We start from the raw sequence: 57,671 nt of genomic DNA on the forward strand, positions 1-57,671 counted from the left end.
GTTTAATGGAGGGCATTAAAACAATATAGGGAGCTTTTAATTTATTTTTTGGGGGGTGCAGGATGCTTTTTTTATTTGTTTTTTAAAAGTCGAATTCTGGATTTAAACGTTTTGTTTATAGATTTTGTATTTTAAAACTGTTTATAAAAAAGCCAGAATAATAGATATTCTGGCTTTTAATATTTTAACTGAAGTGGTTTTATTTAAAATTTAAACTCAAGACCAGTTCCGACGACAGGTTGTTTGTCTTTCGCATCCGCTTGTTTAAATGTTGCATAACCGGTGTACCCATAAGCTTTAACTTGTTTGTTAAAAGAGTAATCTACACCTGCCATGATTTGCTGGGCATCATAGTCTGCATCATTGTTCTTAAAGCTTGTGGTATTTTGGCTGTATTGCGCCTTAATATTCCATTTGTCATGGTCTGGAATGCGATATTCTGCACCGATCAGCCAGCCGATAGAGTCATCAATGTTGGCTGCACTTAGTGGATTGCCTTTGGCTTCCTCAATTTCAGATTTTTGAATCAATGCTTTGAGGGATAAAGCTTCCACGGGTTTGATACGTGCAGTTAATCGCAACGTATTGGCGGCAGCAAAAACTTTGTCTATATCTATATGGGTGTCTGATGCATTGAGAAAACCTCGACCGAGGAGATTGCTTGGAATGGCTTTGTCATAAGCAATTGCGGCGAGAAACATGGGATCTGAATAGGTCAAAGAAGTTGACCAAGCATCGCCTAAGCCACCACCATCAACAGTTACACCGCCTTGATTGCTTTTAATACCTTGCGCTTCACCTGTTGCTAAGAGTGCGCTAAATTCAAGATTTGCTTGTTCTCCAATAGAGAATTTTGGGGAGTCGTATACAACTGAGTTATTGATACGGTTTTCACCTGGCATAATGCTGGTAATATCTGCGGTGTTGCGAACATAGTTATTAAAGCTATCAACCGCAGTAGATAGTTTTTTTAACGGAGAATTGTTCTTACCGATCTTTAGAGTCCCTAATTTTTGATCCTTCAGTCCTATAAAACGATCTCGTTGTGACCAATCGGTTCCATCACCATCCGCATTAAATGACCATTCGATTTGGTAAATAGCACTGAGACGTTCTGTTAATTTTTCTTCACCTTTAATGCCGAGAAACGAGCTATTGCTGTTGACTTTCCATACGTCACGATCAGACTTGGTTGCATTATTTTCAGGTAAATAGTCGAGACTTGCATCAATCTCACCATAGATTTTTGGAGCAGCGATTGCTGAACTGGTAATAACCGTTAATATGCTGGCAATTAAAAAATTAACTTTCATTCATGTCATCCTAACAATTTAAAATTATGAATAAGCAACCGTCATTTCATTTAAATAAACAAAATATAAAATAGGCCATGCATTTGAAATAAAATATATTTCTTAAAGAATAGAAATATAAATTAGCTGAGCATAAGCCTTAAGCTGTATTTTCATAATTAAACATCTAAACTTGGATATGGCGTTTAAGTGTTTAAGCAATCCTTCGCTAAAGAATAGATTAATGCACGAGGCATGGCCTGTGAACTTATTCAATGCCGATTTTATGGTATTTAAATAGTTGTGGATATTTAATTTGATTATGAGGTGGTGCAGGGTATTTAATTTGATTATAAAAGCTGTTGCTAAATTTGTTTTTTAATATACACAATTAGACTTTAGTCTTAAATAAATCAGGGCTGAATAGAATATTTAATTATGAAAAGGATAAAAAAATATAGAGAAGGCAGATTCAGTATTTAAAACCCTTTTTTGAGCTTCAATAAAAAAACCGCTGACTATTGTCAGCGGTTTTTTATAGGGAGAGCAAGCCTTAGAAAAGGTTATTACTTTCAAAAAGCTGTTCAGTTAGGTTTAAGCTTGGAGTATTAAAGCTCTCAGTAAAGTTCGAATTAAAGACAGTTACCGAGACACTTTGAGACGATGAAGAGGTTGCACCAACTACAGAGTCTAAAATGTTCTCTACAACACTATTGCTATCGCCATTGATAGAAATAAAGCCACCTACATTACCGTTTATACAGCCACTTATGATCTCAGTAATTGAATCAAGAGGACTACCATTACCGCCTCCGATACCACCAATCATGCCACCACCAAGTAGATCATCACCCACGATATGTTGGATAATATCTGCAGCAGTAGAGCCATTAGTGATCAGTGTATCGATGACGCCTGTTGCATTACCGAACGCACCACTGAAGTCAGCACCTGCGAGATCAGAGATTGCTTCAAGAGTACCGTTGACCGTATCACGAGAAGTTTCAAAGGTAAGCGTACCAAGATTTGCGAGATCACTAATAGGGTGTTCACCTTGAGGGAAAACGCCAAGGATTGCATCAGCAACGGTGTTAATGCCTGTATTGATAAGATCAGTTTTCAGGCTTTCCACGCCTTGAAGGATATCAATACCTGTTTGAATCACACCTGTTACAGGGTTATTGCCAAGATCACCACCAGTAATGCCACCAATGATGCCTGTTAAGATATCAAGTGGGCTGCCGCCATCACCACCGCCGATACCGCCAATAATGCCAGTGATCAGATCAAGTGGACTACCATCACCACCAATGCCGCCGATACCACCAATGATGCCAGTGATTAGATCGAGTGGACTACCATCACCGCCACCGATACCGCCACCGATACCGCCAATGATGCCAGTGATTAGATCAAGTGGACTACCGTCGCCTCCAATGCCACCGATGCTTCCAAGGATACCGCCGCCAAGAAGATCATCACCCACGATATGTTGGATGATATCTGAGGCAGTTGAACCATTATTGATAAGTGTGCCAATTACACCCGTTGCATTGCCAAGCGCACCACCGAAGTCAGCACCTGCGAGATCAGAGATCGCTTCAAGGGTACCGTTGACTGTATCACGGGAAGTTTCAAAGGTAAGCGTGCCAAGATTTGCGAGATCACTGATAGGGTGTTCACCTTGAGGGAAAACGCCAAGGATTGCATTAGCCACGGTATTGATACCAGTATTGATAAGATCAGTTTTCAGGCTTTCCACGCCTTGAAGGATATCAATACCTGTTTGAATCACACCTGTTACAGGGTTATTACCAAGATCACCACCAGTAATGCCACCAATGATGCCTGTTAAGATATCAAGTGGACTACCGCCATCACCACCGCCGATACCACCAATGATGCCAGTGATCAGATCAAGCGGATTACCGTCACCGCCAATGCCACCGATACCACCAATGATGCCAGTGATCAGATCAAGCGGGTTACCGTCACCGCCAATGCCACTGATACCACCAATGATGCCTGTGATCAGATCGAGTGGACTACCATCACCACCAATGCCGCCGATACCACCAATGATGCCAGTGATCAGATCAAGTGGACTACCATCACCACCAATGCCGCCGATACCACCAATGATGCCAGTAATCAGATCAAGCGGACTACCATCGCCACCAATGCCACCACCGATGCTTTCAAGGATACCGCCACCCAAAAGATCATCACCCACGATATGTTGGATAATATCTGCGGCAGTTGAACCATTATTGATAAGTGTACCAATTACACCCGTTGCATTGCCAAGCGCACCACCGAAATTAGCACCTGCGAGATCAGAGATCGCTTCAAGGGTGCCATTGACTGTATCACGGGAAGTTTCGAAGGTGAGTGTACCAAGATTTGCGAGATCGCTGACAGGATGTTCAGCTTGAGGGAATACACCAGTGATTGCGTCAGCAACGGTGTTAATACCTGTATTGATAAGATCAGTTTTCAGGCTTTCCACGCCTTGAAGGATATCAATACCTGTTTGAATCACACCTGTTACAGGGTTATTGCCAATATCACCACCCGTAATGCCACCGATAATTCCAGTGATTGGACCGAGAGGACCACCGTCACCACCAGCAATACCGCCAATAATGCCCGTGATTGGATCAAGTAGACCAATATCACCGCTACCAATACCGCCAATGATTCCAGTGATTGGACTTAATAGACCACCGTCACCACCACCGCTGATGCCACCAATAATGCCAGTAATTGGGCTTAATAGACCACTATCACCACCAATGATTCCAGTAATTGGACTTAATAAGCCACCACTACCACCACCAATAATGCTGGTTACGGTATTTAAAGGGTTACTGTCGATATCATTGGTAATACTGCTAATTGTATTTGTAACCGTAGTTGGGGAAAGAATATTTGTAATTGTTGAAAGTGAAAGAGGTGCTAGAGCAGAACTGCTAGCCGACGAGGTATTACTGTCAATTAAGCTTGAGGTAATACTTTTTATGGGTGAAAGAAGACTTTTGAAGAGCATAATTTTACCTATATTTTTAAAGTTGTGTTGTTGTGATGCGATTATTTAATGATTACGTGTATTTTGTGATATGTGTCGCATTAGTCTTATTTAGTGTTATTCTTTTCAATAAATTTGTCAATCTGTGTGAAAATTAGCACTTAATTGTTAAATGTGGTTTAATATTAAGTAAGTCTTTGTATTTTAATAATTAATATTTTTATTTTAGTTAATCATCATATTCGCTATATTGGCCAAAGTGCTAATTTGTATAATAAATAATCTATATTTAACATTATAAATCAAATAATTGCAGTGTTTTGCAATAATTTTATTAAAATGTCCCTTAGCTGAAAACACTAATTTGTTAAATTTGTTATTCGTTTGAAATTAAATATTTCATCTGAAAGGTTTTTTATTTTTATATATAAAAATCATATGTTTGGGTGTGTTTATTTTTTTAAGAAAAAATAACGGAACTGCTTTTTTTAAGTTCTTTATGAGGTTTTTTTAATAAAACTTATTAATGTCATGGGGCTGTTAAGTCTGAAACAATAAAAGTAAGGATTACATGATAAAAAAACCGCCAACTACTGTCAGCGGTTTTTATCATTTGGAAGCGATTAGAAAAGACTACCATTCCCAAAGAGTTGTTCGTTTAAGTTCAAGCTTGGGAAAGATAGATTGTCTGTGAAGTTGGTTGATGTTCCACTCATTGAGAAGATTTGAGATGCAGATGTGGCACCGAGAACAGAGTCTAGAATATTGTCTACGCCACCATTCGAGCTGGTGCAACCACAGTTATCACCGACGTTGATTGCTAGTAAACCTGTAAGGTTACCGACAACATCTCCACTGAGAATACCTGTGATAGGAGCTAATACGCCGCCATCACCGCCACCGATACCACCACCAATAATGCCAGTGATTAGATCAAGCGGACTACCGTCGCCTCCAATGCCACCGATGCTTCCAAGGATACCGCCGCCAAGAAGATCATCACCCACGATATGCTGGATGATATCTGCGGCAGTTGAACCATTATTGATAAGTGTACCCATTACACCCGTTGCATTGCCAAGCGCACCACTGAAGTCAGCACCTGCGAGATCAGAGATCGCTTCAAGGGTGCCGTTGACTGTATCACGGGAAGTTTCGAAGGTGAGTGTACCAAGATTTGCGAGATCGCTGACAGGATGTTCAGCTTGAGGGAATACACCAGTGATTGCGTCAGCAACGGTGTTAATGCCTGTATTGATAAGATCAGTTTTCAGACTTTCCACGCCTTGAAGGATATCAATACCTGTTTGAATCACACCTGTTACAGGGTTATTGCCAAGATCACCACCAGTAATGCCACCAATGATGCCTGTTAAGATATCAAGTGGGCTGCCGCCATCACCACCGCCGATACCACCAATGATGCCAGTGACTAGATCAAGTGGGCTGCCGCCATCACCGCCGCCGATACCGCCAATAATGCCCGTGATCAGATCAAGTGGACTACCACCATCACCACCGCCGATACCACCAATGATGCCAGTGATGAGATCAAGTGGGCTACCACCATCACCGCCGCCGATACCACCAATGACACCCGTGATCAGATCAAGTGGACTACCACCATCATCACCGCCAATAATACTTGTGAGACCGCCAATTACGTTTGTAATTGGATTAAGCAAGCCACCACCCACATTTGGATCACCAATAATACCGCCAGCAATTCCTGTAATTGTACCGACAATACCAGTGCCACCATTGCCATCACCAGCAATGATACCGACAATATTGGTGACAGGGCTAAGTATATCTCCTTCACTGAGGCTATTTAGATCTAATACAGAAATTGCATTACCTGTGAAGTTAATTGGAATAGTGATTGGTGCAACGACACTTGCATCATCTCCGTTGCCATTTCCGATACCGTAGTTGTGTTCACCATTGCCAGCACCAATACCATTGAGCAAACCACCTAACAGGCCAGCGCCTGTACCGAAGCCATTGCCCGCACCATTACTGTTGTTAGTTGTGTCGTTATCTTCAACATGGTTGTTGGTGGTGGTTGATGAGTTATTGTTTGAGTTCGACGTCGCAGTGCCAAAGACAGAGATCGCATTGCCTGAGAGGTTAATTGGAACTGCTACTGGCATAACAATGCTGGCATCGTCGCCATTTCCATTGCCAATACCATAGTTATGTTCACCATTGCCCGCACCAATACCATTGAGCAAGCCACCTAGACCGAGTAATCCACCTGAACCACCGCCTGTGCCATTACCACCACCATTACTATTGTTGGTGCTATCGTTATCTTGAACGTAGTTGTTGGTTGTAGTCGATGAGTTGTTAGTTGAGTTTGAAGTTGCATTACCGAAGATTGAGAAGGCATTACCATTCGCACTGATTGGTACTGTGATTGGTGCGACAATACTTGCATCATCAGCAATACCATTACCGATGCCGTAGTTGTGTTCGCCATTTCCAGCAGCAATACCATTACCTATACCACCACCAGTACCATTGCCTGATCCATCGCCACCGCTATTGCTGTTATTCGTGGTGTCATTGTCTTGGAAATAGTTGTGGGTTGTGGTTGATGAGTCATTGGTTGAGTTAGAGGTGGCATTACCAAAGATCGAGAAGGCATTCCCGTTGGCACTGATTGGGGTGGTGATTGGGGTAACGACGGCAGCATCATCCGCTATCCCATTGCCAATACCATAGTTATGTTCGCCATTACCTGCGCCAATACCATTGAGCAACCCGCCTAGGCCATTGCCAGATGAACCACCGACACCGCCGCCGCTATTACTATTGTCGATGCTGTCATTGTCTTGGAAATAGTTTGAGGTTGTGGTGGAGGAGTTGTTGACGGAATTGGAAGTAGCATCACCAAAGATTGAGAAGGCATTCCCGTTGGCACTGATTGGGGTGGTAATCGGTGCAACTACAGCAGCATCATTGGCAATCCCATTACCAATACCATAGTTTTTGTCACCATTCCCAGCTGCTGCGCCATTGCCCCAACCACCAATACCGTTACCTGCACTGCCATCACCAACTAAGCCACTACCACTGTTGCTATTGTTGGTAGTGTCGTTATCTTCAAAATGGTTGATTGCTGTTGTAGATGAGTCATTAACTGAGTTAGAAGTTGAGTTCCCGAAGATAGAGAAGGAGTTACCTAAAGCGTTAACTGGACTTGTAATCGGCATAACCACACTCGCATCGTCACCATTACCATTGCCGATACCATAGTTTTGTTCGCCATTACCCGAGCCTACGCCATTGAGTAAGCCACCACCAATACCATTGCCAGAAGCGCCATCTATACCTGCACTACTGTTGCTATTGTCAGTACTGTCATTGTCTTCAATATAATTGACCGTCGTGGTTGAACCATTATTAACGGAGTTGTTAGTCGAGTCACCAAAAACTGCAAAGGAGTTGCCTAGACCGTTGATTGGCATAGTGATCGGCGCAACAACACTCGCATCATCGCCGTTTCCATTACCAATACCGTAGTTGTGCTCGCCATTACCTGCACTGACGCCATTTAATAAGCCACCGCCGATACCGTTGCCAGCACTGCCATTAACGCCACTACCACTATTGCTGTTATCGGTGCTGTCATTATCAAATACATAGTTTGAGGTTGTTGTTGAAGCGTCATTGGTTGAAGCATTATGCGAGTTGCCAAAGAATGAGAAGTCGTTGCCTAGACCATTGAGTGGGGTAGTAATTGGCATCACAATACCTACATCATCGCCATTACCATTGCCGATACCATAGTTCTGTTCGCCATTGCCTGAGGCTGGGCCATTGCCCCAGCCGCCAATACCATTGCCTGCATTACCTGTGCCGCTATTGCTGTTGTTGATTGTGTCATTGTCTTCAACAATATTGGTGGTGTTGGTCGATGCAATATTGGTCGAACTGTTAGTGGGTTGATCTGGATCTGAATTGCCGAACCAAGAAACATTATTGCCCATTACATTGACAGGCGTAACGATCGGCGAAGTCCAATCTGCATCTGTACCATTGCCATTGCCAATACCGTAATTTTTATCGCCATTACCTGCACTGACACCATTCAGCAATCCACCAATACCATTGCCAGTTGCACCATCTAGACCTGTGCCGTTATTACTATTGTTGGTGGTATCGTTGTCTTGGACATGATTGAGTGTGTTGGTTGGAGCTGTATTTGTCGATGAAACACCGCCGCCGCTAGTACCACCAAATGAGTTGCCGAGAACATTGAATGGTGTTGTAACTGGTGTGGTTATACCAACATCATCGCCATTTCCGTTACCAATGCCGTAGTTTTGTTCGCCATTGCCTGATGCAGGTCCATTGCCCCAACCACCCATACCATTGCCTGTACTACCATCTGCACCAATACCATTATTGCTATTATTGGTGGTGTCATTGTCTTGAACGATATTTGAAGTTGTGGTTGGTGCTGTATTCACAGAGTTGACTTCACCACCGCCAATTCCTGCGAATGAGTTACCTAATACTTGGAAGGGTGTTGACCATGGTGCAACGACACTGGCATCATCGCCGTTACCATTACCGATGCCATAGTTATGTTCGCCATTTCCAGCAGATACACCATTTAACAACCCACCAGCGTTGCCATTGCCTACGGCACCAGCGCCATTGTTACTGTTGTTGGTGGTATCGTTGTCTTCGATGACATTGGAGGTCGTGGTTGGTGCAGTATTGACTGAGTTAACGTCACCACCACCAATGCCTGCGACTGAATTACCCAGAGCTTGAAATGGTGCAGTGACAGGTATGGTGATATCAGCGTCATCGCCGTTGCCATTACCGATACCATAGTTTTGTTCACCGTTACCTGCACCAATCCCATTTAACCAGCCGCCACCATTACCATTGCCTGCAGTACCAGTTCCATTGTTATTGTTGTTGGTGGTGTCATTGTCTTGAATATGCGTGGATGAGGTAGTTGGTGCAGTATTGATAGAATTCACTTCACCACCGCCAATCCCAGCAATTGAATTACCCACGGCTTGAACAGGCGTTGTCCAAGGTACAGTGACATTTACATCATCACCGTTACCATTCCCAATCCCATAATTATGCTCGCCATTGCCAGCTGCAACACCATTGAGTATGCCACCGCCATTTCCATTACCCGCAGCACCTACACCACTATTACTGTTGTTGTTGGTATCGTTGTCTTCAATTACTGTAGTGGAGCTAGTGGGAGTGGTATTGACTGAGTTAACATCTCCGCCCCCAATTGCAGCGAAAGAGTTGCCTAATGCTTCAAATGGCACAGTGACAGGTGTGGTGACATTGACGTCATCTCCATTGCCATTACCGATGCCGTAGTTGTGTTCACCATTGCCAGCTGCAACTCCATTAAGGAAGCCGCCATTACTACCATTGCCCGCAGAGATACCTGAATTGCTATTGTCTGTGCTGTCGTTGTCCGTAATATGGACTGAAGAAGAGGTGGTTGAAGTATTGACTGAGGTGACAGGTGAGGCTTCACCTAGCCAAGAATAAGAATTACCAAGAGAGTGAAATGCCGTTGTAAATGGATAAGTAAAGTTCAGACCATCACCATTACCCACACCAATACCATAGTTCTGATCGCCATTACCTGCTGCAATGCCATTGAATAGACCATCATCAACTTGAGTACCACTATTACTATTGTTTGTCGTGGTACTTTCCTCGACATGAACTTGTTTTACCGTCGATACAGTATTGACAGAAGATGATGATGTTCCTTGGCTATTGCTACTCGCAAGAGACAGTATATTTGTAATGGGTGATAAAATACTTTTAAATAACATGTCGGTATACCTATATATAATTATTGAAGTTTTGTTTTTAATTTACCTTAATAATTATGTGACTCCTGTCTCATAATCCATGTAATAGTATTTATTGGTTATCCTTGTTATGTCAATATTGTTATGTGTATCATATTTTTAACGCAATTAAATTTAATATAAATCAATAGACTAGCTTTCTACTTTTGTTTTTTTATTAGAAATTCTACATATATTGAGTGAATCAACTCAAATTATTTATAAAAATTATATAATATGAATTCCAATGTGCTGACATATCCCCGATTAATTCAATTTAATCTTAATAATAATGCTGGAATTTGAATGCTTATTAAAAAATACTCTAACTAATGTTTAATGGAATTATAAGGTTAGGAAGTTTTGGTATAGAAGTCTCTTTCTTCTGGAGATCGTTAACATGTGCAAAAAGAGCAATCTCTAGCCAGTTGATCATGATCTAGTGAAAAAGAGCTTATCAATTGAGAAAAAATACGTATAATGCCCAACATCAAATATGCGCTCATAGCTCAGCTGGATAGAGCACTTGGCTACGAACTAAGGGGTCGGGAGTTCGAATCTCTCTGAGCGCACCAATTTGAAAAAAAGAAACCGCTTCAATGCGGTTTTTTTTGTGCCTGTGGTTTTTAGTGTTTGGTTCGTATTTTTTGTACAAACACGGTATTCCCACCAACGGCAGGTAAAGTATCGTGATAAGGAAGACTGCGCATTGCTCTTAATAAAAATGGAGCTTTTTCGTCGATTTTCATGGCTGTCGTCATTTTAAACAAAGCACCTTGATCCACTGTATTTATCTGCATTCGCCCTTTGATATAGCGTAAATCTCCGCCATTAGCATGGAAATTATTTTCAGTTTTTTCTGGATAGTTAAATTGCAATTTAAAAGCGAATGGAATATTAATCACACCTAAACCAACATTGACCTGTATATCGGCATCCTGACTTTGATTTTGAATGGGTGTAGTGCTCACTTTTTTAATTTGACGTGGAAATAACTCCTTATAAGTTGTTGGGGCAAGCCATTTTTGTAGCTGTTGAGGAGTTTGCTTATAGAACTGGAATGTTGTGGTAAAGCGCATGGGTTCCCGACCATGTGTATAAGCAATCGTGGTTGGAGAATGTAGGAAACTTACGGGTTGTTGAGCAGCTTGACTCAGTTGTGCAATTTTAACTAATTGGGCAGGCGTAAGTTGTGGAGATGGCATTTGACCCGCGGGGAGTGCTGCTGGGATGAGTGGATTAAAACGCGTTCTTAATGACTCCAAGATAAAAGCGTTGCCGCTGCTGGGAATGCCAAGCCTCACTTCGGGAATCGCACCCAGAATTTTTTTAACTAAAAAACCTTGAGGCTGATTTAAATCCCCCCATTGCGTTAGGGTGATTAAAGTTCGATTTTCATCTAAAGCAAACCATTCAAATTTACCCACACCATAGGGAATAGGGGCATCAATCACCAGGGTTGAAATACTATTTTCAGTCAATTGGTGTTGCATGATGATATTTTCATTAAAGTTTAAAACAGGGATGGGGGTTGGTATCGAAACACGATATTTCATCTGTGTGATATTGCCAGATTGAGCTAATGTTTTCGCAGATTTCAGTGTGGGGAACAGACCAACATATTGATTAAAGTCGGTCAGTGTTTTTTCAACCTGTTGTGCATTCACAGGAACAATCATCGCAGCTGTCGTAAAGTTTGCGGTTGGCTGAGGATTATTCTTTAGGGTCGGAACTGAGGTCTTTACTGCTGGATGCCCGTAGATAAAAATGTCATTTTGTGTATAGCTTGCCAGAATTTTTGGCTGATTTTGAAATGGTTGCAAAGCACTCGGAATATTATCCGTCCATGTAATGAGCTGTGCAAAGCTGTACTGTGCTGAACAACATAAAAAAATTGTAAATAGAGCAATAAAACGAGACATCACATTCCTTTGATTTTTTTCTGGTGATTTCAACTACAACAATTTATAACTTTTTTCTGCTGAGGAAATAGCCCTATTATGTAAAAGGAGTCTGAATGATGACAAACTGGTGTAATATCTATGCCTGTCTATGATCACCCGAATTGAAGTGTTATATGTCTGAACAGCGTCCAACCATATCCGCACGTTTTTATCTTAATTTAGAAGAATCTCAAGATGGCTTTGCTTTAGTCACTTTTGGCAAAAAACCGATCACTCGTTTTCTTACACCCGCAATTAGTATCGCCATTATCCTTTGGGGGATTTATTTGGGTTTCACTGGGGTAGGTCGTTACTATGTGGCGCTGGGAGTTTTCTTCTTGATCATGCAAGCGATTATGCGTTTTTGGTTGTTGCCGTTGTTATTTAAGCGTCAGTTTGTACGTTATCAATTTGGAAAAAGCGAGCAAGGTATTGATTTATATCAAGACTATTTTGAGTTGTATGCCGCTGGTAAGAAACAGAAAGCACAATATAGCGAAGTACAATCTTTTGTAATTGGTAAATTAACTTATATGTTGGAACTTAAAAATCAGACAGTCGTGATCGTACCTAAACGTATTTTTACCGATCCAGCAGATCAAAATAAGTTTGAAAATAGCTTTAAAAAATAGTTGTAAAGATAAATAACGGTTCAAAGCAACAAGGAGTTTTCATGAGTACGCAGCCTTCAAAAATTGTTTGTGTTGGCAGAAATTATGCTGAACATGCGAAAGAGTTGGGGAATGCTGTCCCAGATCGTCCAATTTTATTTATGAAACCACCGAGCAGTCTTGCTACCCTCGCACAGGGCGTCGCTTGGAATCAGGCATTGGGTGAGTGTCACTACGAATGTGAAATTTGTTTGCAAATTGCACATCCTTTATCGCAAGAAACCGATAAGGCCAAAGCTTTAGAAGCGATTGGTGCGATTACGTTGGGTTTGGATTTAACTTTGCGTGATTTGCAAAGTGAATTGAAAAACAAAGGACAGCCTTGGGAACGTGCTAAGGCTTTTGATGGTGCTTGCATATTGGCAGATTGGATTGAGGCAGATGAAATCGGTGATCTACAAGAATTAGAATTAGTTCTAATGATCAATGGTGAACAGCGCCAGCATGGTTTTACTCGGGATATGTTGTTTGATATCGGGGCACTGTTGGTCGAAATTAATCAGTCATTTAGTTTGCAAACAGGTGATGTGATTATGACGGGAACACCTGCAGGAGTAGGTGCCTTAAAACCCAATGATCAACTTACGATGAAATTAATTACTCAATCTGGAGAATATGATTGGGATACCTTTGTTAAAGCATAAGAATGAGTAATATGACGCTGGTATTAAGGTATCAGCGTTTTTTAAGTTAAAAAACGAGAAAAAAGAATGAAAATAGGGCTGTATCTAACACTGTTTTTGATCACCAGTTTTGTTCATGCCAAGCAACTTGCGTTGAGTTTCGATGATGGAGTAAATCCCGATTTAAATATTCAAGCCTTAGCGATTAATCAGCATATTTTAGAGCAACTTCATCAACATCAACTCAAAAGTATTATTTATCCGAGTGTGATCAAGATTGGTGATTATGCGGGTTTACAGTTGGTTGCTGAATGGGGAAAACAAGGGCATCAAATTGGTAACCATAGTGAACTTCATCTTAATTTAAATAAAGACAGTATCAGCAGCCAGCAATACATTGATGGAATTCGGCGAGCAGAGCAAGTGTTTCAACCTTTACAAGGTTGGGTCGCGAGATATCGTTATCCTTTTCTAAAAGAAGGTGATACCCGAGAGAAAAGAGATACGGTTATTGAATATCTCAAACAGCATAATTACCAGTCGGGTGCAGTGAGTATAGATGCCAGTGATTGGTTTTATAATCAAAAATACCTGTTTTATCAAAAGCATCATCAGAATGAGCAGCTTGAAAAATTAAAACAAGCATACTTACATCATTTGCTCAGTCGGGCTGCTTATTATGATCAATTGGCAATTGATACAATTGGATATTCACCAAAACATGTGCTGTTATTACATGTAAATGCCATTAATGCTGCTTTTCTGGATGATGTGATGATTGCATTTCAACAACAGGGTTGGCAGTGGATTGACAGTCAGAAAGCTTATACCGATCCTTTGTACCAACAATCGTCAATGGTTTTACCTGCTGGAGAAAGCATTATTTGGTCATTGGCAAAACAGCAAGGTCGTGCCGATCTACGTTATCCAGCAGAAGATGCGCCTTATGAACAAGAAAATTTAAAGCGGTTTGGCTTATTGTAAGGAACTTCCCTGATACAATTTCCGAAATTGATCTGGGGTAAAATTCATCCAACGTTTAAACATATAAATAAAGGCCGATGAACTTGCATAGCCTAAATCTAATGCAATACTTTCAATCGTTCTACCTTGATTGAGCATTGACATTGCTTTCATCACCTTGAGACGTTGCCGCCATTCATGTAACGACATGCCAAGCTCCTTTTGACTATAACGTGCCAAGGTTCTTTCCGTCATATTTATCATTTCTGCAAGCTGCTGCAGCGTACTATTATCGGCTGGATGCGCATGTAAATGACTTAATATTTTGGATAAGGCAGGGTGTTGTGTGGTGGGTAAATAACTTCCTACCAGTTCAGCATGTGTCAAAGCATCTAGTAGGACTTGGAGTAAGCGTAAATATTCTGGATCCTGTTCTGAAAATGGGTATTTACGAATGTGTTCGAGCAAAGCTGGCACCAAAGGCGCAGTCAGTAGGATACCCGCTTGTTGTGGCATGTTTTGGCACAAGCTTTCGTGGACATACAAAGTACAGTGCGTGACCTCATTACGATTGATCCCGCTATGCTGTAAATGAGGAGGTAGCCAAATCCCATAAGGTGGAGGCGTAAGATAATGAATCTGATCAATACTCACCTCAAGCACCCCATCAAAAGTATAGATAAATTCGCCCCAGGCATGGGCATGTTTGGGATAAAAGGTTTCAGCAGGCGCATCGCGGATACGTAGCCACAAAGAAGCAGGGATATCGTCGTAGGCAGGAAGCTCCTGAAAATCTTGGATGCGATGTGCTGATTTTTTCATAATATGAGAATTGCCTGAAAACATGCATGCATTGTCTGAATCTCACTATATCATCAAAATATGACAGCTTTATATTGACTTTCTAATTATAAAATTGGGAGCGAGCAATGGATGAGCGTAAAACATTAGATGCACGAGCATCTGGTCTTATGATCGGACTCTGCATGATTTGGGGATTACAACAAGTCATTCTAAAAATGGCAGCTCCTGATATTTCTCCTCTTATGCAAATCGCGCTACGTTCGGGCTTAGCTGCAATTTTGTTATTGCCTTTATTGTATTTGGATAAAGCCGCTAAATTATTCAATCGACAAAATCTTCAAGCGGGTGCTTTGGTTGCCTTTTTATTCTCTTTAGAGTTCTTTTTGTTGGCTCAGGCATTGCAATGGACCTCGGCTTCACATGCGGTGGTGTTGCTATATACCGCTCCGATTTTTGTGGCATTGGGTCTACATTGGAAATTACCCTCTGAACGTTTAAGTTGGTTGCAATGGAGTGGTATTGCTCTGGCTTTTATTGGCATTGTCGTGACATTTATACGAGGACAATCAGGGGCATCATCGGCGATTGAGCAACAAATGCTTTGGGGAGATTTGTTGGCATTGGCTGCTGGTATTGCTTGGGCGGCAACCACGGTTACCGTACGTTTATCTTCTTTGGCTCAAGCCGCAGTAACTCAGACGTTATTCTATCAACTGGCGGGGAGTTTCATTTTATTATTTGGGCTGGCTGTGTTTCTGGGACAGGCAAGTATTCATTTTACCCCGTTAGTGATTGGCAGTTTGGCCTTCCATACTCTCGTGGTGTCTTTTGCAAGTTTTTTAGCTTGGTTCTGGTTACTCAGAAATTATTTAGCTTCACGTTTAGGCGTATTCTCTTTTTTAACCCCCTTGTTTGGGATCATTTTTGGAGTATGGTTGCTCGATGAGCGAATTGAACCTAACTTTGTGCTCGGCTCAATTCTGGTGTTAGCGGGAATTGTGGTAGTGAGCTTACAGGGTTGGTTGAAAAAATAGCCCCAATATGAGGGGCTATCAAATCATTTTTGTTCAAAAATAGTGGATAACGGAATAGAAAGTTTAGCCGCTAAATAGTCATTGCTTTCAATGAGTGCAGGTCCAATTTTTTCCATCCATTCATCATCCGCATGAATATTGCCGACATCATCCCGTAATGGCAGTGGATATGGCAGTGCGGTGAAGAAACTCCAAAAATCAACTTGAGCTAAATTGCGCACTAAAACATATTCATCATTGTCTGTACGTTTAATCAGATTCTGTGTTTCTAATTGCAGAATATAGGACGGCAAACGCCCAAGCTCACCACGACCTACAATATCCAGCAGTTCAAGCTCATTTACACTATTTCCAACTTGTTGCTTTTTATAAAACAGCTCTAAGATATCTAATAACATCACGATTGGATGACGCTTTTGCTCCTTACCTGAGTGAAATGCAGTGAGTGCATAACTGATTTCCACACCGAGTAAAATAATATTCCAAGACAAAAAGATCCAAAGTAGAAAAATAGGAACGGCAGCAAAAGCACCGTAAACGATTTCATAGCTGGTAAAGTTACTCATAATCCAGCCAAATAAACGTTTTAAAACTTCAAACACTGTCGCACTAAAACAAGCTGCGATGATAGCTGAGTAAATCGGGACATTACGGTTAGGAATGGTCCAATACAAAATGAAAAAACCAACAATGGTTAATAGAAATGAAATTAACCATAAAAGGAAAGCGCCATTTAGCTGATAGCCTGCAAAGTTATTACTCAGAATATTCATTGAAGCGACCGTAGAGGAGAGCGCAAATGCACTCCCTAATAGAATCGGACCCAAAGAAATAATCGTCCAATAACGCATAAAACCGACTAAGCCCGTACGTGTTTCTTTGACACGCCAAATACGATTAAAAACGTTCTCAATTGATGAAAGCATTAATACGGTTGTGACAAATAGAAATAAGATACCAATAATGGTCAAATTGCTAGATTTATCAGTAAAGGCACTTAAAGCCTTATCAAAAGCTATGGTGCTTTTAGGTAAAAAATTACTATAAATCAATTGCTGCAGTTGTTGTCGTGCCGGTTCTAATGCTTTGATGGAAGAAATAATAACCAAAAACACAGTCAGCATTGGGACAACTGCAAACAGAGTGGTATAAGTCAGGGAGCCTGCTTGTTCTCGACAACGGTCAGCTTCAAAACGGCGCAATACAAAGACGATAAATTGAAACCAAGTTTTCTCTAAAAAAGACAGTTTTTTGAGATAACGGTTTAAGATCATAGGTTCTATCCTAGTTATTTTTCATTAAGATCTTGTAAAGTGCACAAGATCAACAACAACTCAAAAGGTAAAAATGTCGTATAGTGTTCTTAACTTAGCAAAATTTTGAAAAGTGATGCAACCTTACGTTCTTGTGCTTTATTACAGCAAATATGGTTCTACTCAGCAAATGGCGCACTTGATCGCCGATGGCATCGAGTCAGCTGGGATGAATGTTCGGATTCGAACGGTACCGAATCTTTCAACCGTGGTGACAGAGACGCAACCAAGTATACCTGCAGAAGGTGACATATATTGTAGCTTAGATGATCTTGCACAGTGTTCAGGCTTAGCTTTGGGGTCGCCTACTCGATTTGGCAATATGGCCAGCGAAATGAAATATTTTTGGGATCAGACCACCAGTTTATGGCTCAATGGTGCTTTGCATAATAAACCTGCTTGTGTCTTCACCTCTTCGGGTTCGATGCATGGTGGGCAAGAAAGTACATTACTGACGATGTTACCACCTCTATTTCACCATGGCATGATGATCCTAGGTTTACCAAATTCTATTCCTGCATTATCGAATACCAAAACGGGTGGTACGCCGTATGGTGCCAGCCATGTCAGTGGGCCACGTCATGATCAAAGTCTGAGTCAGGATGAAAAAACCTTGTGTGAAGCTCAAGGTAAACGCTTAGGCGAACTGGTTAAAAAGCTAATTTGAAAATAAAAAATGGGAGCTTATGCTCCCATTTGTTTTACTTTTTCAACTGCCAGTCATAAATATTTTTACGATAAGCGTACCAAATCATCCAAAGGCCAATAATGATCATTGGGAAACTTAGAATTTGCCCTTTGGTCATCCAACCAAATAAGATAAACCCTTGATCTGCATCGGGTTGACGGAAAAATTCCATAAAGAAACGTGCCACACCATATCCAGTCAAGAAGACCGCTGATACAGCCATGCGTGGGCGAGGTTTCGAGCTAAACCACCATAAAATGATGAAGAGTAATAAACCTTCACACAGTGCTTGGTAGATCTGGGATGGATGACGGACCAAGCCTAGCGGGTCAGTGGGGAAAATCATACCAAATGGATAACTAGGGTCTTGAACTTGACGACCATACAGTTCACCCCCAATAAAGTTTCCGATGCGACCAAACATTAGACCCGTGGGTACGCAAGGTGCGATAAAGTCCAGTGTTTGGAACCAGGTTTTTTGGTATTTCTTACACCAAAATAACATGGCGATTATTACACCAAGAAAACCTCCATGAAAGCTCATGCCACCTGTCCAAACTTGGAATAGCCATAATGGGTCTTCGATAAATTTTCCAAACTCATAAAACAAGACATAGCCGACACGACCACCCAGCACCACACCGAGTGCCCCATAAAATACGAGATCTGAAACCATGTCTCCTGTCCAACCATCACGCTGTTTTGCGCGATAAGAGGCAAGACCCCATGCAAATAGGAATGCCAATAAATACATGAGTCCATACCAATGCACTTGTACTGGTCCCAAGCTTAGTGCAACTGGGTCTATATTTGGATAGGTCAGCATTGCTGTTCCTCAATTTAGAATTTGAAATTAAGTTTTGAACAGATTGTAGCGGAAAGATGTGAAAAATGTTGTACATTCAATGTGTAAAGATGTGAGAACAAAATCAATGTGTATTGTCGCTTTTGCATGGCATGTTCTTGAGGAAATGCCACTTTGCTTAATTTCAAATCGAGATGAATTTTATCATCGCCCTAGCGCGCGCTTACATGCATGGGAAAATAGCGCCATTATTGCTGGACAGGATTTACAGTCAGGTGGGACATGGATGGGGGTGACGGCATCTGGACGCTGGGCGATTGTAACTAACTTTCGCAATGGACGAGATAAAAATCAATATCAAACTTCAAGAGGTCATTTGATTCAGACCTTTTTAGAAAGTGAATTAACGCCCATCCGTTTTGCACAACAGTTAGAGTTAAAACAACAAGAATATGCGGGTTTTAACTTATTTGTAGGTGATCGTGATCAAGCTGTTTATATGAGTAATCGCGGAGAAGCCCCGCAAGTTCTCGCCAATGGTGTTTATGTTGTTTCAAATGGTTTGATGTCAGAAGATTGGGAAAAAACCAAGCATTTGCGTAAGCGCTTTACCCAAGAGTTTTTACCGATGTTACAACAGCCGAATCTTGCTGAAGTGGCACTAGATCATGCAGTTTGGGACATTTTGGAAGATGAGCGTAAAGTCATACCTGATCTGCTCCCTGATACGGGGATTAATGCTGAGATGGAGGCTTTATTGTCCTCGACATTTATTCAAAGTCCAATCTATGGCACACGCTGTTCCAACTTTTTACGTATGAACCAGCAGCAATGGCGATGGGTAGAGAAAACCCAACAAGGCGAACAATACGGGGAAGTTGTAGAACAAAAGGTGAGTTTATTGTAATGAAAAAAAACCATGCTATCCGAAAATAGCATGGTTTGAATGGATTCTTTTAAGCGTGGCATTTAGCCAGCAATTACACCGCCATCTTTACGGGTAATTACAACCGTTGCAGAGCGTGGACGGGCAGTGGTGTTATTTGGGTCAGTTTGAGTCGCAGGCCAGTTACTAGTTGGTGCTGCATAACTCTTAGCATCTTCACCTGGATGCTGAACGTTGATAAAGATCGCTTTATAATCTGGAGTCATGGTTACGCCAGTGATCTCGCATTCTTTTGGACCTGTGAGGAAGCGACGAAGATTTTCATCATTCACTTTCGCCCCAACAATGGTTTCAGTTCCGCTTGAAGTCGTTGCTTTGTTACCATCGTTGACTTGACCTGGTAATGCTGCAAGCATCATACAGTTCGTGACGTCCGTATATGCGCCGTCGTCAGTTTGAATCCACAATACACCACGTGGGTCAAACCACATGCCATCTGGTGATGAGAAATCATTGCTATCAGTTAAACCAGAAAGGTTAATGTTTGAAGCCATTGCTGCTTCAGCACCAAATAAGTAGATATCCCATTTGAAGCTTTCAGCTGTGGTTTTATCCTCAGCTTCACGGAAGCGAATGATGTGGCCATTCACATTACCTTTTTGTACTTTTTCATTGTTATATAGATCTTCATAATTTCGCGGATTCGCTGCGTCAGTCGGATAGCTTGAACCACGATTCGAGTTATTGGTGAGAGTAACATACACTTCACCATTAACAGGATTGACTGCACACCATTCAGGACGGTCCATTTTAGTTGCACCAACAGAATCTGCTGCCAAGCGTGCGAAAGTTACGACATCTGCTTGAGATTTAAATGGGTAAGCAGGATTGCTTTCAGTTAAACCGTTTTTACCGTAGCTCAATTCTACCCATTGACCCGTACCGTCAGCGTTGAATTTGGCAACATAGAATTTACCGTTGTTCATATATTTATCGCCAGCGCGATAACCACCGTTGATATCTTTAGGATCCCACTTAGCATCGGATACAAACTTATAGATATACTCACCACGTGAGTCATCACCCATATAGAAGGCTAAGTTTTCACCTTCAATGGCACGGCTAGTACGACAGTCTTCATGAGCAAAACGACCAAGAGCAGTACGCTTTACAGGTGCCTGACGACTGTCAAACGGATCGATTTCAACCATCCAACCAAAGGTATTTGGCGCATTGCGGTAGTCTTGTCCTGCTTGTTCAGCTTTTACATCGGCATTCCAGCGGTCATAAAGGTCTTGAGGTTCAACTTGACCTTGTGCAGTTTCCCAGCCATAACGAGTGCTAGAGCCTTGCTTTAAACCATAACGCTGAAGCGCCACAATTTCTTCAGGACGACGTGCTGCATCATCGGTTGCACTACGTGCAAAATAACCAATGAAGTTTTCTTCTGTAGTCAGGTAAGTTCCCCACGGTGTATAACCATTACCACAGTTATTATGTGTACCACGTGTTTGTACACCAGATGGTGAAAACTTGGTTGCGAGTAAGGCATTGCCTGCTGCAGGACCAGCAAATTCCATCACAGTTGAACCTGTGATACGACGGTTATAAACAGAGTTTTTGACCAATTCAACTTTTTGAGTTTTGGTATCTTTCTTCACATGAATGATCGAGACGCCGTGAGCATTTACCTCACGGATTACTTCATCTTCTGGACGGCGGCCATCGACTTTAGTTGGTCCTTTAGGATGCAAGAATGTTGGATTGATATATTCATGATTTAGAACCAACAAACCATCATTTGACTGCTGTTCATCATAACGACCTGTTGCAGTATTTAGACCAAAATAACTCATGCCGTCATGGCAGTCACCTGAACGGAATTGGAAACTTGGACCTGATGGAATATTGTTGTCATCCCATTCTGCATATGATGGATTGATTGAATCCCCTAAAGCATATAAAACATGAGCTTCATAACCTTCAGGTACAGTCACGATATCATTTAGATTTTTAGGTACCGTAGTGAAGTTTAATTTTTCAGGTTTTTTATTTGGGTCAACAGGAGGTTTGGTTCCACCGCTATTATTATTCGACTTATTATCGTTGTCATTACAGCCTGATAAAGTTGATGCCAAGGTCAGTGCAACAGCACCGCTGGCAGTTTTGGTGATAAGGCTACGGCGGTTAATATGTTGTTCTAAAATGTCACGGAAGTGAACATTTGTAGAGGTGTTATTATCCAGTTCTTGGTCTTCATGATATGGCGTCAGCTGTGTCATGGAATCATCCTAAGTTTATATGTGCGATAAAAAATTCCCGCCTTTAACTTAGATTTTAATTGTGACGCTGCCTTGACAGTTATGTGACAAATACATTAAAAATCAATAAATAATAAAACGTTTAGTCAAAAAAACAGGTGCTAGACCTGTTTTTTTAAAATTGAATTATTTAAGTTGTTGCTTTTGATTTTTCTAGAAATTTTCCGAGTAATAGACCAAGTTCAAACAATAGCCACATTGGAACGGCAAGCATAATCATTGAAATAGCATCGGGTGGGGTGACGAACATCGAAATGAAAAAACATCCCACGATAATAAAACGCCGTTTCTCAACCAAACTTTGCGTGCTGACCACACCGATTAAGATCAGTAATAAGGTAATGATTGGGATCTCAAAGGTCAGACCAAAGACTAGGAAAAGCTTTAAGCAGAAAGCCAAATAACTATTGATATCGGTCATCGGTGCCACAGTTTCAGGTGAGACACTGATGAAAAAATGCAGAATTGAGGGCAGCGCAATAAAATACGCAAATGCAATTCCTAAATAAAATAAGCAAATACTGCTCACTAGGATAGGGAGAGCTAAAGACTTCTCTTTTTCATATAGGGCAGGTTTGGCGAAAGACCAAATCTGATAAATGATATAAGGCATAACCAGCATTAATGCCACGAAGAAATTTAGCTTGAAAGGTGCCATAAATGTTGCTGTAACATCCGTTGCAATCATGGATGAACTTACAGGCAACTGAGCTCGTAATGGCTCAGATAGGATTTGATAAGTACGATTGGCAAAGGGCAATAAACAGAAAAAAAGTAATAGAATGGCAGCAACGATTTTAAATAAATGCTGTCGTAGGATCATCAAATGCTTGGTGATCGGCATTTCCTCAAGCTTAACGTCTTGTTCTTGCTCACCCAAAGAAGACTGAGGGAGTTGAGAGCTAGAGGGTGAACTCATACTGCTACCTTTAATTCTGGAACCGAAGTTATTTTTTCTAATGATGAAGCTGATACCGATGCATGCAATAGGGCAATTTTCGGAAGGTAAATCACAGGCAATGGGTGAAGAATAAAGTGGTAGACCACCTGAATCTGACATTTTTGTGTAGCAGCTTTTTGAGGATCTTCTTGAAGCGAGACCTTTTGCTGCTCAAATGCTGTCATTTGCGCCTGCATTTTTTGTTCAAGCTCAGCAATGCGTTGCATTTCTTGCTGCATTTGCTCTCGTAGTTCGGACAGACGTAATTCACGGTCTATGTCATTTTGAACATTACTGACTGTACGTTTGATTTTTGCGTACCACTTCCCTACGAATCGAGCAGCTTCAGGTAATTTATCAGGCCCTAGTACAAGTAAGGCGATAATGCCGAACGCTAGGAGTTCGGACATCCCTAAATTCAGCATAATGGTGCTCGCTTAGCTTTTTATTGAGCTTTCAGTATTTTTTACTTGAGCGTCGATGGTACGTGGTTCATTTAGAGAAGCCGTAGTTTCTTCTTCATCTTTCATCGACTTTTTGAAATCTTTAACGGCACCACCAACATCTTTACCCAGATTTTTTAGTTTTGATGTACCGAATAGTAAAATAACCACGATTGCAAAAATGAGCACGTGCCAAATAGATAAACCAGCCATAACCGTATCCTCTTAAAATTTAGCTCTATCTCAACAGGTTGGCGTGACAAAGATGTGACATTTATATTGCAATTTTAAGACAATGAGGATGGGGCATAGCTTTTCAGAAAGGAAAGAAACCTGAATAGATGCTTCAGGTTTCTATAAATATTAACGTAGACTTGCTTTAAAAAGTTGCATCGCTTGACCACGATGGCTGATTTTATTTTTATCTGTTTTGCTTAATTCGGCACTGGATAGATTAAGTTCTGGCAACCAAAATAGTGGATCGTAACCAAAACCATTTTCCCCTCGTGCAGCTTCTAAAATCTCACCTTTCCAAATGCCTTGGAAAATCTGCGGCAGTGGATCTTCTGCATGTGTCACAAGTGCAAGCACGCAAACGAACATACCTTCTATGCTTTCGCCATTTTTGCGGAAGGGAGTGAGATCAGCCAAAAGTTTTTCATTATTCGCTGTATCATTGCCATGCTCACCTGCATATCGTGCAGAATAGATCCCAGGTGCACCACCTAAAATTGGAACGCATAGACCTGAGTCATCCGCAATCGCAGGTTTTCCTGAAAGTTTAGATGCATGGCGCGCTTTGATAATCGCATTTTCAACAAAACTTAGACCATCTTCGATGGCATCTTCAATATCCAGTTTACCTTGAGGAATGATTTCGACGGGTAGATTGAGCTGTTGAAATAGATGATCAAATTCAGCAATTTTACCTTTGTTATTACTTGCAAGCACAAGTTTGCCTTGGGTGAGCCATGAAGGAGTAGACATATAAATTTTGTATTACAGAAGAATAGGCAAATTATAAGGGAGATTCCGAAGAGGTGATATAGATATATTTAGAGATAAGGATTTTCACTTTCCCATGGTTTACTTGAGAAAATGATATTGCCATCTTCAACACAAAGTACCCAAGTATATAAAAATTCTTCACCTAAACCACGGCATTCGATATTGGCATTAGGAAATAGTGCAATAATCTGTGCAGTTAATTGGAAACAATAAATAGGATCAACATTGATACTTGATTTGCCATCAGTAAATGCTGTAATTAAATCTTGATAGGTATCCTCATGTATAGCGTCCTGAGCGAGTATTCTAAAAATATTTTGTTTTTGAGTTGAAAGATCAATCTCATCGAATTGAGTGTATCTGATTTGTAGTTCTGTATAGAAGCTCATATCTATTCTATTGATTATATGAATTATAAAACCGATTCAACATTTTATTTAATCTGCTAAATCGGTTTTATATCATTGAAAATATTTTAGACTGGCTTTTACTGCGCTTGAATCCATTTATCAGCACGGTCACGTGCAGTACGGATTTGCTCTTGAGTTAAGTTTGCAGCCAAAGCGGTTTTCTTACCTTCTGACAAGCTAATCACTTTAGTATCGAGCATGCCATCACGTGTTGAAAGCTCATACCATTGATAAGCACCAATATAATTTTTCTTTTGTTCTTCCATCACAGCAAGATTAAAGCTGGCACGGTTATCACCATTACTTGCAGCCTTTTCAAAATACTTGCGCGCTAACACTTCATCTTTTTTAATCCCAATGCCATCAGCGTACATACGACCAACATTGAGCTGTGCAGCGGAAATACCTTTGTCTGCAGCAGCTTTAAATAAAGCAAACGCTTGTTTCTCATCTTTTGCAACGTCCTTACCATGTTGGTAACGGGTTGCTAAATAAAACTGTGCCCCTGCCTGACCTGCTTTTGCAGCATTTTGCAATTCACCAATACTCATCACTGAATATCGTGCAGCTTGTGCAGCAACCGATTGCGGTTGAGCAACATAGTCAGCATGCGCTTGTATGCTGATCAGACCAAATAAAAATGTGCTGATTAATGTCTTTTTCATAGAGCGCTCACTCGATAAATTGCGACTTCACCAAATAGGTTCGGCATATGCTTACTGAGCAAACTACCTTGTTGGTCACCATTAACGGCAAGTCGATTAATAATTTTAATCCGATTCTCAGCACATAAGGCTTCAAAGTCACGGAATGTACATAAATGAATATTCGGAGTGTTATACCACATATAGGGTAAAGCTTCCGAAACAGGCATTTTCCCTTTTAATGCAAGAAAAGAACGCGTCTTCCAATATGCAAAGTTTGGAAAAGTAATAATTGCTTGCTTACCGACACGCACCATATCACGAAGTAATACATCGGGTGCATCTACAGCTTGCAAAGCTTGTGCCATCACGACAGAGTCAAAAGATTGATCGGCAAAACGGCTTAAACCCAAGTTTAAGTCCTGTTGGATAATATTTAACCCTCGACTGATGGCAATTGCAATCTTTTCTTGATCAATTTCTAAGCCATAAGCACGAATATTGTGCTGTTTGCTCATATGAGCCAATAATTCGCCATCACCGCAACCTAAGTCTAGCACGCTAGAGTTTGGATTAATCCATTTTTCAGCGAGTCGTTGATCTATACGCATTAGTTCGGCTCCTGCGATGTCGATTGCAACTGTTGTTCTCCACCTAAAAATGCGCGTAAGGTTTTCACATACAGCGGAATTGGAAATAAGAAAGAGTCATGACCCTGTTCAGCGTCAATTTCTAAGTAACTCACCGGCTTATGGTTGTCAATCAAAGCATCTACCAATTCTTGAGAACGGCTTGGACTAAAACGCCAATCCGTGGTAAATGAAATGACCAAAAATTGGCATTTCGGTTGACTCATTGCTCTTGTCAATGAATGCTGATATTCACGAGAAGGGTCAAAATAATCCAATGCCTTGGTCATAATCAAGTAAGTATTTGCATCAAAATTACGACTAAACTGTTCGCCTTGGTAACGCAAATAGCTTTCAACTTGGAACTCAACATCAAAACCATACATAAACTTGCCAGATTTTAGATCTCGTCCAAATTTTTGTTTCATGGCTTCTTCTGATAGGTAAGTGATATGACCAACCATTCGCGCCAAAATCAAGCCCCGTTTTGGATAGCTATCATTCTCTAAATAACGGCCATGATGAAAGTCTGGATCGGACAGAATAGATTGGCGTGCGACCTCATTGAACGCAATATTTTGAGCAGAAAGCTTTGGTGCACTCGCAATAATCGCACATTTCTTTAAACGATCTGGATAATCCAACGACCATTGCAAAGCTTGCATGCCTCCCAATGAACCACCGATGACAGCGTACCATACATCAATACCAAGACGATCAGAAAGCATGGCTTGGGTCTTTACCCAGTCTCGTACAGTCACGAGAGGGAAGTCAGGGCCATAGGGACGATTTTCATTTTCAGGATTAGGTGAAATTGGTCCCGTAGAGCCACTACAACCACCGATATTATTCAGTGCAACTACGAAAAAGTGATTGGTATCAATTGCTTTGCCAGGACCGATACAACTGTCCCACCAACCTGCTTTTTTATCATCTTCATGATGATAACCTGCGGCATGATGGTGACCTGATAGGGCATGACAAATTAAGATGGCATTGGAATGATCTGCGTTGAGTGTTCCATAGGTTTCAACCATTAAATCAAAGCGAGGTAAGACTCTCCCACACTCAAGTTCTAATGGTGCTTCAAATGAAAATTTTTGTGGTGTGACTAAACCCACTGAATCCGATGGAAAAGACACTGGAATCGTTCGTCCTATAAACCTTTTATCAATAATAAAAAGGATACCAACTCTGGTATCCTTTTTAAACGATTGTTTTTGTTAAACTGCAGCGGCAACCACTTGATCCGTTGTTAACACACCTTGTTCAATCAATCGGTTGGTACATGCAATAATAGCTTCGATTGATGACGTGACGATATTGTCATGTACACCTGCACCAAATGCGCTCTTGCCTGTACCTTTCACTTGAAGTTCAATTAAAGCAAGGGCTTTGGCATTTGCACCAGAACTGATACTACGCTCTTCATAGTTCACAACATCGATTGGCAACTGTAAAGCATTCAACATTGCAGAGATTGGGCCATTACCTTCACCACGTAAACGTTGAATTTCACCTTCAATTTCAATATCTAATTCAATGATTTGTGTACCATTGATATCAGACAACTGATAATGTTTAGTTTGATAGTGGTGGTTTTTGATATCCACATAAGTCTTTTCGAACAATGTCCAAATCTCATGCGCACTGATTTCTGTACCATTTTCATCAGTGTGTTGTTGAACGATCTGACTAAACTCAATCTGAACACGACGTGGCAAGGCAACGTTGTAATTTGATTCTAATAAGTATGCAATACCGCCTTTACCTGATTGGCTATTCACACGAATTACCGCATCGTAGTCACGACCCAAGTCTTTCGGATCGATTGGCAAGTAAGGCATATCCCAGATTTCTTCATTTTTCTGGAATTCAAAGCCTTTTTTGATTGCATCTTGGTGCGAACCTGAGAATGCAGTAAAGACCAAATCACCAGCATATGGATGACGAGGATGTACTGGCAAGCCTGTACATTCTTCAACTGTAGCGATGATTTCATTGATATTTGAGAAATCCAAATTCGGTGCAACACCTTGGGTATACATATTTAAGGCAATTGCGGCAACATCAACGTTACCTGTACGTTCACCATTTCCAAACACACAACCTTCAACGCGGTCAGCACCAGCCATAATCGCCAATTCAGACGCTGCAATACCACAACCACGGTCATTATGACAGTGAACAGAAATGATCACACCATCACGACGCGCCAAGTTGCGATGCATCCATTCGATTTGATCGGCATAAACATTTGGCGTTGAAACTTCGACAGTTGCAGGTAAATTCAAAATGACTTTATTGGTCGGCGATGCTTCCCAAATTTCTGTGACCGCATCACAAACATCTTTGGCAACTTCTAATTCTGTTGCAGTGAAGCATTCAGGGCTGTATTGGAAAATCCACTCAGTTGTAGGGTACTGCGCGGCATATTCTTTGACTTTATTTGCAGCATTGATGGCAAGTTGTTTTGCACCATTAACATCAACGTTCAAGACTTTTTGACGGAATGTCGGTGAGTTTGAATTATAGATATGCACGATGGCACGTTTTGCGCCCACCAAGGATTCAAAAGTACGCTCAATCAAATGATCACGTGCTTGCACTAAGACTTCAATATATACATCTTCTGGGATCAAATCTTCTTCGATCAATTTACGCGCAAAGTCAAAGTCGATTTGTGATGCAGAAGGAAAGCCAATTTCAATATGCTTAAAACCAATTTTTACCAACATATGGAACATTTTTAATTTTTGTTCCATATTCATCGGTTCAAAAATCGCTTGGTTACCGTCACGAAGATCGGTACTCATCCAAATCGGTGCTTGGTTGATTTCGTTATTTGGCCATTGACGGTCTGGTAAGTCCACACGTTGATACATACGGCGGTATTTTTTACTTGGATCTGCCAACATTTTGCTAACTCCTTGTCATAGCAGGGGTTGCAAACTTGGCGTAAATGCAACGTGCTACTTTATATATGGTGTCTATTCGAAATAATTTAAAGAGAATCTGTGTCGAGTACCTAATAATTTAGGCCAAAAAAGTTATGTGCGCGCGAGGCGCAGCATCAGGAGAGCAGCGAGATGTTTTTTATGAGACGGATGGATAAAGCCGCGATTTGTTTTCATCATCTACCATTCAACGCAGTTATTCGGTTGTGTTGCTATATTAATCACGTAATAGAAAACAGTCTAGGTGAAAATACAGGCAACTGCAAAGGTCTATCTAATCTATAAGGCATTTTAATTTGAATGATTAAGAAATAATTTCCTATTTTTGCGTTAGAACGAGAAATAATGAAAATATTTCCCGAGATATTGATTAATATTGGTAAATAAAATCTTGGTTAATCTCGTTTATGCTCGCTGTTCCCATAAGTGCCATGGTAACCTCGAACTCTTCTTTTAAAATTTTCAAGACATGTGCGACGCCTAAAGCCCCCGCCGTTGCTAAACCATAGATATATGGACGGCCAACCAATACTGCATTGGCCCCTAAAGCAATCGCTTTAAAAATATCAGAACCACGACGAATGCCACCATCGATTAATAAAGGATAATGTTCAGGAACTACACTCCTGATTTTTTGTAATGCAAGGAGTGGGGAGATGGTACCGTCCAAAACTCGTCCTCCGTGATTAGAGATCACTAAGCCTGCAACGCCATATTCCATAGCTTTTCTCGCATCGGCAGGATGTAGCACTCCTTTGAGCAGTACAGGTAAATGTGTATTTTCAACCACCCAAGCGATATCTTCCCAGATGGGAGCAAGTCGCATCAATGTTTGAAAAATTGAGTGTTGCTGTGTACTGAAATCGTGTTGGTCAGGAGGAGAGTGAGGGTGTACTAAGTCGGTTGGTAGATAAAAATTTGCTTTGCGCTCTCGATCTCGAATTCCGGTATGAGGAGCGTCGACAGTGATCACAATGGCTTTATAGTCATGTTGTTCCGCAGTTTTGATCAAATTTAAGGATTGTGCTCGGTCACCTTGCCAATACAGCTGAAACCATTTAAACGGATTTTGATGATTTAGTTCAGCCATGTGGGTATTGGTGAGATGGCTTAAGATTAAATTACTTTGCATCACTTGTGCGGCAAGTGCAGATGCTTGTTCGGCTTGAGGATGGAACAGGGCTTGATGACCAACGGGCGCTAAAAAAATCGGATGTGGATAGTCCAATCCGAATAAATGTAATTGGGTATTTGCTTGTGTTAAATCATTTAAATGACGAGGAATAAGTCGAATATTTCTGAACTGTTGTTGATTTTCTTGAAGGCTTTGTTCATACATTGCACCGCCTTGTAAATAGTGCCATGTCGGCTCAGCGATATGATGTTGTGCTTGTAATTCATAATCTACGACACTTTGTAAGTGTGCAGGAATCTCAGTGAAAGGGGGTAAAAGGGAGGTAGGTGTCATTATAAGTCTCCCCATTGTCTCAACAAATTATGATAATGATTTGTGAGAGCAACCACTTCCTCTGAATCTCCGAGTTGTTGTCTTAATTTTAAAATGGTCATGTCTAAATTAAACAGCATGCTTCTTTGCCAATCATCTTTGACCATACTTTGAATCCAAGTGAATGCAGCAATACGGCTTCCTTGGGTAACGGGTTCAACACGATGTAAGCTGGTAGCGGGATATAGAATCGCGTCACCTGCATCTAATTTAACTTCATGGCTACCATACGTATCTTCAACAATCAGTTCGCCACCCTCATATTCATCGGGTTCCGATAAAAAAACTGTGATTGAAACATCCGTTCGAATGGCTTGTCCTGTGATTGCTGAGTGTTGAATGGCACTGTCTACATGATTGCCGTAATGTCCTTGGTTTTGATAGCAGTTGAACATTGGCAGTAAAATCTGTTTTGGAAGTGCGGCAGAGCGTAATAACAGACTGTGTTGTAAAGCTTTATGTACAGATTGACTTATTAAAGAATAAAGGTCGCTGTGTATATCAATTTGTAAATTATTTTTTGTTTGTTGCGCCTGTGCACCAGCACTTTGTGCGCCATTCACCCATGAAGATGATTGCTGAATTTGCTGGCGAATGTCTAAAACCTGTTGTTTATTTAATAATTCAGGAATATGCAGCATCATATTTAATTTATCCAAAAAATACAGCCTGTCGAAAAAGTATAACTTCTTTGACAGGCTGATCGCATCTATTCAAATCTAATTTTCGAAATCAATCGCTTAGAATTTATAGTTGAATGTTAAGGCCGCTGAACGTGGTTGACCTAGAACAAAACGGCTACCACCATTATTTAATGCACTGATGTATTCCTTGTCAGCCAAGTTGTATACATTGAGGTTTACAGAGGCATGTTTGTTAAAGGCATAACCCGCCATCGCATCAAATACGACATAAGATGGAACTTTTGGCATATTCGCTGGCGCAGTGCTGTCAGTCACCACACGTTTTTGTTCATCGACATAACGTGCACCTAAACCAACTTTAAAGCCTGCAATATCATAGGTAGTCCATAGTGAAGCAGTCCACTCTGGTGACCAACGTACAGAATCAGTCACTGTTTTTTCGCCACTCGTTGCATTGAAGCCAACTTGATCTTTTTGTTTGGCTTTCATGTGAGCAACACCAGCAGAAATATTCCATGCATCGGTTATTTGCCCCACGACACCAAGTTCAACACCTTTAACTTGAGTTTTTCCTTCTTGAAGGGATTCTTTTGTAATAGGGTCTTGAGTAAATTGGTTTTCATTTTCAGTGTGATAAACCGCACCAGTCAATGCCAATTTATTCTTTAACACATCCCATTTTCCACCAATTTCATAGTGATGTGTTTCCTGTGGTTTTCCGCGAGGATTATTAGCAGCTTGTGTGCCTGATGTTGCATCAGAAAGGCTGAAGTTGGCACTTCCTGGAGGCGTTAAAGATTTTGCATAAGATGCATACACGCTACTATTCACAGTCGGTTTAAACAAACTTCCAAGTTTCCAGCTCACCAAGGTATCGTGTGCTTTCAAATCAACAGGTACCAATTCTTTTGCGCCACTTGGGAGCGTTAAAGCATTGTATTCAGTGTGATAATAATCTACACGTACACCACCATTAAACTGTAGACGGTTATCTAGCAATTTAACTGTGTCAAACAAATATGCTGCCGCTGTTTGAGTCTTACCATCGCCATAAGCACCTGTGTACACAAGCTTTGGCATAACATCATAGTAATTTGGACGGTATAAGTTCGCTGGCGGTGGAGTTACGGTAGCTTGCCCAGGCATTTGAGTTGCTAAAGTACGAGATATCTGTTGCTCTTGTAAAAACTCTAAACCTGCAACAAGATCATGCTCGATGATCCCTGTTTTAAAGTTAAAATTTAATGCTGAAATATTGGCCAAGATTTTATTTTCTTGATCAACACCTTGATGCGAGCGCGCAATGGTCCAGTCTTTTGGATTGCTAGAACCATTTTTATTGATCGCGTTTATTCCTGTTAAGGCACGATTCATTTGTGATTTTGCATAACGCGTGGTGTTAGTAAATTTGATATTTTCACCAAAATCACTCTCAATTTTTGCAGAGATCATATCGGCTTCTATATCTTCGAAGTCATTAACGCTACCATAGTAGTTTGAGCGTTTCACAGTAGGCGCTTTATTGATGTCAGCATCAGCATTGAAAAAGCCTTTCATGCCTACAGTTGTAATACCGCCATCTGGAATATTGTTTTGACGGATATGCTGAGAATATAAATAAAAACGGGTGTCAGAGTCTAAACCGAATGCAATCGATGGAGCCACAGCCCAACCATTATTTTCAACTACATCACGACCTTCAACACCACCATCTTGCCCCATAGCATTGAAGCGAATCGCAATACTGTCATTAATAACTTGATTGATATCTGCTGTTAGGCGTGCATTTTCGGCTGTATTGTAACGTGCAGAAACTTCACTGCTATTTTCGGCTTTAGGTAATTTACTAACGAGGTTGATATACCCAGACGCTGAACCACGACCTGCTTCAGCACCAGAAGGACCTTTCACTACTTCAATCTGTTCGAGATTAAAAACGTCACGGCTAACCGCACCGAGATCACGTATTCCATCTACATAAGTTGAAGTTTGAGTTGAGAATCCACGCATCTGGAACGTATCACCCGCGCTTGTATTGCCATTTTCGCCCATTTGCAAGGTGATACCAGGGGTATTACGCAGTGCTTCTACTAAAGATGCAGCACCTTGTTCTTGTAATAATTCTTTTTTAATCACTTGGATTGTTTGTGGAGTATCCACTAAAGGTTGCGTATATTTTGGCGAGCTGACGGCTTCTGCTTTATAGTTATTTTCAGCATTCACTTTAATAATAGGAAGTTGGGTCGTATTTTCATTTGCGTTGGCTGTATGAGTAGCAAAAGGTAGACTCGCAGCGAGTGCAACTAAAGGCGTGGTACGAAGGTGTTTACGACTTTTTATCTTAGCCATTGAGAGAACCCCTAAGGAAGTAGTGAATGACTGAACGTTCGGCTGAGTAATGCTCTTACGAACAATGCGTTAAAAGTGAAGAAATTGTTAAACTATGTAACAAGTTGCGCGAAGTTTAGTGATAATTATTATCGTTATCAATAGCTTTAATTTACATATAAAGAGCTGTATATGTTTAATGGGTTGAAAATTATAAATATTTTTTTAAATTGGTATTAGTGATTAATAAACATATAAAATGATAATGTAGTGATAGTTAAATATAGTTGCTTGATATATAAGGTTTAATTTTATTTGATTGTGAGTTGTAAAGGGGCAGCTAGATGAGTTTCTGTGAAATTTTGACACTGTAATTCAAGCTTATCAGGCGCCCTAAATTAAAAAAACCTGCAAATGCAGGTTCTTTTAAATCTAAGTTAATGATTTTATTAGAAATCATAAGAAATGGATAACCAGTAGTTGCGTCCTGCTAGATATGTACCTGACATCCCTGAGCTGATTTGCATATAGTCATAATAAGAAGCTGGTTTGCCCTGAGAATCTATATATGAACCATTACTGCTAAAGTCCTTATCAAGGAGGTTGTTGATAGAACCATTAAAACGTAATTGATCATTAACGCTATAGCTCGCTCCTAAATTAAATAAGTTATAACCTTTCAACTTATTGTTAGTTGCATTGTAAATAATAGCGGCATCACCCGTAGTTTGCTCAGTATCATAACGCTTACGATCTGACTTATATTCATGTTGCAACCATAAATCAAATGCATCATTGATATGCCAAGTTGAGGTCATATTAAATGCATTCTTCGGTACGTTACTCAGGTATGAACCTTTATTTTTACCTTTGGTAATTTCTGATTCCATGTAGGTATATGCAGCTTTAATATCCCATTCTGGAATAATGCTATATTTCAGGCTCAGTTCAATACCTTTGGTTTCTGCTTCATCTGCATTAATTTTTTGGTTAAAGCTATTCTGGGTAATATGTGAACCATAACTCACACAACCTGGTTGATTTGGATTTGTTATTGAAGAGCAATTTAATAATTCTGGGCCATCTGTAATCAGATTCTTAATCTTATTAAAAAATGCCGTAGTGGTGAGATCTAAATTGCCATTGTTATAATTAAAACCGAGTTCATAGTTGGTTGATTCTTCTGGTTTTAAGTTTGGAGACCCCACATTAAAAGAGGTTCCTTGTCCGGTGATACTGATAATACCATTATGAAGATCTTTGGCTGAAGGAGCCTTGTAACCTGTGCTGACACCGCCTTTCAGTGTCAAATTATCAGTTGTTTTCCAGACTAAGTACGCACGTGGACTAAATTGACCACCGAAACCAGAATGATCTTCATAGCGACCACCAAGAGTGAAGCCAAGATTTTCTAAAATACGCCATTCATCTTCAGCATAGACAGAGAAAGAATCTTTTTTGAATGTAGAACCAAAGCCCGCTATATCATCTGCAATTTTAGCTTCTTTATATTCAGCACCCACTGTTAACTTATGATCAGCAATTGGTAAAACCACATGCGAGTCAGCAACTAAATCAGTATTTTTTAGTGTACGATCCTGACCTGCTGAGGCATTTCCAGGGAAAGTATTATGTGGGATTGTACGTCCAACTGTTTCAGTTTGGGTTTGGCTAACATAGGAAGTCCATTGACCAAAACTATAGTCACCGTCATGACCTAAAGCAATCTGATCACGTTTAAATTCTAATTTATCTTTGTACCCTGTCGCAGCAAGTTCGGTTGCGCCTCTCGGTATGGTCGTCCAATCTTGCGTACCTAAACGGTTATCATCATTTTTATAAGTTTGACTTGAGTGAAAGCCATCTATCCAAAAACTATTTTGATCATTTAATTTAAATGATAATTTTCCACCAACATCATAAATGTCTGCTTCGCTTGGGCGTGGATCACGACCTGACGTGCCTGGAACACGTTCCGACTTTTGGCGATCTAAATAAGAACCACGTAGTTGTACGCCAAGTTTATCCTGAATAATTGGACCATTTACAACTAAGCTGGTTTTCCATGAGTCGGCTTCACCGCCATGTTCCATCACATTGCCACTTACTGTGACATTGCCATTCCATTCATCACTAATTTTCTTGGTAATAATATTAATTACACCACCCATTGCTTCTGAACCATAGCGCGTTGCCATTGGTCCCCGAATCACTTCAATTCGTTCAATAGAAGCTAACGGAGGTAAAAAACCATTAGCGGATTCACCAAAACCATTTGGTGTCACGTCTATAGAGGTGGTTTGGCGACGGCCATCGATCAGAATCAGACTGTATTCATTGTCCAAACCACGCATTTTAATATTTAAGCCAGAGGTCTTGCCAATACCATCACGGATATCAATGCCAGGTATGTCCGATAGTAGATCTGCAATGCTGGTCGCATTTTTCTTTTCAATATCTTCTTTTGTTACGACACTAATAGAAGCGGGTGCATTTTTAATATCTTGCTCATAACCTGCAGCAGACACCACAATGGTTGAGAGCTGATGGGTGGTTGGCTCATTGTTATTGGCATATACAGTACTTGATGCAAGCGCGAGCAAAGCGGCGGAGAGAGGATGAGGATTAAACCTTGCCATAATTAAAAATATCCCTAAACAAAAATAAAAATCACGAGAAAATGGTCTATTAAAAGCACAGTAATGATAATGATAAAATTTATCATTAACAACAAAAAGAAACATTGTTTTAAGTTTGATTTAAGAATTCTAATAAATTAGGGTGAATCGACAGATAAAAGGACTTTTTTATCATCTAATTTTGTATATCTGAAAAGTTGTCATATAATGTGGCACTTTAAAAAATTGTTACTACTAACTAAATATCGAGGAAGCCATGCAAGTAACGACTGAAGCGGTTTCGGGCGTTGCCCGTCGTTTAAATGTTTCTGTACCGACGAGCCGTGTTAACGAGCAATTTGAAGCTCGCTTAAAACGCACTGCCAAAACTGTGAAGATCAACGGCTTCCGTCCAGGTAAGGTGCCTTTAAATGTTGTTCGCCGTGAATATGGAGCGAGCATTTATCAAGAAGTTGTGAATGACGTCATTCGTGACACTGTTTTTGAAGCAATTCAACAAGAGAAAATCAATGCTGTCGGTATGCCGAACATTGAGAAAGTTGAAAACAAAGATGATGCTTTAGTGTATGAAGCGACTGTTGAAGTTTATCCAGAAGTTGAAGTAAAAGCTTTTGCTGACTTAGAAGTTGAGCGTAAGTCATCAGAAATCAACGATAAAGACGTTGATGTAATGATCGAAAACTTACAAAAGCAACGTGCTTCTTGGACTGAAACTAAGGGCATGGCGAAAAAAGACATGCAAGTAACTTTCGACTTTGAAGGTACAGTTGATGGTGAGAAGTTTGAAGGCGGTGCTGCTGAAGACTTTAAACTTGTTCTTGGTTCAGGTCGTATGATTCCAGGTTTTGAAGACGGTATCGTTGGCATGAAGAAAGGCGAAGAGAAAGTGATTGATGTTACTTTCCCTGAAGACTATCAAGCTGAAAACTTGGCTGGTAAAGCAGCTCAATTCAAAATCACTGTAAAGCTTGTTGAAAAACAAAAGCTTCCAGAAATTGATGCTGAGTTCTTAAAAATCTTTGGTTTATCTGAAGAAGAAGGCCTAGACAAGTTAAAAGCTGACGTACGTAAGAACATGGAACGTGAAGTTCGCAATGGTCTTCGTAACCAAGTTAAGCAAGCTGCATTTGATGCACTTGTTGCTGCAAACGAAATCGAAGTTCCAGCATCTATGGTTGCTCAAGAAATTGACCGTCAACGTCAACAAATGATCCAACAATTCACTCAACAGTTTGGTGCTCAAGGTGCAGGCGCATTTGACAGCAGCATGCTTCCTGATGAATTGTTCAAAGAACAAGCTGAAAAATCAGTTAAGCTTGGTGTATTGGTAAGCAAAGTATTGGCTGATGCTAAACTTGAAGTTGATCAAGCGCGTGTTGATGCTTATATCGATGACATGGCTTCTTCTTACGAAGATCCAACAGAAGTTGTTGAATACTTCAAAAATGACAAACAACAACGCGCTCAAATCGAAGCTGTTGTATTAGAAGATCAAGTGGTTGATCACATCTTAGCTGCTGCTAAAGTGACTGATGTTGCGATCAGCTACGAAGACTTATTGAAAGAACAACAAGCTCGCCGTGGCTAATCCTTCAAAAGTTCTGAAGAAAGGCGCGTAAGCGCCTTTTTTTATCTGTCTTTGACTGTGTTATGAATGTGTTAATTCGTCGAAAAATTGCCAAAATTTAGCTGAAATAATCGAATAATTCAGGGTGAACCTTTTGCAATTTCATCGATTATCCCTCATATTGTTGGCATAGACCGAGTCACAATAATTTAGGAATAAATAAACGTATGTATGTTCCAACAATTGAAAATGCTTTAGTTCCTGTTGTCGTTGAGCAATCATCTCGTGGTGAGCGTTCATTTGATATTTTTTCACGTTTATTACGTGAGCGCGTTATTTTCTTAACGGGCGAAGTTGAAGATAACATGGCCAACCTAATCGTTGCGCAAATGCTATTCTTAGAAGCAGAGAACCCTGAAAAAGATATTCATCTTTATATTAATTCACCAGGTGGCTCTGTCACTGCAGGTATGGCAATTTATGACACCATGCAGTTTATTAAACCTGATGTTGTGACGTATTGTATGGGACAAGCCGCATCTATGGGTGCCTTCCTATTAAATGCTGGTACAAAAGGCAAGCGTTACTGTCTTGAAAATGCACGAGTTATGATTCACCAGCCACTCGGTGGATTCCGTGGTCAGGCTTCTGATATCGAAATCCACGCACGTGAGATTTTATTTATCAAAGAGCGTTTGAATCGTTTGATGGCTGAGCATAGTGGACAAGACTATGAAACAGTAGCTCGTGATACTGATCGTGATAATTTCATGACGGCACAAGCAGCGAAAGAATATGGTTTAGTTGATCAAGTATTAAGTAAGCGTCCGTAATTTTAAAGATTTAGAATTGGAGTAAATATGTCCGAACATCCTCAAGGACAAAAACATTGTTCATTTTGCGGTAAAACGCAGTCTGAAGTCGGGAAACTGATTGCAGGTGAGGACGCATATATTTGTAATGAGTGTGTGGATGTCTGCTTGGACTTGGTACAAACGAGTCAACAAGTTGAAGCAGGTGATTGGGCGAGTAAACCTTTGCCTAAGCCACACGAAATACGTGCTGCCTTAGATCAGTATGTCATTGGACAGGATATTGCTAAGAAAACTTTATCTGTTGCGGTGTATAACCACTATAAGCGTTTAAAAGCAGGGCAGTCGGGTCATACACATAAAGAGATTGAGATTGCGAAAAGTAATATTTTGCTGATTGGACCGACAGGTTCGGGTAAAACCTTACTTGCACAAACACTTGCACGTTTACTTGATGTACCTTTTGCGATGGCTGATGCAACTACATTAACTGAAGCAGGTTATGTAGGGGAAGATGTTGAAAACATTGTACAAAAGCTTTTGCAAAAAGCAGATTATGATGTTGAGAAAGCGCAAAAAGGGATCATCTATATCGATGAGATTGATAAGATTACGCGTAAATCTGAAAATCCATCGATTACCCGTGATGTGTCGGGTGAAGGTGTACAGCAAGCTTTATTAAAAATGATTGAAGGTACGGTTGCTTCAATTCCGCCACAAGGTGGTCGTAAGCACCCTCAGCAAGAATTCATTCAGATTGATACCGCAAATATCCTGTTTATTTGTGGTGGTGCGTTCTCTGGTTTGGAAAAAATCGTCCAACAGCGTCAAGAAAAAGGTGGAATTGGTTTCACTGCTGATGTGAAGAATAAAGATGACAGTAAAAAAGTCTCTGAATTATTCCGTCAAGTTGAAGCGACAGATCTTGTGAAATTTGGTTTGATTCCAGAATTCATCGGTCGTTTACCTGTGATTGCAACGTTAGAAGAACTAGATGAAGAAGCATTAATGCAGATTCTGACAGAACCGAAAAATGCATTAACTCGTCAGTACCAGTATTTGTTTACGATGGAAGATGTAGATTTAGTCTTCGAAGAGTCAGCTTTACGTGCGGTGGCGAAGAAAGCATTAGAACGTAATACAGGTGCTCGTGGTCTGCGTTCTATCTTGGAAAATGTACTGCTTGAAACGATGTATGATTTACCGAGTCGTACTGATGTGGGAACAGTGATTGTTGATGAAGCTGTGATCAATGGAACAGCGAAGCCGAAATTTAAGGCGGAGCGTTTACCTCAAACCACCAGTACAGAAACTGTTGAAAAGAAAGACTTAAAGGTGATTGATTCCAAATCAGCCTAAGGCTGATCTTGTATCGTTCATCTAAAAAGCATGAAAGGCTTCGCTTTTCATGCTTTTTTTATTTGCAATTAGACGTTGAGGTGTTAATCTTAAAAAATTGAAAATCCGCATAGTATTGCGCAGTTAAAAATAAATCCAAGAAAACGCCTTGAGGGATGTCATGCGTTATTTAATATTGTCATTATGTTGTGCAGGGGTGTTGGCAGGCTGTCAAAGTCATAAGACAGTTGAAGAAAAACCAACGGCACTGACTGCAACGCTACCATCTATTGATACTGAGAAAGAACCTGGTTTATTTGATCAATACCATGTCGGTGGTTTCACAGTGGGTGGGTGGGTAAACCAAAAATTAGGGCAGCATTTTAGTCCGATTAAACCACAAAATGAACAGGCTGCTGTGGTCTACTTATATCGCCCTGATACACGTTGGAATCGTCAAGAGATTGCCGCTGCAAATTTATTTATCAATGGGCATCGCATCCCAAGTTTATTGCATAATCATTATTATTGGCTTGAATTGCCTGCTGGAACTTATCGTTTAAGCATGAGTCGTCCTTTGGTGGGATTGCATTTTCAAAAACCGAAATATATCGATTTTAGTGTGGATGCAGGACAAACTTATTTTATTAAGTACGACGAAGAGAATAAAGTTGAGCGTAGTGTGCGTTCAGGTCCATTTATGCCAACGCCTGATAAAGTCGCTCTTCAGGAAATCGCATTTACCCGTTTAAAATCTTCAAGTTATAATTTTGTGGCACAGGACGAATCTGGAAAAGTACGTTCAAAACCCCAAGAGCTTAAACCTGAAAAATACGATGCTAAATCAGAAGTGCATCTCGTGAAGCCATTTAAGTTATGGAATCCTTTGACGTGGTAATGAAAACCTATGATTGGCTTATTTTCACTTAAAAGCTTTATAAAATGAATAATCGTAAAGATAAAGCTAATATAGAGGTATAAATCATATTAACTTATTAAATTTCTTATTTAAAAATATGACTATTAAAGTAAAAAGGAACATCAAGTGATGTTCCTTTTTCATTATTTATGCTGTTGCATCAACCACTGGAATTTTTCCAATTTTTGCTTGCCAGATTTTTGGAGCAGTTGCGTGGATAGAAGTACCATTTACATCAACCGCAACAGAAACAGGCATGTCTTCAACGACAAATTTATAGATCGCTTCCATCCCTAAATCCGCAAATGCAACGACTTCGGCTTCACGTACAGCTTTAGAAACGAGGTAAGCAGCACCACCAACGGCCATGAGATAAGTTGCTTTGTTGTCGCGGATTGCTTCAACAGCCGCAGGACCACGATCCGCTTTACCAATCATACCGAACAAACCAGTTGCTTCTAATACTTGACGGGTAAATTTATCCATACGTGTTGCAGTTGTAGGGCCAGCAGGACCAACCACTTCATCACCTACTGGATCAACAGGACCGACGTAGTAAATAAATTTACCTTTTAAGTCGACTGGAAGTTCTTCACCATTGTTTAACATGTCAACCATGCGCTTGTGTGCTGCATCACGACCTGTATAAATGGTACCGTTAAGAAGTAAAGTATCACCTGGTTTCCAAGAGTCCATTTCTTCTTGTGTGATGGTATCAAGGTTTACACGTTTTGATTGAGAAGAATCCCAAGTCACAGCAGGGTAGTCTTCAAGTTTAGGCGCTTGAATGTGTGCAACACCTGTACCATCTAACTGGAAATGTGCGTGACGAGTTGCTGCACAGTTCGGAATCATACCGACTGGTTTACCCGCAGCGTGACATGGATAGTCTTTGATTTTAATATCAAGTACAGTCGTCAAACCACCAAGACCTTGAGCCCCAATACCCAACGCATTTACTTTTTCGAAGATCTCGATACGGAGTTCTTCCATCTTGTTTTGCGGACCGCGACGAAGTAATTCGTCCATGTTGATTTCTTCCATGAGTGCTTCTTTTGCAAGCATCATGGCTTTTTCAGCAGTACCACCGATACCAATACCGAGCATACCTGGTGGACACCAGCCTGCACCCATCGTTGGAACGGTTTTAAGCACCCAGTCCACGATTGAATCAGACGGGTTCAACATCGCAAGTTTAGATTTATTTTCTGAACCGCCACCTTTTGCTGCAACGGTAATATCAACTTTATTCCCTGGTACGAGTTTATAGTGAATAACCGCAGGGGTATTATCTTTGGTATTTTTACGACCAAAAGCTGGATCAGCAAGAACTGAAGCACGAAGTACGTTTGAATTCTCTAGGTAACCTTGGCGCACACCTTCGTTCACTGCATCATCTAAGCTCATGGTTAAATCAAATTTAACATCTAAGCCAACCTCAAGGAAAACGTTAACGATCCCTGTATCCTGACAGATTGGTCGGTGACCTTCAGCGCACATACGTGAGTTGATGAGGATCTGTGCAATAGCATCTTTTGCAGCTTTGTTTTCTTCACGATCATACGCACGGCTCATCGCTTGGATGAAGTCTTGCGGGTGATAGTAAGAAATAAACTGGAGGGCATCCTTGATTGATGTAATCAAGTCATCTTGTTTGATGATCGTTGTCATATCAAAATTCTCTTGAGCGGGCGATTAGCTGGCGGGCTAAATTATATGACAAAAAGTTTGGATTGTGGGAGTTTTAAACGACTTTTGGCTAAAGGCCTAAAGATTTGAATTTTTGACTTCTTTCTCAATGATCTAAACCTTATTGGGTTTTCTTTAATTCAAAAAATATAAAAGACCTAACCATGAACTTACTTCATGCGCATTTGAGAGGGGGAATAACCAAAATATTTTTTAAATCGGTTACTAAAATGACTGCTAGAACTAAAACCATATTGCGCAGAAATTTCGGTTAAATTGAGATTGGTTTGCTGTAATGCTTGATGTGCTTGTTCTAAGCGACGTTGCATTACATATTGGTGGGGTGGCATTCGCATCGATTGCTTAAACATATGAGCAAAATGATACTCACTCAGTTGAGCTTGTCGCGCTAAGTCAGAGAGTGTCAAACTGAGATGAAGGTTGTGGTCAATCCATTGCAATAACTGTTTCAGTACATACGGTGATAACCCCCCTTTGACTTCAGGTGCTTGCCATTGGGCATGACTATAATTTTTAATTAAATGGTTGAGTAAGAGTGTGGTTGCAGTACTCATTTGTAAGTGATTTTCACGATTTTGCCATGCACCATTAAGTAAAAAGTGTCGGTAAATCATGGCAATGTGTGGGTCAGCAACAAAAGTTTGTGGGTTTAGAATAATTTGATTAGGTTCGCGGTCCCAAACTTGTTCTGCAACGCGCTGTAAATGTTGTTGGGTGTAATAAAGATGTACGAAAGTGAGTGAATCACGGAGATCCCAGGTTGACTCAAAATCCTGGGGCATCAGACACATATGATCAGGGCCACCACCATTATGCCAACCTTGAGCAGTTTTTTGATAGCTTTGATATCCGCCTTGAATATACATACTCAGTGTATGGTGATTGCTGCAAACATTGACGCGATCTTGATTATTGTGCCACATCGCGAGTTGCATACCCGAACCCAGTTCTACTGAGTCGAGCAATTCGGCTTTATATTGTTGTAATTGATCTAGAATCTGATATTTCATCTTCTACTCAAAGGTTTAAATATGTGACTAGTGTAGCGATTTTTGATCGTGTTTGTCATTAGTACTGCGTGTGTAAATATAATCGCAATTTGATGATAATCATCGCAAGAACATGCAAGTTTAAAAGAGCTAAAACCCCGCAAAATAGCAGTCATGTGAATAAGATCGGGTTAATCTAGATGAATGCGCTGTTATATGCTTTGGTTGTGGTGATTTGGGGAACCACTTGGATTGCAATTAGTTTGCAACAACAAAGTGGAATCTCAGCCAATGTCGCGGTATTTTGGCGGTTCTTTATTTCAGCGATTGTTCTTTTTCTTTTTATTGCCTTCACCAAGAAATTACAGAAACTTGCATTAAAAGATCATCTGTTTTGTGTATTGCAGGGCCTATGTGTTTTTGGCTTAAATTTCGTATGCTTTTACTATGCGGTGCAATATATTAGCAGTGGTTTGGAAGCGGTGATCTTTTCTATGGCCATGATTTTCAATGTAATCAATGCTAAATTCTTTTTTGATCAGGAGATTTCACCGCGCTTTTATCCAGCAGCTTTAATGGGACTTTTGGGTATGCTGGCCTTATTTTGGCATGATGTGTTTGGTACGACATTGAACTATCAGACATTGATTGGGATAGGGTTATGCGTATTAGGTACTTATGGCTTCTCTCTAGGTAATATGATTAGTACTCGGCACCAAAAGCATGGATTAGATATTTTTAGTACCAATGCTTATGGCATGTTATATGGCGCAATCTTGATGGCATTGATTTCAGGAGCTAAGCAAGACAATTTCTTTCCGAGTATGCAGTTCAGTGCGTTGAGCGCCTTATTGTATTTAGCGATCTTTGGTTCAGTAATTGGGTTTACTACCTATTTCTATCTCATCGGACGGATTGGTGCAGCGAAGGCAGCCTATAGTACGTTATTATTTCCATTGGTGGCTCTAGTTGTGGCGACAATTTGGGAAGGCTATCAATGGCAGCTTAACGCTGTGATCGGCGTGGTTTTGATTCTTGGCGGAAATGCTATTTTCTTTATTAAAATGCCACGAATCCAAACAATATTTACGTCTTCTAAGCAACTCTGAATGAGCTTGCCATATTTAAGGAAGAGAAAAAGTGCAAGCGCATTTGGCAAAGCAGATTATCGATATCTATAAGAAATATGGACGTTCATGGACTGAACGTCGAGGAACCTATTTGTATGAAAAGGTTTGGTTAGATCGTTTTTTATCTTTAATTCCTATTCCATCCAAAATTCTAGATTTGGGGTGTGGCTCAGCCAAGCCAATTGCGGCATATTTGATTGAGCATGGCCATGAGGTAACAGGTGTGGATGCCTCGGATGTCATGATTGAAATGGCTCAGCAAAATTTTCCTGAACAATGCTGGATACAGCAAGATTTTCGTACTTTTCAATCAGATCAAAAGTTTCAAGGAATTCTGGCTTGGGACAGTTTTTTTCATTTGACCCATGATGATCAAAGAAAAATGTTTGCGTTATTTTCAGATCATGCTGTAGCGGGTGCCGGATTAATGTTTACCAGTGGACCTGCACATGGGGAGGCGATTGGTGAGATGTTTGGTGAGCCTTTGTACCATGCCAGTTTAGCTGCTGACGAATATCGACTTTTATTAGATCAACACGGGTTTGAGGTGATAAAAATGATAGCAGAAGATGCTGAATGTACAGGACATACGGTGTGGTTGGCACAAAAACGCTAACCCCTGTTTAAAGGATTAGCGTTGAATGATCTGTTAACTTCTTTGCGCTGCCTGTATCGCCGTTAAAGCAATGGTAAACACGATATCATCGACCAAAGCACCGCGAGACAAATCATTGACTGGTTTATTTAAACCTTGCAGCATTGGGCCGACACTGACTACATTGGCAGCACGTTGTACTGCTTTATAAGTGGTATTACCCGTATTTAGATCAGGAAAAATAAATACATTGGCACGACCTGCAACTTGCGAATCAGGTGCCTTTTGGCGCCCGACACTTTCCACTGAAGCCGCATCATATTGCAAAGGACCATCAATGAGGAGATCCGGTCGACGCTGCTGGGCGATCTGAGTTGCTTCAGCGACTTTTTCAACATCCGCACCTGTACCCGAAGTTCCCGTTGAATAGCTGATCATGGCGATACGTGGATCGAGACCAAATGCTTTTGCGGAATCAGCAGATTGAATGGCAATCTCTGCCAATTGTTCTGCATTCGGATCTGGATTAATTGCACAGTCACCATACACATAGACTTCATCTGGTAACAGCATAAAGAATACAGAAGAAACCAATGAATAATTAGGTGCAGTCTTAATCAACTGGAAGGCAGGACGTACTGTGTTGGCGGTCGTATGAATCGCACCAGAAACTAAGCCGTCAACCTCATCTAAGGCTAACATCATCGTACCCAGTACGACGGTATCTTGAAGTTGCGCTTTGGCTTGCAATGCATCTAATTTACCTTTACGTAGCTCAACCATTGGATCGATGTAGCGGTCACGGATAGTGTCAGGATCAATGATCTTTAAATCACTCGGTAACTGAATGCCACGTGCCTTGGCAACCTCAGCAACAGATTCTGGTTTTGCCAATAAAATACACTGTGCGATACCGCGATTCTGACAAATAACAGCGGCTTGTACGGTGCGAGGCTCGTCTCCTTCAGGGAGAACAATACATTTTTTCGCAGAAATAGATTTTTGGACTAATTCATAACGGAATGCAGAAGGGGACAGGCGTGGGTGAAAGTTGTCTTGAGTGTGTTGATCGAGCCACTGATTATCAATATGGCTGGATACGAAACGTGTGACTTGTTCAGCGCGCTCAGTATCATCGATTGGAATTTCATTCCCAAAACGGCTCAGTTTCTTTAATGCTTCTAAAGTTGTGAGAGGTGTGTGTAAGATGGGTAAACCCTGTTTGATGGCACTTTGACAAAACTCAAGCACATTTGACGGTGGGGGTGATGGTTCCGTAAGGACGAGACCTGCCAATGGCGTCCCATTACTGCTGACTAGACTTGCCGCCAGTAAGATATCTGCACGCTGAGATGCTCCGATAATTAGTTCACCGGGTACAAATTTGTGTAGTTCAGACTCAATGTTGGAAGCAATCAAACTGGTATGCAATATACGTCGATGTTTGGCTTCACCTTGATGTAACCACGTTCCATTAACAATCTGGGCAATATCTAGACTTCGAGGAACGCTCAAAATATTACTAAAAGGCACTAAGCCAATAATAGGTAGAGCCTCAGTTCCGATATGGCGGTTATAGCGTTGCAGTTCTACAGCATAATTGTCTATCTTCTCACCTAAGCGTAAATTTGGATCGAGTGTGACAGGAATTTGTGCCGTATCTTCAGGCAACCCTTTGGTTCGCATAAATAAAATGCCAGTCGTACGTGCTGAGGCTGCACCACCAAACTGTCGAAGATGTGCATCTATTCGTTCAGCTGTTTTACGTGGATCGGACAGGTCTGCGGTACTGACCAAAACCACTTGAGCATCTAAAGCTTGTGCTAAGGCTGCATTGATTTCACTGACAAAATGGTCTTGGCCATTTGGAACGAGCCCTTCCACAATGATCACATCATGATGCGCCGCGATTTGGCGATGTAAAGCCACCGCTTCTTCAAGCAATTCATCTGTTTCACCGAGTGCAATCAATTGTGTTAATCGATCATAAGGCATGGGTTCTACAGCATGATGCTGAAATAAATGGTGGTATAAGGTTGTGGTGCGATCAACAGTTGCTTCAGCAATTTGAGAGAATGGTTTTAGAAACCCTGCATTAATGCCTTTACAATCCAGCGCATAAATCATACCAAGACAGGCTGAGGTTAAACCTACACCTTCACCAGTCGGAATAAGTAAAATTGTATTCATAATGACCTTAAAATTCGATTTATTGGTTAATTAAGTTGTCCAAGTACTTGGCGTGTTTCTTTAGCAATCCGTCCCTCTTCATCGGTCGGGATGACCCAGATCTGTGGACCTGTGTCTTGATCAATACGACCCTCAGTACCACGTGCTAAGCTATTATTTTTTTCTACACTAAATTGCAAACCAAAGTGAGGTAAATAGGCTACGGTTTTCTCACGAATATTGGCAGCATTCTCACCGATGCCGCCAGTAAAAATTAAACCATCTAAACGTGGAAGCCCACAACTTAAAGCTGCTAAAGATTTAGCGAGGCGATAGCAGAAAACTTCGATTGCGAGTGTCGCTCCCTCATGCCCACTTTCTGAAGCTTCAACTAAGGTTCGCATATCATTAGAAAGACCAGATAAACCCAGTAAACCACTTTCTTTATTCAGCATGTTGTCGATTTTTTGAATATCCCATCCTAGATTATTGGATAGGAATAGAGGGAGGCTTGGATCAACATCACCACTTCGGGTGCCCATAACGACACCTTCTAGCGGTGTCATTCCCATAGAGGTGTCAATACTTTCACCATTCCAGATCGCACAGGTTGAGCTGCCGTTACCGAGATGTGCGCTGAGCCATCCACCTTGATTTTTTTGACCGGCTAACTCACTTGCTCGCTCTGAAACATAGGCATGGCTAGTGCCATGAAAGCCATAACGGCGAACTTGGTAATCTGAGTATAAAAATTGTGGTAGTGCATAACGGTAAGCACGTTCAGGCATAGTTTGATGAAAAGCAGTATCAAAGACAGCAACTTGAGGTAAATGTGGAAATAACGCTAAGGTCGCTTCAATGCCGATCACATTGGCTGGATTGTGTAACGGCGCTAGAGGAACCGCCTCACGAATGCGGTCAATGGTGTCTTGGGTCAAACGTTCAGCGTGTGTCATGGTACCGCCATGTACCACTCGATGTCCGATTGCTTGAGGATTGTAATTTGCTAGTCGAGCTAAGAGTGTTTCGAGCGCTTTGGCGTGATCTGCGTAAGGGATGGATAGTTCAAGCGGTTCACCACCGATGGTAATGCCTTTAATTCGCGCATCGGCGGCCCCTAAATTTTCTGCCAAACCATAAATACGATCTTCACGACGTTCTGAGATCAGGGCGTATTTGATTGATGAAGAACCACAATTAATTACTAATACAGATATAGCCACGTTTGAACACCTAACCAATTTTAAATTTTATGATAAGCATTTTGAGTTTACGTTTATCTATGAACGGTAAAATCAAGCGCAATGTTTTAACATGAGGTGTTGCATGGATAAAATAGACTTTAGCCTATACAACTTTTTTATAAATCAACGGAATTAATATTTTTCAGTATAAGTTGTAAATAAGAAATACTTTTGATTAATCTGTTGGTTTTCACCATATTTTTGTATGAAAATATATAAAAACACGATAAAGATCAAATGAGTGAACTTTATCGTGTCGAGTGTTAACTGGATGAGTTTTAATTATTGGCGGATTTGACCATCACCAAAGACGATCCATTTTTGAGAGGTTAATCCCTCAAGACCAACTGGGCCGCGAGCATGAATTTTATCAGTAGAGATACCGATCTCAGCACCCAATCCATATTCAAAGCCATCTGCAAAACGAGTGGATGCATTGATCATTACAGAGCTTGAGTCAACACGCGCTAAGAATTCACGCGCTAAGCTAAAGTTTTCAGTAATGATGGCATCTGTATGATGCGAACCATATTTATTGATATGTTCGATTGCTTCATCCATGCCTGTAACTACTTTTACCGCAAGGATCGGCCCTAGATATTCAGTATACCAATCTTCTTCTGTGGCGGTTTTCACTGCCACACCTAAGATACGTTGTGTCTCTGGGCAACCACGCAATTCAACCTGTTTCTCGGCATATAATTCGGCAATGTGCGGTAGAAACTCATCTGCAATTGCTTCATCAACCAATAAAGTTTCCATTGCATTACACACCCCATAGCGATGGGTTTTTGCATTTAATGCAATTGGAAGTGCTTTTTGCAGATCTGCTTGAGCTTCAACAAACACATGACAGTTACCGTCTAGATGCTTAATGACAGGAATACGTGCTTCTTGGCTGATGCGTTCGATCAGGCTCTTTCCACCACGCGGTACAATCACATCAACATATTCGGTCATGGTAATCAGATGACCTACCGCTGAACGATCTGGCGTATCAATCACTTGAACAGCATGTTCTGGGAGACCTGAAACTTGCAATCCATGTTGAATTGCGGTTGCAATGGCTTTATTTGATTCAATTGCTTCTGAACCACCACGTAAAATAATGGCATTACCTGACTTTAACGCCAAAGAAGCTGCTTCTAATGTAACATTCGGTCTAGATTCGTAAATCATACCAATCACGCCCAATGGAACACGCATTTTACCCAATTGAATACCTGAAGGACGGTAAGCAAGATCGGTAATTTCTCCAATAGGATCAATGAGGGCTATAACATCTTTTAAACCTTGAAGCATTCCTTTAAAGCGTGCGGGCGTAAGTTCTAAACGATCTAGCAAAGCAGTATCTAATTGTTTTTGACGACCATTTTGCATATCAACTTGATTGGCCGCTAAAATTTGTGTTTGGTTATTTTCCAACGCCGTATAAATCGCAGACAAAGCGTGATTTTTAAGATGAGTTGATGCACTCATCAAAACACGAGAAGCTTGACGTGCTTGAATACCCACTTGTTGCATATAGTTTTCGATAGAATCTTGCATAGCATTTTAAGGATTGCCTGTACTAATAAAGATAGTAACAGTCAAATGCAGAACAATGAATAGGCGGAACTCACAATTCAAAAAAATTAAAAATGTTAATTGACGCAAATTTTTTTATTTTAGTGCGATAGGGGTATTGAATATAAAGTGGAGATTACATATTTTGCAAAAGATTATTGGATTAAACAAGATAAGTGGTAAAGGAAATGATTGCGTATAAAACGTGCATTTGTATAGAATGAAAATGTATAGGATAAATGTAATACAAATTTTATAAATTTGTTAACTTGCAAGTATAAATCGCTGACAATGAGGTTCTTGCATCAAAAAAATAATCAAGGATGGAGGAAGGACATGAATTCCATTATCCAAATGGACTCGGATTTAAATCATACCTACACAGGGTTTGGTTTTTTCGACATCTACAATAAAAACAGTTTTAAGCAACCAGCGCGCACTACATGGATTGATGGTTGGAAAATTGAATATATGGCGATTGCAGATCCTAAAACGATCCATAACACGCCGATTGTAATTGTCGGGGGCGCATTTCAAAACTTTAACTCTTATAAATATTGTGTTGAGCAACTTTTTGAGAGTGGTCCTGTTATTTTAATAGATTTACCATCCATGGGCGCAAATCAACAAATTCGCAATGTTGATACGGGTGAATCTGCTGGTATTTTAGAATTGCCAGACTTATCAAAAATGCTTGGTCAATGGCTCGATATTGTAGGAATCGATAAAGTTTCCATGATGGGAATGTCTTTGGGATCGGTTGTTGCTTCTTCGTTTGCCCATCAACGTCCAGAACTTATTGATCGTATGGTGTTGATGGGGGTAATGCAAAAGACGCGTAAAAGCTGGCGTATGTTGCTTGAAGAGTCATTGCATCTCATGCGTGAAGATCGCATGGAAGAATTTGGACAGGCTGTTATTTTGTATTTGGTTAACCATGCCAAACTAGATAAAACACGTATGTCACCGACTGCTAAGCGTCTATTTTTTAGACAGATGGCGGAATTTAGTGCAACAGAGCGTGAACGTTATGAGATCAATTGCAATCGTTTGTTACGCCTAAGCGATGTACCTGTGCCGCAATGTAAAACATTGGTTGCAGCAGGGCAGTACGATAGTTTTACTTTACCTCATGAAAATGCGGACTTTGCACTTCAATGTCAGGACATGCAGTTTGCTTTGATTGCCAATGCAGATCATGTACCACAATTACAACGCCGTAAAGAAACGATGAATTTATTCACTTCATTCTTGAAAGGTGAATCTATCGACAATCTTGATGGCATTATTACCATGACACGTGAGGAAATGAAACAGATCGAACGTCGTGGTGAAGAACGTATTCCGGTCTTGCAACCAGAAACTAAACTAACACATCGTCATTTAGACAATGAAGTTTCAGTTAAAGTTGTTGATATCACTTTTTTTGGTGTGTATTTAAAACTGGATGACTTAGAACAACTTGATTTTGTTAGCCAACATCCACGTGATTTAGCCTTACATTTAGCTGATGAAGAAGGCGAGTTCAAAATTGAATGCTTAACTTTCGAAGCAACAGCGCAGGGTTTACGTATTTTATTTAAACATGGCAGTTTTGACATTGCTGAACGTTTAACACGTTTTATTGAACGTCAAAAACAGTTGTAATTTCAGTTTATTTGTAAATAAAAAAAGAGAAGTTGATCATGATGATCACTTCTCTTTTTTATTAACCGTTAGTACTGGCTTGAATGGTCCAAACAAGATCACCTAAATGCTGCTGTTTATTTTCCAGCGTTTTTTGCTCGAAGAATTGTTTAGGTTGTAAGACAGTAATGCGCTTAAAACCAGCTTCATGGAAAAACTGCTCAACTTCTGCTGGCGTTTGAAAATGAAAGCTAAATGAGCTGCGAGACATCCATTTGAGTAAACGACTGCTATTCCAGATAATCGTTGCAAGTTTGTTTTGAGTTGGTTCAGGATAAAGATCTGTAAGATAATGAAGTTCGATAAAATCTTTACCATAAGTCGCAATGGATTTGATCAATTGGTGTAATAAAGGCTTATCAAAATAATTAATTAAACCTTCGCTAATAATTACCAGAGGGCGTTTAGGATCGAATACCGCAAAGGCAGTTGCAAATGCCTCCGTAAATAAATCTACCGATAACACCATTTCGACATTTGCTTCGATCTGTTGTAATGCCGCTTGTTTGGTCGCTGCCATATCGGGTAAATCGAGTTCACGATAAACAATATCTGGATAGTGTTGTCTAAACCACCAGCCACGGGGAGATAAGCCACAAGCAATTTCAAGCACTTGTAGATCTGGATGTTGATGAATAAGTTTTTCTAAGTGGTTATCCAGCATAGTGTGACGTTGCTTAAGCGTGGTGCGCATGCTACCACCCACATATTTTTCCGCCCAGCTTTCGATGGGATGGACTAAGGCGGCGAGTGTTTTGCCTTTTTTTGTTGCCAGCGCCGGATGTGAGATCCCCATTTGATACCAGATATAGCCAGTATAGTGTGCAGTAAATGAAATATGGCGGTGTTTTGAAAGTTGTTGTGTCATCTGTCCTAGACTCTATTTTTTCCTAATTTAGATATAAAATTCATCTCTTTAAAATACAGAGTGCTTTGACTATATCTTGATTTAGGCTTGTTATTTACTATCGTGGGGCGGCATGGATGCCGCCGTTGGGCTGGGGTTACAAGGATGTACCCTCAGCCTAACAAAGGATTTTTGCTTACTTTTCATCCCCGAAAAGTAAGTCGAGCCGAAGGCCAAATCCTTTAATCAGATGAGCACTCGGCAAGATTCCATCGTGTGAATAGAACAATTAAAAATCTAATCAAAGTTAGAACGAATTCTTAAATTCTTCAATGACTTTTCTGACGTTGTGCCAGTTTTCATCGTCTAACGTTAAGGTGGTTCCGATTTGAATATTTGGAATATTACCGCGCATACGTTTTAATCGTTGTTGATTTGGTAAAGCCAATTCTTGGATACCATCCAGAGCTGTACATGCAGCATCACGATCGTTGCAGACCAAGCCCATGTCACAACCTGCATTTAGCGCGGCCTGAATCCGTGCATCTGCACCGCCAGCAACACATGCAGCTTGCATGCTCAGATCATCAGAGAACAGTACGCCGTCAAATTTAAGCTCTTGACGTAGGATCGTTTGTAACCAAAATGGAGAGAATCCAGCAGGGTTTGGATCAACTTGATCATAGATGACGTGGGCAGGCATTAGCGCATCCAGTTGCGGCATAAGCTTGATAAAGCTTTGCATGTCTTTATCATAAATTTCTTGATATGAACGGCTATCAATGGCAGCTGCAACATGTGAGTCCGCTTTCACTGAGCCATGACCAGGGAAATGTTTACCTGTGGTGGCCATGCCTGCTTTTTTCATCCCACGCATAAAAGCGTCGGCAAGAGGCACAATATCTTGCATATTTTTAGCGAAACCACGATCACCAATCACATCACTGATATCATTCAAATCCAAAACAGGGGCAAAGCTGAAATCAATACCGACAGCTAACACTTCGGTTGCCATTAGCCAGCCACATTGTTCTGCTAACTCCATCGCTTGTTGTGGATTTTCAAGATAGTGTTCACCCAATCTTCCCATAGCCGGTAATAAGGTAAAACCTTGTCTCAAGCGTTGCACTCGACCACCTTCTTGATCTACAGCAATCAGGATATCAGGGCGTACTTGGCGCATATGATCAGTTAAGGCGCGAACTTGTTGAGGTGATTCAATATTTCGTGCAAATAAAATCATGCCTCCGACTTGCGGAGCTTGTAATAGTTCAATATCTTCTTGAGTAAGTTCTGTGCCAGCAATATCTAGCATCAAAGCGCCAATCATATGTATTCCGTTTGAATTTTGATTAAAAAATTGATGAAAAAAACGATAGCAAAATTGTGCAATGATTTGCTACATTTTGTCAGTACAGATTATGATAAAACTACATGATATTGATGATAAATACTTATTTGTGAGGTTATTTATAACATCTGATAAGTATGCAGGCTGATAAAGAGTCGAGTGAAATATGTTCTTAATCCCTCTATCAGCATGTAATAATTGCCATATCCAAGGAAGTACCCAAATTTTATGAAACTTCAAATGATAGCGTGTGCAGTTGCAATTGCGACTGGTGGTTTGTTTTTCTCTCATACAATTAATGAGGCATTTGCGGCAACAGAAGCATCTGCTGTATCAACGGTGATTAAGCCTACACAAGAACAAGCGCTGGTCGCACGCCAGTTAGCAACATTGGTTGATCGCCAGCATTACCTCAACATGCGCTTAGATGCATCGACTTCCAACCGTGTTTTAGATATGTATTTGGATAGTCTTGATCCTGATCATTCATTATTTTTAAGTGGTGAGGTCGAGGAATATAAAAATAAATATGGCTCAAATTTTGGTAGTTCACTTAAAGCTGGGAACTTAACTGGACCATTCGAAATTCATGCACAATATCGTGAACGTTTGAAACAGTTCTATGAGTTTATGTTGGCTGAGTTGAAAAAGCCACAAAATTTGCATCAGAAAGATGTTTCTTTGGATCTGAAACGCGAAAAGGCACCTTACTTCCAGACTACGGCTGAGCAGCAAGCGCATTGGCGTAAAATGCTGGTATCGCAGCTAATTAACTTAACCATTAGTAAAGAAGAAGAGTTAGCCAAGCAAAAGGCATTGAAAGAAAATCCATCACTTGCAAATGGACAAGATCTGACTGGACCAGAAGATCTTACACCTGTTCAGACGCTTACCAAGCGTTATACCCGCCAGTTAGAACGTATGGCGCGTCTAAAAAGTGATGATGTTTTAGAAAAAACGCTAAATGCGATGTTGGCGACTTATGATCCACATAGTAATTATTATCCGCCAATTGATGCGATGGAGTTAAATCGACAAACGACTTTGCGCTTGGAAGGAATCGGGGTTTCGATTCGTCCAGAGCGAGGCAATGAAGATTACACTCGAATTGAAACCATCGTTGAAGGTGGTCCAGCAAGTAAGTCTGGACAGGTTAAATCAGGTGATCGCATTATCGGCGTTGCCCAAGATGGCGAAAAAATGGTGGATGTCATCGGCTGGCCTAGCTCTGAAATCGTTGGCTTGATTCGGGGTAAACGAGGAACCAAGGTGGTTGTACGTTTACTAGGACCTGGCGCTCCAGTGAGTCAAGCACGTAATGTCACTTTAACCCGAGATATTATTCAGGAAGAAGATGCAGGTGTTCGCTCGCGTACTATTGAGATTACACGTGATGGTCAGAAGCATACTTTTGGCGTGATTGAAATTCCATCTTTCTATTTTGATTATCGCTCTCGCCGTGCAGGGGCAGAATATCGCTCAGTTTCAGTGGATACAGCGAAGGCTTTAGAAGCACTTAAAGCGAAAAAAGTAGAAGGAATCTTGATTGATTTGCGGAATGATCCTGGTGGTTCTTTAGAGGAAGTTGCGCGAATGCTCGGGCAGGTGATCAAATCTGGTCCTGTGGTTCAGATCCGAGATGGTAATGGTAATGTCAATGTGTTTGAGGACACCGATGGTGGCGCACAAATTTATGCAGGACCATTGGCTGTTCTTGTAAATTTAGCATCTGCATCGGCGAGTGAGATTTACTCTGCTGCAATTCAAGATTATGAGCGTGGTATCGTAATCGGTAGTACCACGACAGGGAAAGGCACAGCACAGGTTCAACTGGATTCATTGGCCTATGGGCAAGCAACGCTGACACAGCGTAAATTCTATCGTATCACGGGTGGAAGTACGCAGAATAAGGGCGTGATTCCAGATATCAAACTTGTCGATATCTATAACGAGGAGTTCGGCGAGCGTAAAGCGAAGAATGCTTTGAAGTGGGATACGATTCCAACAGCCCCATTTAAACGTGAAGGTTCGGTTCAGCCTTATGTGACTAAATTATCCCAATTCTCTGCTGAGCGTGTTGCTTTGGATGCACAGTTTAAATACTTAGAGGCGAGAAAGGCGATCGCACAGAAAACTATAGATCAGAAGCAGGTAGTATTAGATATTAACCAGCGTCGTGCAGAGCTGATTGATTTAGAAAAACAGACTTTAGACGCTGAAAATCAAAGACGTGTAGCATCAGGTCAAAAGCCTTATGCAAACTGGGAAAGTTATCAGGCCTCAATTGATGCATTGATTGAAGCGCGGGCTAAAATGAAAGCGCATCAACGTTTACCTTTGCCTGAAGAAGAAGCTTTCGTAACTGAAGCGGCAAATGTTCTTTTGGATTATGCCAAGTTGCAAGCTAGATAATTCAATCGTGATAACAAAAAGCCCTATGTCATGATAGGGCTTTTTATTTTCGGTAGCTAATTTCAATCAAATCTTAGTCTGCGCGAATCCAAATTTGGTTACGACCTAATGCAGATACACCTAGATAGCCGCGTAAATGTAGGCGCTTACCATTGGTACTTAATTTAGCTCGCATACTGTAAATTTTACCTGTATTCGGATCTAAAATTCGACCATTGGTATAGTTAAGACCCTCACTATATTTTAGACCTGTTACCACATCTAAGCCTAAAATCGGTTTATTGGTATAAGGTGCAGGACAATCTACACAGGTTTCTTTCGGTGTATAGCCTGTACGAGGAGTAATCTTTACGATTTTCCCGGTATAGCTCCCATTTGATTCTTGGCGAATTTCAACTAACGCTTTTGGCGCCCCCGTCTTATCATCAATACTTTGCCAGAGTCCCGTGATATCAACCGCAGAGGCAAAACTGCTGATGGTTGATAATAATAAAGCACTTATTAATTTTTTCCCCATGATCAAAAATCCATTTAATGTTCAAGTGCTCTATTATGGGTGATTTGTAATAACTAGTTCAATATTAATATGTGATTTGTGACAAAAATTATGATAGAGATAAAATAAATGTTGGCAGCCATATCGCTGTAAATACTCCATTCACTGCCATACCAAATGCTGCATAACGCCCTGCAACAGGACCGCGTTGCCATGCTTGTGCTGTACCAATCGCATGAGCCGCAAGACCCAATGCCAAACCTGAAGCACGTTCATCATGAATATGTTTTAAGATCCAAGGTGAAAAAGCTGCACCAATGACGCCAGATAAAATCACAATCAGGGTAACCATCATCAAGGGTGCATGGAGTAAGGTTGCAATATTTAGCGCAATTGGAGTGGTGACTGCTCGTGTAGCAAAAGCCATGATGGTGGGTTCAGACATATGTAATAAATAGGCAAGAC

At 40.7% G+C, this 57,671-nt stretch carries 44 protein-coding genes and 1 tRNA gene (1 of these 45 running past the window's edge); 15 read left to right on the top strand and 30 right to left on the bottom strand.

The window, feature by feature from the left end; translation table 11 throughout:
• Positions 1 to 203: 203 nt before the first annotated feature.
• The 3 genes from DK207_RS13075 to DK207_RS13090 form a co-directional block, all read right to left on the bottom strand.
• The gene (locus DK207_RS13075) at positions 204 to 1,313 is read right to left on the bottom strand and encodes a porin (RefSeq protein WP_109441545.1); all 1,110 of its coding nucleotides are present in this window, start codon (positions 1,311 to 1,313) and stop codon (positions 204 to 206) included.
• 532 nt (positions 1,314 to 1,845) lie between these two features.
• On the bottom strand, positions 1,846 to 4,341 hold the full coding sequence (locus DK207_RS15890) for a hypothetical protein (RefSeq protein ID WP_162540235.1): 2,496 nt from the start codon (positions 4,339 to 4,341) through the stop codon (positions 1,846 to 1,848).
• A gap of 602 nt (positions 4,342 to 4,943) precedes the next feature.
• The gene (locus tag DK207_RS13090; RefSeq protein WP_109441547.1) at positions 4,944 to 10,157 is read right to left on the bottom strand and encodes a beta strand repeat-containing protein; all 5,214 of its coding nucleotides are present in this window, start codon (positions 10,155 to 10,157) and stop codon (positions 4,944 to 4,946) included.
• Positions 10,158 to 10,673: 516 nt separating this feature from the next.
• Here DK207_RS13090 and DK207_RS13095 point away from each other — a divergent pair.
• Positions 10,674 to 10,750: transfer RNA gene (locus DK207_RS13095), tRNA-Arg, on the top strand.
• A 51-nt stretch (positions 10,751 to 10,801) separates the two neighbouring features.
• Here DK207_RS13095 and DK207_RS13100 read toward each other — a convergent pair.
• Positions 10,802 to 12,097 (bottom strand): hypothetical protein, encoded by a 1,296-nt coding sequence (locus DK207_RS13100; RefSeq protein ID WP_109441548.1) that lies wholly within the window; start codon positions 12,095 to 12,097, stop codon positions 10,802 to 10,804.
• Between the two features lie 155 nt (positions 12,098 to 12,252).
• Here DK207_RS13100 and DK207_RS13105 point away from each other — a divergent pair, with 155 nt between their 5' ends.
• From DK207_RS13105 to DK207_RS13115, 3 genes are all read left to right on the top strand, one after another.
• On the top strand, positions 12,253 to 12,750 hold the full coding sequence (locus tag DK207_RS13105; RefSeq protein ID WP_109441549.1) for a YcxB family protein: 498 nt from the start codon (positions 12,253 to 12,255) through the stop codon (positions 12,748 to 12,750).
• Between the two features lie 8 nt (positions 12,751 to 12,758).
• Entirely contained in the window at positions 12,759 to 13,433 is a 675-nt protein-coding gene (locus tag DK207_RS13110) for a fumarylacetoacetate hydrolase family protein (protein WP_265735796.1), read from the top strand.
• A gap of 66 nt (positions 13,434 to 13,499) precedes the next feature.
• Positions 13,500 to 14,396: a polysaccharide deacetylase family protein gene (locus DK207_RS13115; protein WP_109441551.1), complete on the top strand. Its 897-nt coding sequence runs from the start codon at positions 13,500 to 13,502 to the stop codon at positions 14,394 to 14,396.
• Here DK207_RS13115 and DK207_RS13120 read toward each other — a convergent pair.
• On the bottom strand, positions 14,388 to 15,197 hold the full coding sequence (locus DK207_RS13120; protein WP_109441594.1) for an AraC family transcriptional regulator: 810 nt from the start codon (positions 15,195 to 15,197) through the stop codon (positions 14,388 to 14,390). The two genes, DK207_RS13115 and DK207_RS13120, sit on opposite strands and share 9 nt — an antisense overlap.
• Before the next feature lie 107 nt (positions 15,198 to 15,304).
• On the opposite strand from DK207_RS13120, the gene DK207_RS13125 reads away from it, so the two are divergent.
• Positions 15,305 to 16,213, top strand: coding sequence for a DMT family transporter (locus DK207_RS13125; protein ID WP_109441552.1), 909 nt, complete (start codon positions 15,305 to 15,307; stop codon positions 16,211 to 16,213).
• A gap of 23 nt (positions 16,214 to 16,236) precedes the next feature.
• Here the strand turns inward: DK207_RS13125 and DK207_RS13130 are convergent, their stop codons facing one another.
• Positions 16,237 to 17,487 (bottom strand): YihY family inner membrane protein, encoded by a 1,251-nt coding sequence (locus tag DK207_RS13130; RefSeq protein ID WP_109441553.1) that lies wholly within the window; start codon positions 17,485 to 17,487, stop codon positions 16,237 to 16,239.
• A gap of 115 nt (positions 17,488 to 17,602) precedes the next feature.
• Here DK207_RS13130 and wrbA point away from each other — a divergent pair, with 115 nt between their 5' ends.
• Positions 17,603 to 18,193, top strand: a complete 591-nt coding sequence (gene wrbA, locus DK207_RS13135) for an NAD(P)H:quinone oxidoreductase (protein WP_109441554.1) — start codon at positions 17,603 to 17,605, stop codon at positions 18,191 to 18,193.
• Positions 18,194 to 18,227: 34 nt separating this feature from the next.
• Here the strand turns inward: wrbA and lgt are convergent, their stop codons facing one another.
• Entirely contained in the window at positions 18,228 to 19,040 is an 813-nt protein-coding gene (gene lgt / locus DK207_RS13140) for a prolipoprotein diacylglyceryl transferase (RefSeq protein ID WP_109441555.1), read from the bottom strand.
• A 106-nt stretch (positions 19,041 to 19,146) separates the two neighbouring features.
• On the opposite strand from lgt, the gene DK207_RS13145 reads away from it, so the two are divergent.
• Positions 19,147 to 19,926, top strand: coding sequence for an NRDE family protein (locus tag DK207_RS13145; RefSeq protein ID WP_109441556.1), 780 nt, complete (start codon positions 19,147 to 19,149; stop codon positions 19,924 to 19,926).
• Positions 19,927 to 19,988: 62 nt separating this feature from the next.
• Here the strand turns inward: DK207_RS13145 and DK207_RS13150 are convergent, their stop codons facing one another.
• The 14 genes from DK207_RS13150 to DK207_RS13215 all read right to left on the bottom strand — a co-directional run bounded on the left by DK207_RS13150 (position 19,989) and on the right by DK207_RS13215 (position 36,375).
• Positions 19,989 to 22,187 carry a PhoX family protein gene (locus tag DK207_RS13150; protein WP_109441557.1) on the bottom strand — a complete coding sequence of 733 codons (2,199 nt, stop codon included), beginning with the start codon at positions 22,185 to 22,187 and terminating at the stop codon, positions 19,989 to 19,991.
• 169 nt (positions 22,188 to 22,356) lie between these two features.
• The gene (gene tatC, locus DK207_RS13155) at positions 22,357 to 23,070 is read right to left on the bottom strand and encodes a twin-arginine translocase subunit TatC (RefSeq protein WP_416224685.1); all 714 of its coding nucleotides are present in this window, start codon (positions 23,068 to 23,070) and stop codon (positions 22,357 to 22,359) included.
• A gap of 71 nt (positions 23,071 to 23,141) precedes the next feature.
• On the bottom strand, positions 23,142 to 23,591 hold the full coding sequence (gene tatB, locus DK207_RS13160; protein ID WP_109441559.1) for a Sec-independent protein translocase protein TatB: 450 nt from the start codon (positions 23,589 to 23,591) through the stop codon (positions 23,142 to 23,144).
• Positions 23,592 to 23,603: 12 nt separating this feature from the next.
• Positions 23,604 to 23,822: a Sec-independent protein translocase subunit TatA gene (gene tatA, locus DK207_RS13165; RefSeq protein ID WP_109441560.1), complete on the bottom strand. Its 219-nt coding sequence runs from the start codon at positions 23,820 to 23,822 to the stop codon at positions 23,604 to 23,606.
• Positions 23,823 to 23,972: 150 nt separating this feature from the next.
• Entirely contained in the window at positions 23,973 to 24,596 is a 624-nt protein-coding gene (gene rdgB / locus DK207_RS13170; RefSeq protein ID WP_109441561.1) for an RdgB/HAM1 family non-canonical purine NTP pyrophosphatase, read from the bottom strand.
• A gap of 68 nt (positions 24,597 to 24,664) precedes the next feature.
• Entirely contained in the window at positions 24,665 to 25,006 is a 342-nt protein-coding gene (locus DK207_RS13175) for a hypothetical protein (RefSeq protein ID WP_109441562.1), read from the bottom strand.
• Positions 25,007 to 25,104: 98 nt separating this feature from the next.
• Positions 25,105 to 25,692 (bottom strand): tetratricopeptide repeat protein, encoded by a 588-nt coding sequence (locus DK207_RS13180; protein WP_109441563.1) that lies wholly within the window; start codon positions 25,690 to 25,692, stop codon positions 25,105 to 25,107.
• Positions 25,689 to 26,282, bottom strand: coding sequence for a methionine biosynthesis protein MetW (gene metW / locus DK207_RS13185; RefSeq protein WP_005086774.1), 594 nt, complete (start codon positions 26,280 to 26,282; stop codon positions 25,689 to 25,691). The genes DK207_RS13180 and metW overlap by 4 nt, the downstream gene beginning before the upstream one ends.
• Positions 26,282 to 27,442, bottom strand: a complete 1,161-nt coding sequence (gene metX, locus DK207_RS13190) for a homoserine O-succinyltransferase MetX (RefSeq protein ID WP_109441564.1) — start codon at positions 27,440 to 27,442, stop codon at positions 26,282 to 26,284. The genes metW and metX overlap by 1 nt, the downstream gene beginning before the upstream one ends.
• Positions 27,443 to 27,523: 81 nt before the next feature.
• Positions 27,524 to 29,218 (bottom strand): 2-isopropylmalate synthase, encoded by a 1,695-nt coding sequence (gene leuA / locus DK207_RS13195; protein WP_109441565.1) that lies wholly within the window; start codon positions 29,216 to 29,218, stop codon positions 27,524 to 27,526.
• Positions 29,219 to 29,627: 409 nt separating this feature from the next.
• A complete protein-coding gene (locus DK207_RS13200) occupies positions 29,628 to 30,725 on the bottom strand; it encodes an alpha-hydroxy acid oxidase (protein WP_109441566.1) in 1,098 nt (365 codons plus the stop codon).
• Positions 30,725 to 31,408 (bottom strand): Fe2+-dependent dioxygenase, encoded by a 684-nt coding sequence (locus DK207_RS13205; protein ID WP_109441567.1) that lies wholly within the window; start codon positions 31,406 to 31,408, stop codon positions 30,725 to 30,727. Before DK207_RS13205 ends, DK207_RS13200 begins: the two co-directional genes overlap by 1 nt.
• A 96-nt stretch (positions 31,409 to 31,504) precedes the next feature.
• Positions 31,505 to 33,757 (bottom strand): catecholate siderophore receptor Fiu, encoded by a 2,253-nt coding sequence (locus tag DK207_RS13210; RefSeq protein ID WP_109441568.1) that lies wholly within the window; start codon positions 33,755 to 33,757, stop codon positions 31,505 to 31,507.
• 428 nt (positions 33,758 to 34,185) lie between these two features.
• Entirely contained in the window at positions 34,186 to 36,375 is a 2,190-nt protein-coding gene (locus DK207_RS13215; RefSeq protein ID WP_109441569.1) for a TonB-dependent receptor domain-containing protein, read from the bottom strand.
• A gap of 256 nt (positions 36,376 to 36,631) precedes the next feature.
• On the opposite strand from DK207_RS13215, the gene tig reads away from it, so the two are divergent.
• The 4 genes from tig to DK207_RS13235 all read left to right on the top strand — a co-directional run bounded on the left by tig (position 36,632) and on the right by DK207_RS13235 (position 40,990).
• Positions 36,632 to 37,963: a trigger factor gene (tig, locus tag DK207_RS13220; protein WP_109441570.1), complete on the top strand. Its 1,332-nt coding sequence runs from the start codon at positions 36,632 to 36,634 to the stop codon at positions 37,961 to 37,963.
• 206 nt (positions 37,964 to 38,169) lie between these two features.
• The gene (clpP, locus tag DK207_RS13225) at positions 38,170 to 38,775 is read left to right on the top strand and encodes an ATP-dependent Clp endopeptidase proteolytic subunit ClpP (protein WP_109441571.1); all 606 of its coding nucleotides are present in this window, start codon (positions 38,170 to 38,172) and stop codon (positions 38,773 to 38,775) included.
• Between the two features lie 27 nt (positions 38,776 to 38,802).
• The gene (gene clpX, locus DK207_RS13230) at positions 38,803 to 40,113 is read left to right on the top strand and encodes an ATP-dependent Clp protease ATP-binding subunit ClpX (RefSeq protein ID WP_109441572.1); all 1,311 of its coding nucleotides are present in this window, start codon (positions 38,803 to 38,805) and stop codon (positions 40,111 to 40,113) included.
• A gap of 160 nt (positions 40,114 to 40,273) precedes the next feature.
• On the top strand, positions 40,274 to 40,990 hold the full coding sequence (locus DK207_RS13235; RefSeq protein ID WP_109441573.1) for a DUF2846 domain-containing protein: 717 nt from the start codon (positions 40,274 to 40,276) through the stop codon (positions 40,988 to 40,990).
• A gap of 168 nt (positions 40,991 to 41,158) precedes the next feature.
• On the opposite strand, the gene DK207_RS13240 is transcribed toward DK207_RS13235, so the two are convergent.
• Both DK207_RS13240 and DK207_RS13245 read right to left on the bottom strand, forming a co-directional pair.
• Complete coding sequence (locus DK207_RS13240) at positions 41,159 to 42,682, bottom strand: fumarate hydratase (protein WP_109441574.1); 1,524 nt, start codon at positions 42,680 to 42,682, stop codon at positions 41,159 to 41,161.
• 188 nt (positions 42,683 to 42,870) lie between these two features.
• Complete coding sequence (locus tag DK207_RS13245) at positions 42,871 to 43,731, bottom strand: helix-turn-helix transcriptional regulator (RefSeq protein ID WP_109441575.1); 861 nt, start codon at positions 43,729 to 43,731, stop codon at positions 42,871 to 42,873.
• 179 nt (positions 43,732 to 43,910) lie between these two features.
• On the opposite strand from DK207_RS13245, the gene DK207_RS13250 reads away from it, so the two are divergent.
• Together DK207_RS13250 and DK207_RS13255 are read left to right on the top strand one after the other, a co-directional pair.
• Positions 43,911 to 44,819 (top strand): DMT family transporter, encoded by a 909-nt coding sequence (locus DK207_RS13250; protein ID WP_109441576.1) that lies wholly within the window; start codon positions 43,911 to 43,913, stop codon positions 44,817 to 44,819.
• 31 nt (positions 44,820 to 44,850) lie between these two features.
• Entirely contained in the window at positions 44,851 to 45,456 is a 606-nt protein-coding gene (locus DK207_RS13255) for a class I SAM-dependent methyltransferase (protein WP_109441577.1), read from the top strand.
• 33 nt (positions 45,457 to 45,489) lie between these two features.
• Here DK207_RS13255 and pta read toward each other — a convergent pair whose 3' ends face one another.
• The 3 genes from pta to DK207_RS13270 all read right to left on the bottom strand — a co-directional run bounded on the left by pta (position 45,490) and on the right by DK207_RS13270 (position 50,396).
• Positions 45,490 to 47,625 carry a phosphate acetyltransferase gene (gene pta / locus DK207_RS13260; protein WP_109441578.1) on the bottom strand — a complete coding sequence of 712 codons (2,136 nt, stop codon included), beginning with the start codon at positions 47,623 to 47,625 and terminating at the stop codon, positions 45,490 to 45,492.
• Positions 47,626 to 47,651: 26 nt separating this feature from the next.
• Positions 47,652 to 48,827, bottom strand: a complete 1,176-nt coding sequence (locus tag DK207_RS13265; protein ID WP_109441579.1) for an acetate/propionate family kinase — start codon at positions 48,825 to 48,827, stop codon at positions 47,652 to 47,654.
• Between the two features lie 303 nt (positions 48,828 to 49,130).
• Positions 49,131 to 50,396 (bottom strand): glutamate-5-semialdehyde dehydrogenase, encoded by a 1,266-nt coding sequence (locus tag DK207_RS13270; RefSeq protein WP_109441580.1) that lies wholly within the window; start codon positions 50,394 to 50,396, stop codon positions 49,131 to 49,133.
• Between the two features lie 354 nt (positions 50,397 to 50,750).
• Between DK207_RS13270 and DK207_RS13275 the strand changes: the two genes are divergently transcribed.
• A complete protein-coding gene (locus DK207_RS13275) occupies positions 50,751 to 52,061 on the top strand; it encodes an alpha/beta fold hydrolase (RefSeq protein ID WP_109441581.1) in 1,311 nt (436 codons plus the stop codon).
• 61 nt (positions 52,062 to 52,122) lie between these two features.
• Here DK207_RS13275 and DK207_RS13280 read toward each other — a convergent pair whose 3' ends face one another.
• Together DK207_RS13280 and nagZ are read right to left on the bottom strand one after the other, a co-directional pair.
• Positions 52,123 to 52,968, bottom strand: a complete 846-nt coding sequence (locus DK207_RS13280) for a class I SAM-dependent methyltransferase (protein WP_109441582.1) — start codon at positions 52,966 to 52,968, stop codon at positions 52,123 to 52,125.
• A 286-nt stretch (positions 52,969 to 53,254) separates the two neighbouring features.
• Positions 53,255 to 54,277 (bottom strand): beta-N-acetylhexosaminidase, encoded by a 1,023-nt coding sequence (nagZ, locus tag DK207_RS13285; RefSeq protein ID WP_109441583.1) that lies wholly within the window; start codon positions 54,275 to 54,277, stop codon positions 53,255 to 53,257.
• 249 nt (positions 54,278 to 54,526) lie between these two features.
• Here nagZ and DK207_RS13290 point away from each other — a divergent pair, with 249 nt between their 5' ends.
• The gene (locus DK207_RS13290) at positions 54,527 to 56,710 is read left to right on the top strand and encodes a carboxy terminal-processing peptidase (RefSeq protein WP_109441584.1); all 2,184 of its coding nucleotides are present in this window, start codon (positions 54,527 to 54,529) and stop codon (positions 56,708 to 56,710) included.
• A gap of 73 nt (positions 56,711 to 56,783) precedes the next feature.
• Here the strand turns inward: DK207_RS13290 and DK207_RS13295 are convergent, their stop codons facing one another.
• Positions 56,784 to 57,227 (bottom strand): DUF2147 domain-containing protein, encoded by a 444-nt coding sequence (locus DK207_RS13295; RefSeq protein ID WP_109441585.1) that lies wholly within the window; start codon positions 57,225 to 57,227, stop codon positions 56,784 to 56,786.
• An 88-nt stretch (positions 57,228 to 57,315) separates the two neighbouring features.
• Positions 57,316 to 57,671 carry the 3' portion of an LrgB family protein gene (locus DK207_RS13300; protein WP_109441586.1) on the bottom strand. The gene runs 313 nt beyond the window's last position, so the window shows 356 of its 669 coding nt (coding positions 314-669); the start codon falls outside the window, past its right edge; its stop codon occupies positions 57,316 to 57,318.

Source organism: Acinetobacter haemolyticus, from assembly GCF_900406815.1.
Classification (GTDB): Bacteria; Pseudomonadota; Gammaproteobacteria; order Pseudomonadales; family Moraxellaceae; genus Acinetobacter; species Acinetobacter haemolyticus_A.

What these genes read in the sequence shown, in the direction of transcription:
- DK207_RS13075 (WP_109441545.1), bottom strand. Translation starts at nt 1,313, where the DNA reads ATGAAAGTTAATTTTTTAATTGCCAGCATATTAACGGTTATTACCAGT.
- DK207_RS15890 (WP_162540235.1), bottom strand. Translation starts at nt 4,341, where the DNA reads ATGCTCTTCAAAAGTCTTCTTTCACCCATAAAAAGTATTACCTCAAGC.
- DK207_RS13090 (WP_109441547.1), bottom strand. Translation starts at nt 10,157, where the DNA reads ATGTTATTTAAAAGTATTTTATCACCCATTACAAATATACTGTCTCTT.
- DK207_RS13100 (WP_109441548.1), bottom strand. Translation starts at nt 12,097, where the DNA reads ATGTCTCGTTTTATTGCTCTATTTACAATTTTTTTATGTTGTTCAGCA.
- DK207_RS13105 (WP_109441549.1), top strand. Translation starts at nt 12,253, where the DNA reads ATGTCTGAACAGCGTCCAACCATATCCGCACGTTTTTATCTTAATTTA.
- DK207_RS13115 (WP_109441551.1), top strand. Translation starts at nt 13,500, where the DNA reads ATGAAAATAGGGCTGTATCTAACACTGTTTTTGATCACCAGTTTTGTT.
- DK207_RS13120 (WP_109441594.1), bottom strand. Translation starts at nt 15,197, where the DNA reads ATGAAAAAATCAGCACATCGCATCCAAGATTTTCAGGAGCTTCCTGCC.
- DK207_RS13125 (WP_109441552.1), top strand. Translation starts at nt 15,305, where the DNA reads ATGGATGAGCGTAAAACATTAGATGCACGAGCATCTGGTCTTATGATC.
- DK207_RS13130 (WP_109441553.1), bottom strand. Translation starts at nt 17,487, where the DNA reads ATGATCTTAAACCGTTATCTCAAAAAACTGTCTTTTTTAGAGAAAACT.
- wrbA (WP_109441554.1), top strand. Translation starts at nt 17,603, where the DNA reads ATGCAACCTTACGTTCTTGTGCTTTATTACAGCAAATATGGTTCTACT.
- lgt (WP_109441555.1), bottom strand. Translation starts at nt 19,040, where the DNA reads ATGCTGACCTATCCAAATATAGACCCAGTTGCACTAAGCTTGGGACCA.
- DK207_RS13145 (WP_109441556.1), top strand. Translation starts at nt 19,147, where the DNA reads ATGTGTATTGTCGCTTTTGCATGGCATGTTCTTGAGGAAATGCCACTT.
- DK207_RS13150 (WP_109441557.1), bottom strand. Translation starts at nt 22,187, where the DNA reads ATGACACAGCTGACGCCATATCATGAAGACCAAGAACTGGATAATAAC.
- tatC (WP_416224685.1), bottom strand. Translation starts at nt 23,070, where the DNA reads ATGCCGATCACCAAGCATTTGATGATCCTACGACAGCATTTATTTAAA.
- tatB (WP_109441559.1), bottom strand. Translation starts at nt 23,591, where the DNA reads ATGCTGAATTTAGGGATGTCCGAACTCCTAGCGTTCGGCATTATCGCC.
- tatA (WP_109441560.1), bottom strand. Translation starts at nt 23,822, where the DNA reads ATGGCTGGTTTATCTATTTGGCACGTGCTCATTTTTGCAATCGTGGTT.
- rdgB (WP_109441561.1), bottom strand. Translation starts at nt 24,596, where the DNA reads ATGTCTACTCCTTCATGGCTCACCCAAGGCAAACTTGTGCTTGCAAGT.
- DK207_RS13175 (WP_109441562.1), bottom strand. Translation starts at nt 25,006, where the DNA reads ATGAGCTTCTATACAGAACTACAAATCAGATACACTCAATTCGATGAG.
- DK207_RS13180 (WP_109441563.1), bottom strand. Translation starts at nt 25,692, where the DNA reads ATGAAAAAGACATTAATCAGCACATTTTTATTTGGTCTGATCAGCATA.
- metW (WP_005086774.1), bottom strand. Translation starts at nt 26,282, where the DNA reads ATGCGTATAGATCAACGACTCGCTGAAAAATGGATTAATCCAAACTCT.
- leuA (WP_109441565.1), bottom strand. Translation starts at nt 29,218, where the DNA reads ATGTTGGCAGATCCAAGTAAAAAATACCGCCGTATGTATCAACGTGTG.
- DK207_RS13200 (WP_109441566.1), bottom strand. Translation starts at nt 30,725, where the DNA reads ATGACACCTACCTCCCTTTTACCCCCTTTCACTGAGATTCCTGCACAC.
- DK207_RS13205 (WP_109441567.1), bottom strand. Translation starts at nt 31,408, where the DNA reads ATGATGCTGCATATTCCTGAATTATTAAATAAACAACAGGTTTTAGAC.
- DK207_RS13210 (WP_109441568.1), bottom strand. Translation starts at nt 33,757, where the DNA reads ATGGCTAAGATAAAAAGTCGTAAACACCTTCGTACCACGCCTTTAGTT.
- DK207_RS13215 (WP_109441569.1), bottom strand. Translation starts at nt 36,375, where the DNA reads ATGGCAAGGTTTAATCCTCATCCTCTCTCCGCCGCTTTGCTCGCGCTT.
- tig (WP_109441570.1), top strand. Translation starts at nt 36,632, where the DNA reads ATGCAAGTAACGACTGAAGCGGTTTCGGGCGTTGCCCGTCGTTTAAAT.
- clpP (WP_109441571.1), top strand. Translation starts at nt 38,170, where the DNA reads ATGTATGTTCCAACAATTGAAAATGCTTTAGTTCCTGTTGTCGTTGAG.
- clpX (WP_109441572.1), top strand. Translation starts at nt 38,803, where the DNA reads ATGTCCGAACATCCTCAAGGACAAAAACATTGTTCATTTTGCGGTAAA.
- DK207_RS13235 (WP_109441573.1), top strand. Translation starts at nt 40,274, where the DNA reads ATGCGTTATTTAATATTGTCATTATGTTGTGCAGGGGTGTTGGCAGGC.
- DK207_RS13240 (WP_109441574.1), bottom strand. Translation starts at nt 42,682, where the DNA reads ATGACAACGATCATCAAACAAGATGACTTGATTACATCAATCAAGGAT.
- DK207_RS13245 (WP_109441575.1), bottom strand. Translation starts at nt 43,731, where the DNA reads ATGAAATATCAGATTCTAGATCAATTACAACAATATAAAGCCGAATTG.
- DK207_RS13250 (WP_109441576.1), top strand. Translation starts at nt 43,911, where the DNA reads ATGAATGCGCTGTTATATGCTTTGGTTGTGGTGATTTGGGGAACCACT.
- pta (WP_109441578.1), bottom strand. Translation starts at nt 47,625, where the DNA reads ATGAATACAATTTTACTTATTCCGACTGGTGAAGGTGTAGGTTTAACC.
- DK207_RS13270 (WP_109441580.1), bottom strand. Translation starts at nt 50,396, where the DNA reads ATGCAAGATTCTATCGAAAACTATATGCAACAAGTGGGTATTCAAGCA.
- DK207_RS13275 (WP_109441581.1), top strand. Translation starts at nt 50,751, where the DNA reads ATGAATTCCATTATCCAAATGGACTCGGATTTAAATCATACCTACACA.
- DK207_RS13280 (WP_109441582.1), bottom strand. Translation starts at nt 52,968, where the DNA reads ATGACACAACAACTTTCAAAACACCGCCATATTTCATTTACTGCACAC.
- nagZ (WP_109441583.1), bottom strand. Translation starts at nt 54,277, where the DNA reads ATGATTGGCGCTTTGATGCTAGATATTGCTGGCACAGAACTTACTCAA.
- DK207_RS13290 (WP_109441584.1), top strand. Translation starts at nt 54,527, where the DNA reads ATGAAACTTCAAATGATAGCGTGTGCAGTTGCAATTGCGACTGGTGGT.
- DK207_RS13295 (WP_109441585.1), bottom strand. Translation starts at nt 57,227, where the DNA reads ATGGGGAAAAAATTAATAAGTGCTTTATTATTATCAACCATCAGCAGT.